The organism is Nocardia sp. NPDC055321 (genome assembly GCF_053645575.1).
The window spans coordinates 1-57234 of record NZ_JBSHMS010000041.1 but is presented as its reverse complement, the minus strand read 5'-3'; the positions used below and the strand labels follow the sequence as shown (position 1 = coordinate 57234).

The window sequence follows — 57234 nt, the reverse complement described above, 5'->3', positions numbered from 1 at the left end:
TACACCTCGGGCACCACCGGTCATCCCAAGGGCGTGGAGATCACGCACGCGGCGTTGGCGTTCGAATGCCGCGCCTACGCCTCGGTCATGCCGATCGAGTTCGGTGACCGGATCACCTCCTATCTGCCGACCGCGCACATGGCCGACCGGGTGACCGCGCTGTATCTGCAGGAGTTCTTCGGCACCGAGATCACCGTGGTGCCCGATCGCACGCAGTTGCCCGCCGCGCTGGCCTATGTGCGGCCCACCATCTGGGGCGCGGTGCCGCGGGTGTGGGAAAAGCTCAAGGCGGGAGTGGAATTCGCGGTCGCCGCCGAAACCGATCCCGCGCGCAAGGCCGCGATGACCTGGGCGCTCGAGGTCGCCGGGCGCAAGGCCGAAGCGCACCTGGCGGGGGCGGAGCCGGACGCGGCCCACGCCGCGGAGTGGGCGCGCGCCGATGAGCTGGTGCTGTCGCGGTTGCGGGAGCGGCTCGGCCTGGATCGGCTGCGCTGGGCGCTGTCGGGGGCGGCGCCGATTCCGCCGCAGACCCTGGGGTTCTTCTTCGGGCTCGGCATCCCGATCTCGGAGGTGTGGGGCATGTCCGAGCTCACCTGCGTGGCCAGTGTCAGCCCACCGCAGCTCGCGCGCCTGGGCACCGTGGGCACCCTGTTGCCCGGGCTCGAGTCGCGGATCGCGCCGGACGGGGAGTTCCTGGTGCGCGGGCCGCTGCTGATGCGGGCCTATCGCAAGGAGCCCGGCAAGACCGCCGAGGCGGTCGACGCGGACGGGTGGCTGCACACCGGCGACATCATCACCGAGGACGCCGACGGGTATCTGCGGGTGGTCGACCGCAAGAAGGAATTGATCATCAACGCCGCGGGCAAGAACATGTCCCCGGCCACGATCGAGAACACCCTCAAGGCCAGTACCCCGCTGATCGGGGCGCTGGCCACGATCGGGGACGCGCGCGCCTACAACACCGCGCTGGTGGTGCTGGACGCCGAATCCGCGCAACCCTATGCCGCGCACCATGATCTGCCCGATGCCTCGGCGGCCGCGCTCGCGGTGGACAAGGGAGTGATCGAGCAGATCGCGGCCGGGATCGCCGCGGGCAACGCGCGCCTGTCACGGGTGGAGCAGGTCAAGCGGTTCACGATCCTGCCGGTGTTCTGGGAGCCGGGCGGGGACGAGATCACCCTGACGATGAAGTTGCGGCGCGGCCCGATCGCGGACAAGTACGCCGGTGCGATCGAGCGCATGTACTCCCCCGTGCTGTCCGAGGGCGTGCACGAGCCGGGCGCCGTGCCTGGGGTCTAGCGAGATCCACCTCACACCCATAACAGAGCACTTGCTCTGTTATGGTTCGTGGCATGCCCCGCCCCCGCACCTACGACCCCGACACCGTCCTGGACGCCGCCGAAACCCTGGTCGCGGCCACCGGACCCGCCGCGGTCACCATCCGCGCGGTCGCCGCGGCCACGGGCATGTCCAACGGCGCGCTCTACCACACGTTCTCCTCCCGCGCCGAGCTGTGCGCGCGCACCTGGATCCGGGCGGCCGAACGCTTCCTGAGCGTGCAACGCGAACTCGTGGACGCACACCGCGGCGACGACACCGACGCGGTCGTGGCCGCCGCCGACGCCCCCGCGGTCTTCGCCGAACGATTCCCCGCCTCCTCCCGGCTGCTGCTCACCCTGCGTCGCGACGACCTGCTCACCGACCCACTGCCCGACCACCTCACCGCCGAACTCACCGCACTGGACCGCCGGCTCATCGAGTTGATGAAGGAGCTCGCGCACGCGCTGTGGGGGCGCCGGGACGCGCGCGCGGTGGACACCCTGACCATCTGCCTGGTCGACCTGCCGACCGCGATCCTGCTCGACCGCGACCGGCTCGCCGACCCCGTCGCGCGCACCCAGCTACGGGCCGCGGTGCGCGCGGTCCTGGCCGTGGGACCCGCACCCCGAACACCCCGCTGAACCCCGCACACCGATCGAAGGACACGCCATGAGCCCGACCCTCACCCACCACGACAAGATCGCCGTCCTGGACCTCGGCGACGGGGAGAACCGCTTCACCCCCGACTGGCTCACCGCCGTCGAGACCGCCCTGGACACCGTCGTGAGCGAGGGCGCGCACGCGCTGATCACCACCGCGAGCGGCAAGTTCTACTCCAACGGCCTGGACCTGGACTGGCTCGCGGCCAACGGCGACCGTGCCCAGTGGTACGTAGCCCGCGTCCACGCGCTGTTCGCCCGCGTGCTCGCCTTCCCCCTGCCCACCGCCGCGGCCCTGCCCGGGCACGCCTTCGGCGCCGGCGCGATGCTCGCCATCGCCCACGACTACCGCGTCATGCGCGCGGACCGCGGCTTCTTCTGCTTCCCCGAAGCCGACATCCGCATCCCCTTCACCAAGGGCATGGCCGCGCTCATCCAAGCCAAACTCACCCCCCGCGCGGCCATCGCCTCGATGACCACCGCCCACCGCTTCCCCGCCCCCCAGGCCCTGACCCTGGACATCGTCGACGCCGTCGCCGACCTCGACGCCCTCACCCCCACCGCCCTGGACCTGCTCACCCCCCTGGGCGCCAAGGACCAGGGCACCCTGACCGCGATCAAGAGCGTCATGTTCGCCGACGCCCTCACCGCCCTGGCCCTGCCCTGACCTAACCCGGGCACCGAACCCCCTAGTGCGGCACGCGAAGTCACCGCCCGCCGCACGCGGGGAAGCAGCCGGGGCGCGCAATCCGGGCGAATCCTCCAGCGAGGACGATGAATCCACCTCCCGGTAACCACTTTTCCCCGCCACCGGCCCTCCCTGTCCCGTGGCGTGGCCCCGCTCGAGCCCTACGAGGCTGCCACCGGCGACCCGCTAATTCGGCACCACCTGCTCGATCAGCACCGCCCCCATCCCGAACCCCGCCCCGATCACCACCATCCCCAGCACCGGCCAGAACCACACCACCCGCTCGCGCACCGTCCCCACGATCACCATCACCAACGCCCCGAACACCCCCACCACGGCCCCGCCCCACGACACACCCATGGCCCACCCGATGAGCTCGGGCCGGCACTCGATCGCCCGAAACTCGCAGTCCGCGTCCGCGATCGAGAAAAAGACCGTGATCACCCCGGTCCCCGCCGCCAGCACACCCGCCACCGCCAGCAAACACCACCCCGCCACCAGATCCCACACCCGCCGCGCCCCCACCCGGTCCGAAACCGTTCCCGCCGTACCCGATTCATCGCTCATGCCTGCGATCCTGCCCACCCTCGGCCCGCCCGCCCACCGCGAAACTACTCGAGTGCCCCACACCGGAGCAGGACACTCGTTGTGGCCCGTGCGCCCGCTCGTCCATGTGCCCGGCAGCCGCACTCCGTGGGAACAGCGGCCCGAATCTCGGTCCGATCACTGTGTCCGAGAACAACTTTCGCGTGACGAGAACAGGCCCGTCGTGCCATGCCCGTCGACCACTGCGGCATCGACGGGGATTCTGCGGGCATCGGCCCAACTCGGCCGGGTGTCGCCTGGCCAATGGGCGCGGTGACTCCATCCGCGGGCCGGTCACCGCGATGAATGAGGAGAACCGCCCGACACGAGATCGACGGCTTTCGCCGCTCGAGCGAGACATCAGGGCTGCGTGTGCGCATGCTGCTGCGGCGTCCGGGGCAGCATGCCGCCACGTATCGGTCCGTTCGATCCGGTTCCGCACCAGCAGAGTGCGCGACCCGGGATCGTCGGAACCGTTGTCGTGCGCACCTTCCCGGTGAGCCCGGCCGCTCTCTCGCCTCGATCTCGCCCACCCGAGCAGTCACGGGCCGTGCGTAGAGGTTGTCGGCGGCCGATGGTTCCCCGCGCCGGGGACACCGCTCGCGGCCAGGCTTGTTGCTTTCCTCGGTGAGGATGCCGATCGGGCGGCGCGGGCGCGTGACGGTCGCGGTGGGAGGGTCGCGCTCATCTGGCGTTTTTCCGCGGTCCTGCGCCGACAGCCTGCGAACCGGCCCGAGTACGTGAGCCGGCGCGAGCGTCGGGTTCCGGTGCGGCCGGAAGTTCCAGCGCGCTCAGGGCTATCGCCCGGGTGAATGGGCTTTCAGGTGCGGTAGCAGGTGGGCGGCCACCTCGGCGGGTCGCTCCGCCTGCAGGAAGTGGCCGCAGTCCGGGAGCTGGACCAGGTCGGCGCCGGCGTGGGCGCTCAGGACCCGGACCAGGCCCGGGGACAGGCAGCCGTCGCGCAGGCCCGACAGCACCAGGGTCGGGAGCGGGGCGGGGGCGGCCATCAGGCGGCGGTGGAACGCGCGGGTGGGGGCGCGGTGGAACCGGAACAGGGAGCGGTAGTAGCGGGTGGTCGCGTAGGCCAGGGCGGGATCGGTGAAAACCCGTGCGGTGGGGGCGAACTCGGCGTCGGTGAACGACCAGCCCGGGGACCAGCGCCGCCACAGGCGGCGCACCAGGGCGGCGTCGGCGCGGGTGAGCAGGCGCGGGGACACACCCGACTGCATGAGGGCGATGTAGGCGGACATGCGGGTTTGGGCGGGCAGATAGCGGGCGATGGCGGGGGCGAACCCGCCGCCGAACGGCGGGATCGCCAGCAGTGTCACCGAGAGCCAGTGCGCGGGTTCACCTTTGGCCAGCATCAAGGTCGCGAACGCGCCCCAGTCGTGCCCGACCAGATGGGTGGGCGGATCCCCGAGGGCGTGCCGCCACGCGGCGATGTCCTCGGCCACCGCGAGCAGGTCGTAGCGGGCGCGGCGTGAGGCCGAGCCGGGGGTGTAGCCGCGCAACCACGGCGCCAGGACCTGATATCCGGCCTCGAGCAGGTGCGGGATGAGCCCGTCCCAGGTGTGCGGGGTGTCGGGGAACCCGTGCAACAGCACCACCAGCGGCGCCTCGGCGGGACCGGCGTGGCGGGCGGTCAGCGCCAGGCCGTCACGGTGCAGTTTGAGGGTGGATTCCCCGGGGATCGCGGAGCTCATCGACAATCGTTCTTCCTACTCGGGCGCGTACCGGCCTGCGCGGGGCGATACGCGACACCGAGAGTGTGCACCACATCGCCTGCCGCGTCGGCGGTTTCGAGGCCGGCGTACCTCTCAGCGGCCGCGCCACACCGGCGGGCGCTTCTCCACGAACGCGCGCATCCCCTCACCCGCGTCCTCCGAGGACAGTGCCGCCGCGGCCATCCGCCCCTGTTCGGCGAACGCCTCCTCGACCGACCAGTCCGGGCTCTGGTCGATGATCTGCTTGCCCGCGTCGATGCTCAACGGCGCGTTCACCGCCACCCGCTCGGCCAGCGCCAGGGCCGCCTCGAGCGCCTGACCGGGTTCGGCGACCTGATTGATCAACCCGAGGTCGGCCGCGCGCGCGGCGGTGATCGGATCACCGGTCAGGGTCAGCTCCATCGCGATCGCGCGCGGCAGGCGCTGGGCCAGGCGCAGCACCCCGCCCCCGACCGCGACCAGACCGCGTTTGACCTCCGGGATCCCGAACACCGAATCCGCGGCCGCCACGATCAGATCCGCGGTCAGCGCCAACTCACAGCCCCCGGCCAAAGCCGGGCCCTCCACCGCGGCGATCAACGGTTTGCGCGGGGGATGCGCGACCAGGCCCAGGATGCCGCGCTTCTCGGTGATCGGCACCTCCCCGCGCGCGGCCGCCTTGAGATCCATCCCCGCGCTGAAATAGCCGCCCGCACCGGTCAGGATGGCGATGCGGGACCCGGGATCGGCCTCGTAGGCGTCGATGGCGCGTTCGATCCCGCGCGCGGTGGCCAGGTCGATGGCGTTGCGCGCGTGCGGGCGATTGATCGTGATGATCATGATGTGGCCGCGGCGTTCGATCAGCACCGGCGCCGGCGGCGGCGCGGGCAGCGCGACCCGCTCGGTGCCCTCCGCGCGCAGGGCCTCGCCCTCGACGGTGACCGGCAGACCCAGCCAATCCGAGTCGGCCAGCGCGGTCACGGTGCCGGAATCGTTGGTGCGCAACAGGATTCGCTCACCGGCCGCGGTCAGCAGGCTCACGATCGCCGCCTCGGGCTCCCCGTCGCGGTCATAGGGCAGGGTGTAGGCCTCCACCACCGCGGGACCCTGGTAGCCGGTGCGGGCGCGGCGCGTGGGCGGATGCTCGATCACCGGGGTCAGATGCTCGTAGGCGCGCGCGGGCGGGGTCGCCGAATACACCCCGAGCGCGTGTTTGGTCAGGTACCAGCCCAGCGAGGTCGCCAGCCCGTAGGCGGCGGGCTCGGCGCGCAGGCGCTGCACCAGGGTCGCCACCGCGTGCCCGCCGTAGTTGTTGCCCGGGCCGCCGCCGAAGGTCAGCCCGCCGGTCACCGACAGCGGGCGCTTCGGATCATCGGCGGGCAGGCCCAGCTCGCGCGCGGCGATCTGCACCGCCACCGGGAAACACGCGTACAGATCCACGTGCGTGAGCTCGTCCGCGCCGATCCCGGCATGCGAGAGCGCCGCCGACCCCAGGGCCGCGATCGCGGGCGAGGCCGCCAGGTCGGTGCGCTCGCTGACGAACCAGTCGTCACTGCCGGAAGCGCCCGCGTGCAGGAACACCCACTTGTCCTGCGCGATCCCGGCCGCCTCGGCCGCGGCCGCGCTGGTCACGATGATGCCGCTGGCCATGTCGACGGTCAGATTCGCGCATTCGAGCTTGGTGTACGGCGACGAGATCATCCGATTGGCCTCCGAGGCCGTCGCGATCTCCTCGGCGGAGACCTCGCGCGGCGCCCACGCGTACGGATTGGCCGCGGCAATACCGGAGAACCGTGACCACAATTCGGCCACCGCGCGCGCGTGCTCGCCGATCGTGCGGCCCAGGCGATGCCGGTTCGCGGACTCGATCAGGGCATACATGTTGATCGGGGCCAGCAGGCCCGCGGTGGTCTCGGCGGCGTTGTTCGCGGGCTTGTCGATACCGACCGTGCGCGTGGGCCGCACACTCGACTCCTGCACCGGCCAGCCCGGATCGATCCCGGCGCGCTGGGCCGCGGCCGCGGTCGCCCCGGCCTCGGCGCCGGTCACCAGGACGATCTCGTAGTCCCCGGCGGCGATGGCGGCCGCGGCCTCGTTGATCACCAACTGGCCGCCGTCCCCGCCGAACGGGCTCGACTGGACCGTGTCCACCGCGCCCGCGCCGACCTCGCGCGCCACCAGCGCGCCCAGATCCCGGTACTGCCACGAGGTCGGGGACACGGTGAACACCGCGTCCGCGCGCCCCAGCAACTCCACCCCGGCGCCGGTGTCCTGCGCCGCGGCCCGCAGCGCGCGTACCGCCAGCGCCGACGGATCGGGATAGTCCGCCTCCGGGGTGCGGGTCACCACCTGACCCACACCCACCAGCACCGGCGTCGTGGGCGCGAGCACCGCGCCCGAGGCCCGATGCCGCACCGCCTTGCGCGCGGCACGCACCGGCTCGGCGGGCGCGGACGCCAGTACCGCGGGCAGCGCGGCCAGCGAATCGGTCAGTGCCTCACCGAGACTGCGCGCCACCGTCCCCCCGAGCGGGCCCTCGATCGGCGGCCCCGCGAGTCCGGCATCGAGGTACACCATCGACCCCGTGCCCTCGGGCACCACCGAGGTCCACAGCGCGAGAGTCAACCCTTGCGGGCCGGTGCCGCGCAGCTCGAGCCCGGTATCGGAGACAGAGGCGACCCTCCAGCGCAGATCGGCCGGAATGCCCATGAATTTGGCGACCTGGACGAACTCGGCCCCGGTCTCGGCGGGCCCGGGCGCCTCCCCGCGCCAGCCCGCGTGGAAGGTGAACCAGTCCGGAATATGCTGCAGCCCCAGCAGATAGCGCGCCGCCACGCCCGGGTCGACCTCGAGAGCCTGGGCGGCGTGCGCGGTCCGGGTGAACTCGCCCAGCCCCGCCGGCGGCACATGGTCCCCGAGCTCGGCCACCGGGCCCGGCGCGCTCTCGCGCCCGGTCAGCCCGGCCACCAGATCCCGCACGATCCGCGGATCACGGCGCACCGCCCCCAGCAGATCACCCCCGGCCCGAATCTGCTTGCGCACCACACGACCCTGCGCCAGCACCGTGCGCAACCGTCCGAACCCGGGAACCTCGGTCACCGTCGAACCTCCTCATTGAGGGTGAGAGAGTGAAAGCCTCACCGTATCGCCCCCGAGTGGCCGTCCGGAAGACCGAACGGGACCCACCGCCCACATGGTGAGATCGGCGACCGAACCGGCGGGACGGGCCCGGATCGACCGGCCACACACCGTAGGCATCGCCCGCCACCGGGCCGGTGACGCGCCCCGCGCTGTGCGCCACCGCGGGACAAGGCGCGAGACCGGGCCGACGCGTTCGGATTTTGACGACCGAGGCCGCCACCCGGGAGCCACATCGCGTTCTGCGATCCCGGTGGCCGGCGACACCGCGCGTGGGTGCGCCTAGCCGCGACGCACCTCGCCATGGCGTGCTCGGGCGTGGCCAACGCCGCGCCCGACAGCCGGACGGTCGAGATCGGCGTGGTCTCCGCCCCGGTGACGGCGCCCGTGCCGATGGTCGCGGCGATCGACGCTGGCATTGCCCGCCTCACCCCGGTCTCTTCGGCGCCGACCGCGATTCCCGGGTCACCACGAGCGCCGGCCGCGGTGAACGCATCGCCGGCTGGGCTGTGACAACCCGTCCGCCGTGGCACGCCGATCACGCGGATCGAGCGTCCGTACGAGCCCGGGGCGCAACGACATCGGCCCGCCCGCACCGTGCTGGTGCGAGCGGGCCGACGCGCAATGCCGGTTACCGGAACCGATTCAGAGGCGAACGCCCAGCAGGGCATCGACCGTATCGCGGATCAGCGCCGGAGCCTCGGCGTCGGGGCCGCCGTAGGTCAGCGCCTGGTTCACCCAATTGTCCAGGGCCGCCAGGGCTTTGGGCGTATCCAGGTCATCGGCCAGGTGCTGGCGCACCCGGGCGACGGTGTCGTGGGCGGGCGGGCCCGACGCCAGGGCGACCGCGGCGCGATAGCGGTCCAGGCGGGCCAGTGCCTCGGCCAGGGTCGCATCGGTCCACTCGCGATCGCGGCGGTAGTGACCCGCGAACAACCCCAGCCGGATCGCACCCGGATCGGTGCCCGAGCGGCGCAGCGTCGACACGAACACCAGATTGCCGCGCGACTTGGACATCTTCTCGCCCTGATAGCCGATCAGCCCCGCGTGCACGTAATGGCGGGCGAACCGGCGACCTTTGACCAGCGCCTCGGCGTGCGCGGAGGAGTACTCGTGATGCGGGTAGATCAGATCGCTGCCCCCGCCCTGGATGTCGAACTCGGTGCCGATGCGGTTCAAGGCGATCGCCGCGCACTCGATATGCCAGCCCGGGCGGCCCGCACCGAACGGCGCCGGCCACGACGGCTCACCCTCGCGCGCGGCCCGCCACAGCAGCGCGTCGATCGGATCGCGCTTGCCCGCGCGCTCGGGATCACCGCCGCGTTCGGCGAACAACCGATCCATGGTCGCCCGGTCATAGCCCGACTCGTAGCCGAACTGCTCGGTCGCGTCGTGCCGGAAATAGATATCCGGGAACTGCGGGTCGTCGACCACGTACGCCGCGCCCGAGGCCAGCAGCTTGTCGACCAGCTCCACGACCTCCTGCACCGACTCGATCGCGCCCACGTAGTGCGCGGGCGGCACCACCCGCAACGCGCTCATGTCCTCCCGGAACAGCTCCACCTCACGCGCGCCCAGATCCCGCCAGTCGATCCCGTCCCGCGCGGCCCGCTCGAACAGCGGATCGTCCACATCGGTCACGTTCTGCACGTAGTGCACCTCGTGCCCGGCATCGCGCCACAACCGGTTGACCAGATCGAAGGCCAGATAGGTGGCCGCGTGCCCGAGATGGGTGGCGTCATAGGGGGTGATGCCGCACACGTACATGGTGGCGGTCTTGCCCGGGGTGACCGGGCGGACCTGCCGGTCGGCGGTGTCGAACAACCGCAACGGCGGTCCGGATCCGGGGACGGTCGGGACAGCGATATCGGACCAGGACTGCATGGATTTCAGGTTAACGGTGCCCCCGGTACGCGACCCGCCCGCCCCCGCGCACACCCGCCCCGCTATCGGCGGGTAAGGCCACCCCGACCAGCACCTTATTGCCCGGTACACACACGTCAATGCTTGAAATCATGATGCTTACAACGTTTTTCCGATCCCACCGCCCGCACGCCCACCCGACCGGGCACCGCGGACCCGGTCACCGAGAGCAGAGGATCAGAACGCCGGCCACGGAATCGGGCGCTGCGAGGCCGGCAACGGCATCACCGGATTCTCCAGCAACGCCCGCCCCCGCGCCTCGAGCGCCTCGATCTCGGCATCGGTGATGTGCTCGCTCAACCGCCCACCCAGCTCCCCCGAGAGCGCCTTCACCAAAACCGTGATGTCGGTGAGCAACTCATCGGCCACCGGCTCCCCCGCCCACCCCCACAGCACCGTGCGCAACTTGGGTTCGGCGTGCAGGCAGATCCCGTGATCGACCCCGTACACGCGCCCGTCGCGGCCCTCGAGCGCGTGCCCGCCCTTACGGTCGGCGTTGTTGATCAGCACATCGAGCACCCCCATCCGGTAAAGGCGCTCATCCAGCGAATGGATCAGCGACACCGGGCGCCCACCCGGATCCAGCGCCCGCAACACCTCCCGATACCCCGCCGGCACCGCGCCCACCGGGCACAGATCCACCAGATCGGTGCGCTCGGGCTCCTCGATCACCTCGATCCAGCGCTGCACCATCCCCGGCCCCAACGGCCCCTCACGCAGGATCGTTTCCGGGATCACCCCCCAGCCCAGCGCGTCGGAGACCAGGTAGGAGGCCACCTCGCGCCCGGCCAGGGTGCCGTCCGGGAAATCCCACAGCGGGCGCTCCCCGCGCTCGGGCTTGTACACCACCCGCAGGTCCCCGGCCGCGCACACCAGTGTCACGTTCGAGGCCGTGGTCACCTGCCCGATCACCGACAGGTCCGCGGTGTACAGCGGATCGGAGCTCATCTCAGTCCTCGGCCTCGTCACTCGCGCCGAAGATGTCACCGCGCTTGTACCCGTTCGTGCGAACACACATGTGCCCCTGCGCCGAGAGCGGCTCCCCGCACAGCGGGCACGGTTTGCGCCCGGCCGCGATCACCCGCGTCGAACGCAACGCGAACTCCCGCGCCTGGATCGGGGTCAGGAACACCCGCACCGCGTCCGGGCCCTCCTCGGTGTCATCGAGGACCACCGACTCGTCGACCTCGGTCTCGGTGATCGCCAGTAACTCCACCACCACCGCGCCCGCGTCCGCGTCCCAGCCCAAACCCATGGTGCCGACCCGGAATTCGGATTCGATCGGGGTCACCAGCGGGGCGACATCGGCCACATCCGAGGGCTGGGGCGGCACCGGCGTGCCGAAACGGCGCTGCACCTCGTCCAGCAGCAACCCCATCCGATCGGCCAGAACCTTCACCTGCTGCTTTTCCAGCAACACGCTGACCACGCGCGGCTCCTGCACGGCCTGCAGGTAGAAGGCGCGGTCGCCCGGCTCGCCGACGGTGCCGGCGATGAAACGATCGGGGGTGCGGAAAATATGGATAGCTCGGCCCATGGCACCTCCTGACAGCTGTTCACCTTAAGAATCGGGGTGCTCGGCATCCCCATTACCCGTACTACCGGTGGTACCCGTTTCACCTCCGGGCACCGGCCCCGATCGCGATTCGCGACCGGTTTGCGGCGAAATCGCCGCCAAGCTGGACAGATCCGCGCCGGTATCGTTCACCCGCCACACGTACGGAGCGGTTGGACTGTAGCGGACCACGCTGACCGACGCCGGTTCGACCACGATGCGCTGGAATCCGTCCAGGTGAATGCCGAACGCGTCGGCCAGCACCGACTTGATGACATCGCCGTGCGTGCACGCCACCCACAGCACGTCACCACCGTGCTTCTCGGCGAAGACCCGATCACGCTCGCGGATTGCCGCGACCGCACGGAACTGCACCTGCGCCAAGCCTTCTCCCGAGGGGAACACCGCCGCCGAGGCATGACGCTGCACCACCTTCCACAGCGGCTCGCTCACCAGCTCACTCAACGGACGGCCCGTCCAGTCGCCGTAATCGACCTCGAGCAACCGCTCGTCGGGTTCGGCCTCGAGCCCGAGCTTGTCCGCCAGCGGGGTCACCGTTCGCTGACAGCGTAAGAGCGGAGAGGACACGATGTGCTCGATCGGCAGGGCCCCGAGCCGTTGCACCAGATTCTGCGCTTGTTCACGACCTCGATCGGTGAGATCGACACCGGCGCTCCGACCAGCCAAAGTGTGGGCAGTGTTCGACGTGGAGACGCCGTGCCGCAACAGGATCACCGTCACCGGGACAGCCTACCGACTAGGTCGCCTGCACGACGCCGGTCGCCAGCAGCGCCATCACCACCAGGCCCAGCACGATGCGATAGCCCACGAACCAGTCCAGCGAATGCTTGGACACGAACTTGAGCAACCACGCCACCGAGGCATAGCCCAGCGCGAACGCCACCACCGTGGCCACCAGGATCTGCGCACCCGAGGCGTTGAGGCCCTCACCGGCGGGTTCGAAAGCATCGGGGAGACTGAACAACCCCGAGGCCACCACCGCGGGAATGGCCAGCAGGAACGAGAACCGCACCGCCGCCTCACGCTTGAGCCCCAGGAACAACCCCGCGGTCGAGGTCGCCCCCGAGCGGGACACGCCCGGGATCAGCGCCAGGCACTGCGCGAAACCCATCACCAGGCCGTCGCGGGTGGTGAGCTGTTCGATCGGGCGCACCTTGCGCCCGTAGTACTCACCCGCGGCGATCACCAGCGCGAACAGGATCAGGTTCGCCGAGATCAACCACAGATTGCGTGCGCCGGTACGGATCTCGTCCTTGAACAGGAACCCCAGCACCCCGATCGGGATGGTGGCGATGATCACATACCAGCCGATGCGATAGTCCAGCTCGCGCTGGGCATCGGGATCGAGCTCGTACTCCGCGTCGTAGTCCAGGGTGCCGTCGGTGTACATCGGCAACTGCGCGGTCAGCTGCTCCGAGGCGGGCAGCGGCGCGGGCCGGGTACCGGTGACCTGCATGTACAGCGTGCTGAACCAGGCCACCAGGATCCGCCAGATGTCCTTGGCGAAATACACCAGCACCGCCAGCTCGGTGCCCAGCTGGGTGACCGCGGTGAACGAGGCGCCGGCGTCGTCGCCGAAGAACACCGCCGACACGATGCGCATGTGCGCCGAGGACGAGATCGGCAGAAACTCCGTGAGCCCCTGCACCGCGCCCAACACCAGGGCCTGTATCCATGTCATCGACTCGACGACCACACGACCTCCATCCCGAATCGTCGGCTGCCGGTGGACAATTCGCCCACCTGCGGCGGTATCGACCGCCGAACACCGCAGCGACCCTACAGGGCAGGGCCGAATCCCCGACAGGCGTGCGGTCCCCGGGTACCGCGCGCGAGCACCGGCCCGCGCGCGAGCACCACCCGCGGTGCCGGGCGATTGTCCAAGACGCGCAGGCATTTACGGTCGCCGCGAGGCATACCCCGGAACAGCGGACCCGTGCCCTTAGGCTGGGTGCCGTGATGAAAGAGCAAGCGCGGTGATGGAACAGCGCACGCTGGGACGCAGCGGACTTCGAGTCTCCCGGATCGGGCTGGCCACCCACACCTGGGGCCGCGAGACCGACGCCGAGGACGCCGGCGCGCAATTGATGGCCTTCGCCGAGGCCGGGGGCACCCTCGTGGACTGCTCACCCGCCTACGGTGACGGCGCCGCCGAACAGATCCTGGGCCCGCTGGTCAAGGAAATCGGGCGCGACGATCTGGTGCTCAGTGTTTGCTCCGGCCAGGTGCCGGTGCGGGTGAACCCCGCCGCCGGACCCGCGCCCGCCCCGACCCGCTGGCGCGTGGACGCCTCCCGGCGCACCATGATGCGCCAGCTCGACCGCACCCTGACCCTGCTCGGGGTCGACCACCTGGACCTGTGGACCGTGGCCGCCTGGGACCCGCACACCCCCCTCGAAGAGGTCTCGGCCACACTCGAATACGCCGTGCGCACCGGGCGCGTGCGCTACGCCGGAGCGCGCGGCTACGACGGCTGGCAACTGGCGACCCTGGCGGCCACCGCGCCCCTGACCGCCGCCCAGCACCCGTACTCGCTGCTCGCGCGCGGAGTCGAACACGAATTCGTGCCCGCCGCACAGCATCACGGCATCGGCGTCATCGCCACCGCGCCCCTGGCCGGGGGCATCCTGACCGGCAAATACCGCGACGGGGTGCCCGCGGACTCGCGCGGCGCGGACGAGGCCACCGCGGCCGAGATCACCGCGCGCCTGGACGATTTGGCCGTGCGCGTGGTCGACGCGGTCGTCACCGCCGCCGACGGACTGGGCACCTCACCCCTGGCCGTGGCCCTGGCCTGGGTGCGCGACCAGCCGGGAGTGACCTCGCTCATCGTGGGCGCCCGCGACATCGGCCAGCTCACCGGCGTGATTGCTGCCGAGACGCTGGAGCTGCCGCGCGCCATCGCGGCCGCACTCGGAGACGTCAGTGCACGCACCGAATGACCCGTGGTTAGCCTTACCTGCATGAGGTCTTCCGTGAAGCGTCGCCCGGCCGTGCTCCTGCGAACGGTGTCGGTGCTGCTGGGCGCCGGTCTGCTGATCGGCGCCACCGCCTGCGGCACCGGCGACAGCACCTCCGCCACCGGCCCGACCGGCCCGGCCACCGCGACCTTGACCGACCTGGACCCCGTCCCGCTCGCACCCGCCCCGGTCCCGGTCCTGCCGGCTACCGTGCGCTCGTTCGACGGCAGCGAGGTCACCGTCACCGCCGCCGACCGCATCATCGCCGCGGACCGGTACGGCACCCTCGCCCAGACCGTCGTCGCGCTCGGACTCGGACCCAGCCTCGTGGGCCGCTCCACCTCCGCGGCGTTCCCCGCGGTGAAGGATCTGCCCAACGTGACCGCCGGATCGGGCACCCTGAACGTGGAAGCCATTGCCGCGCTGCGCCCCTCGGTGTTCCTGACCGACACCACCAGCGCCACCCCGGTCATGCGCGACCAGCTCAAAGCTCTGGGCATCACCGTGGTCTACTTCGACCCCCAGCGCACCATGGACGGGGTCGTCCCGCAGATCGAAGCCGTCGCCGCCGCACTGGGCGTCCCCGAAGCGGGCAAGACCCTGGGCCAGCGCACCCGCGCCGAGATCGACGCCGCCACCGCCGCGGTCCCGGTCCGCGACCCGAAACCGCGCATCGCGTTCCTGTACCTGCGCTCCACCGCCATCGCCATGATCGCGGGCCCCGGCTCGGGCGCGGACTCGCTCATCACCGCCGTCGGCGGCGTCGACGCCGGCACCGCGTCGGGGGTCAGCGAGCCGTTCATCGCCATCACCAGCGAAGCCCTCATCGCCGCCGCCCCCGACGTCCTGCTGGTCATGAGCGACGGCCTGTCCTCGGTCGGCGGCGTCGACGGCCTGGCCAAGATCCCCGGCGTCGCCCAGACCCCCGCCGGCAAGAACAAACGCGTGGTCGACATGTCCGACGCGGTCCTGCTGTCCTTCGGCCCCAACACCGGCCGCGTCGTGCAAGCCCTGGCCCAGGCCGTCTACGGCGAAAAGACCGCATGACCCCCCACGACCCCCCGGATCGGCCCGCAGTACCGCCCGTGCCGGATCTCACGAAAACCCCGGCACCGCACACGAATTCGACGAACACCCCACGAGCCCCGCGCGCGCGGCGCGGATCGTGGTCGCGGACCACGCTCATCTTCACCGCCGCCGTCCTCGCCCTCATCGTGCTGGCGCTGATCTCGGCCGCGGTAGGGCAGGTGCCCACCACCCCCGCCGAGGTCGCGGGCAGCCTGTTCCACCGCATGGGCCTGGACTGGGGGCCCATGCCCGCGCACCCCGCGGGAGATCTGACCCTGTGGGAGGTGCGGTTCCCGCGCGTGGTCATGGCCGTACTCGTGGGCGCGGCCCTGGCCACCGCGGGCGCCCTGCTGCAGGGCGTGTTCGCCAACCCCCTGGCCGAACCCGGCGTCATCGGCGTCTCGGCCGGGGCGGCCGTGGGCGCGGGCACCGTCATCGTCGTCGGCGGCGCGTTCGTGGCCTCCTGGTCCGTGGCCGCCGGCGCGTTCGTCGCCGGCCTGGTCACCACGTTCCTGGTGTACGCGCTCTCACGCTCGAACGGGCGCACCGAAGTGGTCACCCTGGTCCTGACCGGCGTGGCCATCAACGCCTTCGCCGGCGGGCTCATCTCGTTCCTGCTGTTCACCGCCTCCCCCGCGGCCCGCGATCAGATCGTGTTCTGGCAACTGGGCAGCCTCAACGGCTCCACCTGGTCCTCGGTCGCGATCGTCGCGCCCCTGACCGCGGCCGGGGTCCTGGCCGCGATCGTCATGGCCGCGCGCCTGGACCTGCTCGCGCTCGGGGAATCCGCGGCCGCGCACCTGGGCGTGGACGTGGAACGCCTGCGCCGCAACGTCATCGTCGTGGTCGCCATCCTGGCCACCGCCGGCGTCGCGTTCACCGGCATCATCCTGTTCGTCGGCCTGATCGTCCCGCACCTGGTGCGCATGCTCGTCGGACCCGCCCACCGCGTACTCATCCCGCTCTCGGCGATCCTGGGCGCGGTCGTGCTCGTCGCGGCCGACATCGGCGCCCGCTCCCTGGTCCACAACGCCGACCTGCCCCTGGGCATGCTCACCTCCCTGGTCGGCGGACCGTTCTTCTTCTGGCTGCTGCGGCGCACCCGCGCCCGCGCGGGAGGCTGGGCATGACCACCAACAAACTCACCGCCCTGTTCACCCGCCGGCACGACCTGCCGCACACCCCCGCGCCCGGCGCGATCACCCTGTCCGCGCGCGGAGTCGACCTCGAACGCGGCGGCGGCCGGAAAGTGTTGTCCGGGGTCGACTTCGACGTCATCGCCGGACAGATCGTCGCCCTCGTCGGACCCAACGGCGCCGGTAAATCCACCCTGCTCGCCGCGCTGGCGGGCGAACTCGAACCCAGCGGCGGCACCGTCACCCTCGACGGCAAACCCCTCTCGCACTGGGCCCCGATCGACATGGCCCGCCGGCGCGCGGTCCTGCCCCAGAACCACACCGTCGGATTCCCGTTCACCGCACGCGAAGTCGTCGCCATGGGCCGCGCCCCCTGGGCCCACACCCCGCGCCGGCACGAGGACGAACCCCGCATCGCCGCCGCCCTGGCCGCCACCGACGTGCAGCACCTGGCCGAGCGCACCTTCCCCGCCCTGTCCGGCGGTGAACGCGCCCGCGTCGCCCTGGCACGCGTACTGGCCCAGGACACCGCCACCCTGCTACTGGACGAACCCACCGCCGCCCTGGACCTCGGACACCAGGAACAGGTCCTGCGCCTGGCCCGCGAACGCGCCACCGCGGGCGCCGCGGTCGTCGTGGTGCTGCACGACCTCGGGGTCGCCGCCGCCTACGCCGACCGCGTCGCGGTCCTGCAGGACGGGCGCGTCGCCGCCGACGGCCCACCCCGCGCGGTGCTGACCGCCGAGCTGCTCACCCGCGTCTACCAGCACCCGGTCGACGTGTTCGACCACCCGACCACCGGCGCGCAACTGGTCCTGCCGGTGCGCGGACGCCACGACGACCACTGACCGGCGCATTCAAATAGCTGGAGGTTCGCTACCCGGTTCGGGTAGCGTGGCCTCGTTCTCATGCCCCCGCACCCATTCGTGTGCCGAACCCCCAGGACGAGGAGTGATGTCGATGACCGCGCGCGAGGCCGTCGCCTACCCGATCACCGCATCACCCACGGCGACGGCCTGACCCGTTCCCGTCCCGCGCCGCGCCCCCGCGCGGCCACACCACACACACGAAAAGGACTGTGCCCCACCATGAGCACAACCACCTGGAACATTCGCGCCGAAATCCCCGCCGACCACGACGCCGTCCACGACATCGTGGCCGCGGCCTTCGACACCGGCGCCGAAGCCGAACTCGTCGACGCCCTGCGCACCGACCCCGGCTGGATCCCGGCCCTGTCCCTGGTCGCGGTCGACGAATTCGACACCCCCATCGGACATGTGCTGTTGACCCGCAACCACATCGGCGCCACCCCCGCGCTGTGCCTGGCACCGGTCTCGGTCCTGCCCGAACACCAGAACCGCGGCATGGGCGAGGCCCTGACCCGCGCGGGCCTGGCCGCGGCCAAGACCCAGGGCGAGACGTTCGTGACCGTGCTCGGGCATCCCACCTACTACCCGCGCTTCGGCTTCACCCGCGCCTCGGTCCACGGCATCGCCATGAACGTCGAAGTCCCCGACGACGCGCTCATGGCCCTGAGCCTGGACCCGAACACCCCGCTGCCCAGCGGAAAGATCCAGTACGCCAAGGCGTTCGGCGACATCTGACGTAGGGCGAACCGGTTCGTGACCGATCGGGAACCGGAACCGACACGCCGGGGCCGGGTGGATCTCACATCCACCCGGCCCCGGCTCGTCGACAACCTCGAGGCGCGAACGCCATCGAGACCTCAGGGCACTTGCCCGACCTGCCCCCACGTCACCCGCAACACCGCGTTGATCGCCCATACCGCGAACACCGCCACCCCCGCCCACGGCGTCCACGCCCACCCCAGCGCCACCGCGCCCCCGCCGAACCACACCAGCTCGAGCAGCGCCCGCCGCCACCCGGTCTGCGGGTAGCGGGCATCGGCCGCGGCCCCGAAGAACGACCACACCACGATGAACACCGTCGGCGCCGCCACCGCCGCGAAGATCCGCGCGGGCACCGGATCGGGCACCGTCGCACCCCAGAACGCCGCCGACCCCAGCACCGTCAGCTCGAGGACGAACATCACCAGCAGATTGCCGGCCTTGACCGCGCTCACTTCCACACCAGCTTGAGCACCGCCGGGGTGAGCAGCATCCGAATCACCGTGGCGTCCAACACCAATGCCGCGATCATCCCGTACGCGATGTACTTCATCAGCACCAGATCCGAGAACCCGAACGCCCCCGTCACCACGATCAGGATCGCCGCCGCCGAGGTGATCACCCCGCCGGTGTGCGCGATCCCGTACCGGATCGCCTCCTGCGCGGACGCCCCGTCCTTGCGCGCCTCGGCCATCCGCGACTGCAGGAACACCTCGTAATCGGTCGAGAGCCCGAACAACACCGTCACGATCAACACCAGCACCGCGAACATCAAGGGCCCCGGCGTGAAATCGAACAGCCCCGCCCCGTGCCCCTCGACGAAGATCCACGTCAGAATGCCCAGCGTCGACCCCAGCGACAGCGCGCTCATCGCCACCGCCTTGAGCGCGAGCACGATCGACCCGAACGCCGCGTACATCAGCGCCAGCGCCGCCGCGATCAGAATCCCCGCCAGCAACGGCAACCCCTCGATCAACCCCAGGATGCTGTCCCGCTCGAGCGCGGGCACCCCGGCCACCATCGCCCGCACCCCCGGCGGGGTGTCGATATCGCGCAGCGCCGCGATCACCGTGTCGGCGTCGCGTTTGTCGGCCAGGCCACTGCCCAGCACCGTGATCGCGTCCTTGCTCGGGGCCACCGGATCGAACGGCCCCGTCATCCACGGACCCGCCACCTGATTGGCCTCGTACCGGATATCGCTGAGCTGCTGGGCGTTCGCGCCGGTGACCACCAGCTTCAACGGCTCGGTCCGGAACTGCGGGAACGTGGCGTCGAAGTCCTCCTGCGCCACCCGTGCGGCGTTGTCCGAGGCCAGATAGCGTTCGCTCAACCCGCCGAACTCGATGTTGCGGAATGGCAGGATCAACGCCAGCAGCATCAACACGATCGGGGTGATCACCAGCCACGGCTTGCGCATCGCGAACAGCGCCAGCCGCGAGAAGAACCCGGCATCGATCTGCGCGGCGCTGCGCAGACTCGAAAACCGTTTCCAGCCCAGGAAATCGATCCGCTCACCCACGATCGAGAGCACCGCGGGCAACGCGGTCACCGACAACACCGCCGCCAGCAGCACCGAGGAGATACCGCCCAGCGGCACCGAGCGCAGCACCCCGTTCGGGTAGATGAACAACGCCCCCAGGCTCACCGCGATGATCGCCGCCGAGAACAACACCGTGCGCCCCGCGGTGGAGATCGTGCGCGCGGTCGCCTCCTCCACGGTCCGCCCCGCGGCGAGCTCCTCGCGGAACCGGGTCACCGCGAACAACCCGTAGTCGATCGCCAACCCCAGACTCACCAAAGTGACCACCGCCGAGGCGAACACGTTCACCTGCAGGTAGTTCGTGAGCATCCGCATGATCCCGAGACTGCCCAGAATCGTCATCCCGCCGATCAGCACCGGCAGCAGCGCCGCGATCACCCCGCCGAACACGAAGTACAGCAGCAGCGCCACGATCGGCAACGCGATGATCTCCGCGCGCAGAATGTCGTCCTGCATACCGGTGTTGATGCCCTCGACCACCGGCTGCATCCCCGCCAGCTGCACCGTCGTCCCACCCGGGCCGGCGCCCGGTGAGCCCGCGCCGAAGTGATCCTTGACGGCCATGTAGTTCTCGACCGTGTCGGTCCCGCCGTCACCGCGCAACCCGATACTGGCGAACGCGTGCGTGCGCGCGGGATCGGCGAACTGGCCCATCAGCGGGCCGTCCCAATAGGAGTCGATCTTCAGGATCTGCTCGCCGTACTCGGTGCGCAGGCGCTCGAGCTCCGCGGCCACCGCCGAGCGCACCGGCTCGTCGTCCACGGTCAGCCCCGCGGGCGCGGTGTACAGCACGATCAGATCCGAGTCGGTGTCGCGCCCGAACGTGGAATCGGCGAGCTTGGAGGCCTCCACCGATTCGCTGCTCTCGTCGAACCAGCCCTCCTGGGTCAGGTGATCGCCCAGATCACGCCCGTAGAACCCCGAGGCCAGCACCAGCAATCCGAAGACCGCGAACACCGCGAACCGATACCGGTGGATGAAACGCCCCCACCGCAGCGAACCCGATTCGAGCATCAGCCGCAGGCGCTGGTGCGATAGTCGGCCGAGCGCAGAATGCCGCACAGATCGGTGCGCGAGATCTGCCAGCGCCCGTCCTTGTTCACGAAATGCACCACCGTGGTGCGCACATTGGAGCCCGTGCCGTCCTTGTCCAGGCTCAGCGTCGCGGTCAGCGTGCCGTCATGATTGTCGAACACCGGATCCTTGACCCCGTACACCGCGCGCGGATTGTCCTGCAGCGCTTTGTACATGTCCGGAATCGCGTCCTTGAACGCCTCCCCGTCCTCGATCAGCGCGGTGCGCTCGGCATCGGGCAGCGTGGGATCCAGCGCCGACTTGATCTGCGCGTCCAACTCCGCCGCGGTCGGGATCGGCGGGCGCGCGGCACTGGTGGCCGCCGCGGCCGCGGACGACGAACTCAGCGCCGCGTACGCCGAGGAGCGCGCCGCGTCCACCGAGGCGTCGTCACCGGATCCGCCACCGCACCCGGCGACGCCGAGCACGGCGAGGACAACGGCGGCGGTGGCGATGGGGGTGCGTGGAAAGGCCATCAACATCCTCGGGCTCGAACTGCGGTTGCTTGCCGACAGTCTGTCATGCGCGCGCCGCGCCGATGATCTCTGCGTCACAGCCCCGCCCGCGCGGGCGCGCCCTCACATGCCGTCGATCACCGCGCCCAGGCGCCCCAGCAGCGCGCGCACGGTCACACCCTCCCCGGCCGCGGGCACCGGCGCCGCCCGCGGGATCAGATCGCGCACCAGCGCCACCACACTGCGTTCGTCGTCGAGATCGATATCGGTGACCCGCGTGACCGCCACTGCCACCACGTCTTCGGGCGCGGGCACCTCGGTGTCCAGATCGGGCCGGTAGATCTCCAGGGTCAGGGTCGAGCGCACGGTGCGGAACGCGAACGACCGGCCGTCACCGGTCACCCCGAACCCGTGCGCGTACACGCCCACGGTCACGTCCTCCACGGCGAAACCCGGCACGCCCGGGATGTGCTCGCTCACCAACAGATCTCCCTGACCCAGCCCATATGCACCCTCCACGGTAACCGTGCCCACCGACACCACCCGCGAAACCCCATGTCATGTCATGTGACCCGCCCGGATCGGGTACCCGGGATTGGCCGCGGGCGAACCGGGGAACCCCGGTCATGCGGGAACGGACCCGGGGTGCCCCACGTCACGGCGCGCCGGTCACCGGCACCCCCGCCCATCGGCCCGGGTCGGGGATCATGGTCAGATTAACGAGCACGCATGATTGTCGGTCAGGTAAGGAGTTCGCTGCATGCGCCGTCGCGGCTGGATCCGGTCGGCCCTCGCGGGCGTGGCCGTGCTGACCCTGCTGGCCGGATGCTCCTCGGACGAGGACACCACCGACAAGCCCACCATCGACCCGCCCACCCCCGCCGCGGCGCCGGTCCCCACGACCGCCCCCGCCGGCACCGTGACGGCCGGCGCCCCCATCGAGGCCCTGTTCAGCGAACCGCAGACCGGGATCCTGGCCGAGGTGATCGAGCCGGGAAACGTACTGCGCCTGCGTGATCCGGGCTCGGACCGGATCCGCACCACCCTCACCCTGCCCGGCAACGCCGCGGACCTGGCGCCCGGTGTGCCCGGGGAAATCCTGGTCGCGGTCCCCGACGCCGTCCTGCGCGTGGAGGCGGCGACCGGACTCGGCGCCCTGGTGCGCGTGGACGGGGACGTGCGCGCGGTCGCCCGCCGCGCCGACGGCGACCTGGTCGCCGGACTCGGCTCGGGCAAGGTCCTGGTCCTGAAACCGGACGGGACCGTGCGGCACACCGTCTCGGGCCTGGTCTCGGCCGACCAGATCGACGCCACCGGCGAGCAGATCGTCGTGCTGGACCGCCGCCAGACCATCATCACCGAACTCAACCTCGACAAGGAACGGCCCGGACTGTCCCTGCGCGCCGGGGACGGGGCCACCCACATGATCGGCGACCACTTCGGGCGCCGCATCGTCACCGACACCCTGGGCAGCGAACTGCTGGTCTACACCGCCGATCCGTTGGTCCTGCACCAGCGTTTCCCGGTAGGCTCTTCGCCCTACGCACTCGCCTACGATCAGCGGTCCGAGACCGTGTGGGTGACGCTGACAGGCCAGAACGAAGTCGTCGGCTACGACCTGTCGACGGGGATACCGGTGGAGGTGGGGCGCTACCCGACTGTGCGCCAGCCCGACTCGGTGACCATCGACGACCGCACCGGTGACATGTTCGTGGGATCCGCGACCGGCGACGGTCTGCAGCGGATCGGCGCGGACCAGCGGAAGAGAGGGCAGTGATGGCTCGGGCCTCACGATCTGCGCGATCAGCGCGCGACCTACCGGCAGGCTGGGAGGAATCCAGCGACGAGTACGAATACGTACCCCTGCGCCTGCCCCCGGAGATGAACCGCGTCACCGCCTCCATGCGCCTGAGCATCCAGGCCGAGTTCGGCGGCTGGGAGTTATCGCGCGTACGCGCCTACACCGACGGCAGCCGCCGCGTCCTGCTGCGCAGGCGAAAGAGTTCACTACTATCCCCGACACCCGAGGCGGTGATGTAACCCGCATGTCCGAGCGCCTGTACGCCCTGCTGCTCAAGGTGATGTTCCTGCTCCCTCCCGAGCGCATCCATCATCTGGCCTTCGGTGCCATGAAACTCGCCACCCGTTTCGCTCCCGGCCGCCGGCTGACCTCGAAACTGCTTGTCGCGCAAGAACCCACGCTGGCCAGTCGCGTGTTCGGGGTCGATTTCCCCGCCCCGCTCGGGCTCGCGGCCGGATTCGACAAGGACGCCGAGGGCGCCGACGCCTGGGGCCCACTGGGTTTCGGCTACGCCGAGATCGGCACCGTCACCGCCCAGGCCCAGCCCGGCAACCCCGCGCCGCGCCTGTTCCGGCTGCCCGCGGACCGCGCGCTCATCAACCGCATGGGGTTCAACAACCACGGCGCCGAAGCCGCCGCCGCGCACCTGGCCGGGCGCCGGCCCGGCGGCGTGCCGATCGGGGCGAACATCGGCAAGACCAAGATCGTCGAACCCGAGGACGCCGCCGACGACTACGCGATCAGCGCCAAACTCCTGGGCCCGCTGGCGGACTTCGTGGTCGTGAACGTCAGCTCCCCCAACACCCCGGGCCTGCGCGACCTGCAGGCGGTGGCCTCGCTGCGCCCGCTGCTGCGCGCGGTACTGGACAGCGTGTCGGTGCCGGTGCTGGTCAAGATCGCCCCCGACCTGAGCGACGAGGACATCGACGCGGTCGCCGACCTCGCGGTCGAACTCGGGCTGGCCGGAATCGTGGCCACCAACACCACCATTCGCCGCGACGGCCTGAACACCGACGCCGAGGCCGTGGCCGCGCTCGGGGCGGGCGGACTGTCCGGGGCGCCGGTCGCCGACCGCTCGCTCGAGGTGCTGCGCCGGTTGTACGCGCGCGTCGGCGATCGCCTCGTGCTGATCTCGGTCGGCGGAATCGAAACCGCCGACCAGGCCTTCGAACGCATCCTGGCCGGGGCCTCGCTGCTGCAGGGCTACACCGGATTCATCTACGGCGGGCCGTTCTGGGCGCGCCGCATTCATCGCGGACTGGCCGCCAAGCTGCGCGCGCACGGGTACGCCACCCTGTCCGAGGCGGTCGGCGCGGGACACACCACCCGCACCTGATCGCCCTCACGCCCACAGATGCCGCGACCGCGCGCCGGAGGCGGCGGGCGTGCGCGGAGCCGGGGTGCTGTACCAGCCGGCCATCACCGCCTCGGCCGGGCCGAGGTCCTCGGGGCGGGCGGTGGCCGCGCGCGGATGGGTGCGTTCGGCCATGCGCTGGGCGAGCATGATGACCGCGTGCTCGACCAGAATGCCCAGGGCCGCGGCGCGATCGGCGGCCTCGCAGTGGGCGTCGTCGTCGAAGACCACATCCGGGTCGGACAGGATCTCGTCCAATTCCATTCCCGCGCGGGCCTGTTCGCGGGTCAGGGTCTGAGCGGGCAGCCAGCTCAGTGACCAGAGTTGTTCGCCTTTACCGCGAATGGCGAATTCGGGGGTGATGTCACTTGTCATCGCCCGGTGGGTGATAGCGATTGTCACAGCGGGGTCCTCCCTGGGCCGTGTGCGCGAGCGCGGCGGCCGATCGTTTCGGTCGCGTCGTCTCTGGTATGTCACTCATCGAGTGCCGGGCGGTCGGTATTTCATCAATGGTCCACTCCCGCCCGAATTGTCGGAATGCCCGGCGGGTATTCCGTACTTTTTCCACTGACTCTTTTCCGAGTTCCTCCCGGATGCCACGCCGACCGGCACGCAAACGCCACCCCCGGCGAGCCCTCGTCGATGAGGGCGCCGGTGGTCCGTCCGCCGACCGGAAAAAGAATCGGGTCACGCTCTGCCCCGCTCCATCATCCGCCGATGCAGTACCGCCATGACATGTTTCACCGTGGTTCCCAATTCCTGTGCCAACGTCTCGGCCTCGCCCCCGGGTTCCCCGGGCCCGGCGCACATCTCGGCCAGGCGCATCCCCGCCCCCGCCCGCGCGCGCGTGAATCGCTGTCCCGGCCACCGGATCGGCTCCCACGCCGGTTCCGGCCCGCGCGTGTGCCGCGCCCACTCCTGACAGCTGCTGCTGGTGATCGACCGGCTGCTCTCGTAGATCACGACGCCCCCGCCCCGCGCGCCCCGGCGCCCGCCCCCCGCCGCCCGCCCGGCGGTGCGCCGTACCGCTCCCGCTCGTGGCGCCCCCGCCCGGCTCGCCGCGATGATCGAAACAGTACACGCGCTGGTTGCACCAGAACCTCCCGAACAGTCTGGCGGAGGCGATATTTCGCCGACACCAGTATGGCATTTGCCGCTCGTGTCCGGCATTTGCCACTACCACAAGGGAATTGACGAAAACTTTGTGGGATAAACCTGACCGCCGGTATCGTAGAGTTCCGGCAACGCAGCCCGAAACACGCACGCGAGAACAGCTTTTCGGCGGATCCGCAGCGCCATTGTCCGATGCGCACCAAATCTCAAGATCGACATCGCAATTCGACGCGAATCGCCGTCAATTGCCTCGGGCGCGGCGGAATTGACGCCGCCGACCTATCGGTCACACCCGCTCGAACAGTATCGTGGGGAGCGAATGACGAGAAACCACTCTTCCCGCCGTGCCGACCCGGTGCCGACCGCTCAGGACCCCGGTATGGTCGCCGTGCGCGGGGTGCTCACCAGGCTTCGCAAACGCTCGGGCCTGAGCCCGGATCGATTGCACAACACGGAGATCGACACCACCCCACTGCTGCAACTGGCCGTTGTCCGGCGCTACGCACACCTGCGCGCGCTGACCCCGCAGGCCGCGGTCCCGATCGTCGTCGGACAGGTCGCGCGCCGCCTTCCCCCGACCCAGCGCCTGATCGTGGACGCGGAACTGAGTCTGGGCCTGCTGCGCGATGCCCCACCCGCGGCACTCGACCTCGGCCGGCTCTACGGGCCCGATCTGGGTGAGCGCCGCGCCTACCTGGCCACACACTGGCAGACCCTGCACGAAGCCTTGGGCGCGGACCAGGTCCCGGTCGCGCCCAAGGTCCGCACCCTGCGCGACACCCCCGAAGCCCAGGCCTTCACCGCTCTCGCCCGTCTGCTCACCAGCGGCTCCGAACTGGACCTGACCCGCCCGCCCGAACCCGGCGAACCCGCGCGCTGTCCGACCGTGACCGTCGTCGGGGACGCGGTGGTCGATCAGATCAGCGTCGTGGAGACCTTCCCCGAGCCCGGCACCTCGCACTGGGGCGACTTCGTGCGCCACCCAGGAGGTAAGGGCCTCAACCGCGCGGTGGCCCTGGCTCGCCTGGGCATCGACGCTCGGCTGGTCGCCACCATCGGCGACGACGCGGACGGCCGCTGGATCGTGGACTACCTGCGCGCCCAGCGCGTGGACACCAGCCTGGTCACCGCCACCGTCTCCGCCCGCACACCCGTCACCACCGTCATTCTCACCCTCGCGGGCGAATCCGCCGCCATCGCGTTCAAACAGGACCGCCTGCGTCTGACCGACACTGACATCGACAGCGCCGTGGTGCGCGCGGCCATCGCCGCCTCGGACGCTGTCCTGGTCACCTTCGAGCAACCCATCGACATCGTCGCGCGCGTGCTGGCCATGGTCCACGACATGACCCCCCGCCCCTGGCTGATCGTCAGCGCCTCACCGCCCACCGTGCTGCCCCGGCACCTCTACCCGCACCTGGCCGCGGTCGACTACTTCATCGGCACCGCCAAGGAGCTCCTGGCGACCTGGCCCGGCAGCACCGCCGAGGAATCGACCAACCGGCTGCTGCAATGGGGAGTGCACGCGGTCTGCCTCATCGACAGCCACGCCTGCACCATTCGCTCGCGCACCGCGCACACCCGGGTCCGGCACGTCAACGTCACCGCCGACTTCGCCGCCGGCGCCTCCAGCGCCTTCTCCTCCGCCCTGGCCTACCGCCTCACCACCACGCGCCGCCCCGCCGACGACGCCGATTTCGAATGGGTCACCGCCGCCATCTCCGCCCGCACCCCGGCCTCCAACATCCCCGAATCCATGCCCTCGATCCCCGGTATCGACGCCCTCGCTCCGCACACCACCGCAGACCGTGACCACCGCTCGATAGCCCAGTGAGACAACCGCGTTCGCGTCACCGGGCCGCGGGCCCCGAGCGCGCGAGCGATCCGGCACCGGCGTCGCGGCGTCGGCCGCGGTCGCCTGCGCGACCGTCCACGACGCGCCGCCGACGGCGGACATACCCGGGGGTGAACGCGTGGAAACGAGGATGTGGCCGTAGCATCGCGCGCGGGCCGATCCAAGGTGCGGCCGGCCGAGTTCCGCTGACACGTACCGGAGGGTCACAGAGTGACGCCGATCGCCATGCTCGACGATGCTCCCACCCCGGACACGGTAGCGCGAGTACGCGCCCGCCTGCGGGGCGTCGCGCCCCGGCGCTCGGGCGCGGGTGCGCGCCGCTCGGCCGGCATCCCGGACTCACCGCCCGAACTCGCGAGCACCCGGCACCGGTTGACCCGGCACGGGCACATGATCGAAACCCGGATTCTCCCCGTCGGCGACCTCGGTGACGGACACGCCCTGCTGTTCGGCGATATCGCCGACGGGTGTCTGGTCCGGGTGCACTCGCGCTGCCTGTACGGTGACGCGCTGCGCTCATTGGACTGCGATTGCGGGCCCGAGCTGGACCTGGCGATGGACATGATCCAGGCCGAAGGCTCGGGCATATTGCTCTACCTCGAGCAGGAAGGACGCGGAGCAGGGCTGGTCGCCAAGGCTCGCGGGTACCACGTCAGCCAACGGGACGGGCTCGACACCTTCGCGAGCTACGCCCGCCTGGGACTGCCGCCCGACAGTCGCTCCTACGAGCGAGCCGCCGCACTGCTGAACCGGTTGGGGCTGAACTCTATTCGCCTGCTCACCAACAACCCGGACAAGGTCCGGACGCTGCGTGCGAGCGGGCTCGCGGTCGAGCACCTGCCGCTGCGGATCCGGCCCGCCACCCCGAGCGCGCGCCGCTACCTGGCCGCCAAAAGGACCGAGCGTGGGCACCGGCTGCCCCGCTTCTGGTTGTGGGAGCGGATCGCCGAGGGCGTGCTCGCGCTCTGCTACGTCAGCGTCGTGGGCGGACTGTGCGCGGTGCTGATCTGGACGGTCGTGCCCGCCGCGATGTTCGCCGAGGTACTCGCGCCCGAGCACACGCTGCCCGGGGTGCTCGGCCTGATCGCCGGGTGGTCCGGCTGGTCGCGAACCCGGCTGCTGCGGGCGCGAATTCAGCTCTCGCGCGCCCGCCTGGCACGCGGGCGCATGCGTTCGGATCGATAGTCGAGCACCGGTCCGCCCCGCCGTGCATCGGTCATAATGGCCAGAACCACGCAGCAGCTGGAAGGCCCGTGAAAGAGCGTCACTCGACCGCGCATTCACTGTCCCGGCAAGGGCGGTGAGTTCCGGGTGCGACGGGTAATCGAGTTGCGGGCAGGGCGCGGGCAGCCTGTCGTGGGACATCTCATCGAGTTCGGGACGCACGACGCGATCGACGATTGCCTGGTACGCATCCACTCGCGGTGCCTGTACGGGGACGCGCTGCAATCCGACGACTGTGATTGCGGGCCCGAATTGGATCTGGCGATGGACATGATCCAGGGCGAAGGCTCGGGAGTGCTGATCTACCTCGAGCAGGAAGGGCGTGGTTCGGGGCTGATCGTCAAGGCGATGGGACTGCGCCTGGGCGCCCAGATCGGGGTGGACACCTTCACCAGCTACAAGATGCTCGGCCATCCCATCGATTCGCGCTCCTATGAACATGCGGCCGAGGCGCTCTCGGGCCTGGGACTGCGCTCGGTGCGCCTGCTGACCAACAATCCCGCCAAGGCCCACGCGCTGCGCGAGGCCGGACTCGGAGTGCGCGAGATTCCGCTGTGGACGGCCCCGCGCAGCGAGCGGGCGCGCCGATACATGGAATCTAAGCACCGGCTCGGTGGGCACCGTCCCCCGGCGGGCGCCTCGGGCTGGGCGGCGCGCACAGCCCGAGAGTGTGTCCGATATGCCCGATTTTTGGCCAGGGTGCTGTAGCGCGAGACACAGCTGCGATTTTCTGGCTACGATGAGTGAGCCGCGCCACACACAGGGCGTCGCGCCATCGCGTGAGGTACTTCTCGTTCATCGAAACGCCGGAGTTCGCGCAGGTCGGATGGGGTGCGCGTGTGGCGGGTGAAGCGAGAGGCAATCGGAAAAGGGCTATGACGACAGACATCGGTTATCCGCACAAATCGGGCAAAACGGTCTTCACGATTCCGGAGGCGTTCCAGGAAACGCTCACCCTGCGCCCCGAACAGGTGGCACTGCGGACGGTGGGCGGCACCACGGAGATCACGTGGGCGCAGTACGGGGAACACGTACGCACCATCGCGGCCGGACTTGCCGGACTGGGCGTATCGCACGGTGACACCGTCGGGATCATGCTCACCAACCGGCCCGAGTTCAACCTGGTCGACACCGCCGCCCTGCACCTGGGCGCCACCCCGTTCTCGATCTACAACACCTCCTCCGCCGAGCAGATCGCGCACCTGTTCACCAACGCCGGGAACAAGGTCGTCATCACCGAACCCGCGTTCCTGGACGCGGTCCGCGGCGCCGGGGTCGAACTCGAGCACATCGTCCTGGTCGAGGGCAGCGCCGCGGGCACCGTCACCCTGGCCGAGGTGGAAGCCGCGCCCGCCGCCGACTTCGACTTCGACGCCGCCTGGAAGGCCGTCAAGGCCGACGACATCGCCACCCTGATCTACACCTCGGGCACCACCGGCCCGTCCAAGGGCGTGGAGCTGACCCACCGCAACGTGGTCGCCCAGATCGCCGGACTGGTCACCGGCCCGCTCACCGTGGGCCTGGACGACCGCTCGGTGTCCTACCTGCCCGCCGCCCATGTGGCGGACCGCATTTCGGGCCACTGCGCCAACCTGTTCACCGGCGTGCAGATGACCACCGTGCCCGACCCGCGCGAGATCGCCGCCGCCCTGCCCGACGCCCGCCCCACCGCGTTCTTCGGTGTGCCGCGCGTGTGGCAGAAGATCAAGGCCGGCATCGACGCCAAACTCGCCACCGAGCCCAGCCCGGTCAAGAAGTCCCTGGCCAACTGGGCCATCGGCGTCGGTGTGCAGGCCGCGCGCGCGGACCTCGCCGGCACCGGGCGCGGCCCGCTGCTCAACGTCCAGCACAAGCTCGCCGACGCCCTCGTGCTCGGCAAGCTGCGCCACGCCCTGGGCTTCGACGAACTCAAGGTCGCCGCCTCCGGCGCCGCGGCCATCCCGCCCGAGACCCTCGAGTACATGCTCGGCCTCGGCTTCACCGTCACCGAGGTGTGGGGCATGTCCGAGACCTCGGGCGTGGGCACCTACACCCCGCTCAACAAGCCCAAGCCCGGCACCGTCGGCATCCCCATGGAAGGGGTGGAGGTCCGCCTGGGCGAGGACGGCGAACTGCTGATCAAGGGCGACATCGTCACCCACGGCTACCGCAAGATGCCCGACAAGACCGCCGAGGCGATCGATTCCGACGGCTGGCTGCACACCGGCGACGTGGCCACCATCGACGGCGACGGCTACATCTCCATCGTCGACCGCAAGAAGGAACTGATCATCAGCGAGGCGGGAAAGAACCTGTCTCCCACCAACATCGAGAACAGCGTCAAGGCGCAGTCCTCGCTGATCGGGCAGATCGTGGCCATCGGCGACGCCAAGCCCTACATCGCCGCGCTGGTGGTCCTGGACCCCGACACCGCGGTCGTGCGCGCCAAGGCCCTGGGCACCCCCGACGCCGATCTGAAGGCGCTCTCGCAGCACCCGGAGATCATCGAGGAGATCAAGGCCGCGGTCACCGCCGCCAACGCCAAACTCTCGCGCGTGGAGCAGATCAAGCGCTTCGTGGTGCTGGACGCGGGCTGGGATCCCGGCGGTGACGAGCTCACCCCCACCCTCAAGCTCAAGCGCAACCCCATCACCACCAAGTACGCGGCCGAGATCGCCGCGCTCTACACCACCCCCGCCCCGGACAACGTGATCAACCTGTCCTGATCCGGGACCCCTGATCGTCGGGTGAACCGCTGTGGCCCTGGAGCGTCGACTCCAGGGCCACAGCCATGTCCGGGGTCTGCTCAGAGCTGCTCGTGCGTGCCGATCAGCGTCGCGCGCCCGATCGCGTTCATGAACAGATTGAACCCCAGGTACGCCGGGGAGGCGTTCTCGTCGACCTCGAGCCGCTCCACCCCGACCGCGTGCACGACCACGAAATAGCGGTGCGCGCCGTGCCCGGCGGGCGGGAACGCCCCGGTGTACTCGGTCAGGCCCGCGTCGTTGCCCAGGGTGACCGCGCCCGCGGGCAGCACACCGCCCTTACTGCCCTGTCCGGTCTCGAGGCTCGTGGTGGTCGCCGGGATGTTGGCCACCACCCAGTGCCAGAAACCCGAGGCGGTCGGGGCGTCGGGATCGAACACGGTGACCGCGAAACTCTTGGTCTCGGCCGGGAATCCGGACCAGCTCAGCTGCGGGGAGATGTCCTTGCCCCCGGCCCCGCCCAGCGCGCTGACCTGATCCAGGTGCAGCGCCTGCCCCTCGGTGATGTCGGCGGAGGTCACGGTGAACTCCGGCAGCTGCGGCAGCGCGGCGTAGGGGTTGTACGAATAATCGGGCACGGCAGGTCCTTTCGATGACGGCGGGTGCGACGGGTCAGCAGTTCAGCAGGAAGTGTTCGAGCACGCTCGCCCCGAACTCGAGCGACTCCACCGGCACCCGCTCATCCACCCCGTGGAACAGCGCGGTGAAATCCAGTTCCGGCGGCAGCTGCAGCGGGGCGAAGCCGAAGCAGCGAATGCCCAAGCGCGCGAACGCTTTCGCGTCGGTACCGCCGGAGAGCATATAGGGCACGGTGCGGCCGTTGGGGTCGTGGGCGAGGATGGCGTCGTTCATGGCGTCCACCAGATGCCCGTCGAAGGTGGTCTCGTAGGAATCGAGTTTGGTGATCCACTCGCGCTCGACATCGGGGCCGATCAGCGCGTCGACCTCCTTCTCGAACTCGGCCTGGCGGCCCGGCACCACCCGGCAGTCGACCACGGCCTCGGCGGTCTGGGGAATCACGTTGGCCTTGTACCCGGCCGCGAGCATGGTCGGATTCGCGGTGTCGCGCAGCGTCGCGCCGATGATGCGCGAGATCGTGCCCAGCTTGGCGAGCTGGCCCTCGATATCGGGGCTCGACGGATCGAACTCGATACCGGACTCCTGCTGCACCGCGGCCAGGAACTCCGCGACCGAATCCGAGACCACCAGCGGGAAGGTGTGCGTGCCCAGTCGCGCGACCGCCTGGGCCAGGATGGTCACCGCGTTGTCCTCGTGCAGGAACGAACCGTGCCCGGCACGGGCCTTGGCGCGCAAGCGCATCCAGCCCAGCCCCTTCTCCGCGGTCTCCACCAGATACAGCCGGCGTTCGGTACCGTCCGGGCGCGGCACGGTCAGCGAGAAACCGCCGACCTCACCGACCGCCTCGGTGATCCCCTCGAACAGGTCGGGGCGATTGTCCACCAGCCAGTGCGAGCCCCACTTGCCGCCGTTCTCCTCATCGGCCAGGAACGCGAACACGATGTCGCGCGGGGGCACCGTGCCCTCGATCTTGAACTGGCGGGCCACCGCCAGCATCATCCCGCACATGTCCTTCATGTCGACCGCGCCGCGGCCCCACACGTAGCCGTCCTGGATCGCGCCGGAGAACGGGTGCACACTCCAGTCCGCGGCCTGGGCGGGCACCACGTCCAGATGACCGTGCATCAGCAGCGCGCCCCGGCTCGAATCCGCGCCGGCCAATCGCGCGAACACGTTGCCGCGCCCCGGCGCCCCGGATTCGACGTACTCGGTGGTGTAGCCGGCCTGCTCCAGTTGCTCGGCCACCCAGAGCGCGCACTCGCGCTCGCCCTTGGTGGTCTCCAATTCGCCGGTGTTGGAGGTGTCGAACCTGATCAGCGTGCTGACCAGGTCGACAACCTCGGAGACGGCACGGGATGCGCGAGGTTCGCCAGTTTCGGACACGTCTCCTTTCCTACCACCTCCGCGCGCGGCCGCGGACTCCCGGCGCGGCGCGCACACCCGTGCGGCCCAGGTGATCGCACCCGGACCCGATTCGAATCAGCCCTGGCGCAAGCGGTTCCGGGTCGCGGGCCTCAGCGCAGCAGGCGCAGCGTCGCGGTGAGGGTGGTCAGCTGCGACTCCAGGTGTTGATCGGCGATGCGCCGTTCGAGCAGCGGGATCTCGAGGCGGGTGGCGGTGGCCCACAGGTCGGCGATCCGCGCCTGCACATCCACGTCGGCGGCCGCGAGCACCCACAGCAGCGGCGCCCACAGGCGCGCGGCCTGCGCGATGGCGGGCAGCATGATCAGGGTCGGGGTGTCGAGTTCGACCAGGCGCCGCGCGGCGCGCCGGCGCACCTCGGCGGGGGTGCGGGCCAGCGGTTCCAGGACCCCGCGCCACAGGCCCAGCTCGCTGGTGCCGTCCACGGCGGCCACCAGGGTCTCCGCGGTCTCGGCCAGCACCGGGTTGAAGGCCAGTTTGGTCAGCGCCTGCGGGCTCAGCTGGCCGATGAACCGCAGCATGTCCTCGGTGGCCCCGGCGTGGATGTAGGTGGTGACCAGATCACCGATCGCCGAGGGCGGGGCGACCTCGAACAGAATGTCCCCCACCGCGGCGACCACGTCCGGCGCGCAGCGCGCGAACACCGACAGCGCCGCCAGCCGCAGCTCCTTGGACCCGTCGACGACCGTGCTCAGCAGTCGCGGAATCCGCCCGCCCGGACCCGAAAGCAATTGGCGCACAATCGCACTGATGCTCTCCCCGGAATAGGCGTAGGACGCCGAGCGGATCACACCCTCGTCGTCGTGCACCCCGCTCTCGACCGCGTCGATCAGCTCCGGGGTGGCATAGGCCAGGAACGGGCCCGCGGTCACGTAGTCGCGACGGCGCAGCAACTCGTTCACGATCTCGATCACCGGCCCCGGCGGGGCGTCGTCGGCGAGCTGGCCGACCGTGCGCGGATCCAGATACGGCGCGCAGTCCGCGGCGTAGGAGACGTTCAGGCGCAGCAGCGCGTCGATCGCCTTCTTGCGATGCAGCACCCCGACCGCGCCCGCCGCGCGCCCGGTCATCGCCGGGGGCACCACGCGCTGCACGATCGGCAGGGAGATGCTCAGCGGCACGATCGGCACCAGCGCGCTGATGCGCTCGAACATCGGCGCGTGCTGATCGAACAGCGTGCCCGACATTCGCTGCTGCAACTCGTGCAGCCGATGCGCGCCCAGTCGTTCCAGGTGCGCGATGCGCTCGACCGGAACGCGCAGGGTTCGCGCGAGCAGCGCCAGCTGGGCGCCGGTCACCAGATCGGTCATAGGCCGGTCCGGTTCGTCGGTCTCCCCTGGCAGCCGACCTCGTCGGTGGCGGACATGCGTTCCCCTTTTCTCCGGCGACACGACCGGGCGCCCCGCGATCGACCGCCCATCATAGAGGTGGGAATATCGCAAAAATCGCAAAAAGCCGGCCGGTACTGACCTCTCACAACACCGGCCCCGGTTCCCCCGTGCAGGGTGTACACCGACCGTTCCGCCCACCCGGATCCCGGCGTCCCCGCCCGCGGGCCAGGCGGCCGATCACCCGGGGCCGCAGCGCGATTCACGACCGCTCGCACAGCAACCGGCCCGGTGGATCCGACGCACCCTGCATGGTGCGGCGTCAGCATCCACCGGGCAATCACCCCACCCGGTCTGCCAAGGACGTTCGGGTTTTCGTTCGCCTTCGCGAATCGGTGAACACGTACCCGGGATCGTCTACCGCTCGCGCAGGGTCCGCAGGGCACGTTCGGCGACCTCCTCGACCGTGCCGTCCGCGTCGATCGTGACCACCTTGCCCGCGTAATGCTCGAGAACGGGTTCGGTCTGGGTGCGGTACAGGTGCTGGCGGTGGCGGATCACCGCCTCGGTGTCGTCGGCGCGGCCGCGCGCGAGCAGGCGGGTCAGGGCTAGCTCGTCGTCCAGGCGTAGTTCCAGGACGCGATCCAGTTCGCGACCGTGGGCGGCCAGGGCGGTGTCCAGGGCGCGCGCCTGGGCGCGGTTGCGGGGGTAGCCGTCCAGCAGCGACCCCGCGCGGGCGTCGGGTTCGGCCAGGCGGGCGCGCACGATCTCGTTGGTGACTGCGTCCGGAACCAGGGCGCCGCCGGCCAGGGTCGCGCGCAGCTCGCGACCCAGCTCGGTGGGCTGCGCGGCCAGGGCGCGCAGCAGATCGCCGGTGGACACGTGCGGCACGCCCAGCGCCGCGCTCACACCCCGGGCCTGGGTGCCCTTGCCCGCGCCCGGCGGTCCCACGAGTACGACATGCATGCGGCGCGACGACCCTTCCGATCGAAGTTCCCCTGGATATCCAGTGTGCCAGAGGGTTTTTGGATACCGGAGCGACAGCGCGCCCGCGGCCGGGTCCCGGTCAGCGGGACTGACGTTATCCGGTCCGGGCGCGGGCTGGTTCCGTTCGCAGCCGGGGCCAACGGAAGGACGACGCGGTCATGACCGAGACGCAATGGGATATCGACACCGACGTCGTGGTGGTGGGATTCGGTGGCGCGGGCTGCGCCGCCGCGATCGCCGCCCACGACGCCGGCGCGCGGGTACTGATCCTGGAGAAGATGGCGGCCGATCACGCGGGCGGCAGCACCCGGGTCTCGGGCGCGGTGTGGTTCGACAATCAGGATCCCGACCGCGCCGCGGTCTACCTGCGCAGCCTCAGCGCCGGCCTGCCGATCCCCGAACCGGTGGTGCGGAGTTGGGCCGCCGAGACCGCCCGCAACTCCGACTGGATGCGCGCGCTGGGCATCGAGGTCGGCCTGGCCGTGCCCGCGCCGCCGGAGTATCCCGACCTCGAGGGCAGTGACGTCATGCGCGGCTGGATCGGCGTCGAGGGCGTCATGGGCGGCGGAAAGCTGTGGGCCGCACTGTCCGAGGCGGTGCGCGCCCGCGGCATCGAGGTCCGCCTCGCCACCCCCGCCCGCGAGCTCGTCGTGGCCGGCGCGACGGTCACCGGCGTCCTCGCCGACACCGCCGACGGCACCCTGCGCGTGCGCGCCCGACGCGGAATCGTCCTGGCCACCGGCGGATTCGAAGCCGACCCGGACATGGTCCGCGACCACCTGGGCCTGCCCGACCCGGTCGTGTGGGGCACCCCCGCCGCCACCGGCGACGGCCACCGCATGGCCATGAAAGCCGGCGCGGACCTGTGGCACATGTCCAACATGATGACCCTCCCCGGACTGCGCGCCCCCGGCTACACCGCGGGCTTCTACACCGCGTTCCCGCACGCGCGCGGCTACCTCTACCTCGGCCGCGACGGCCGCCGCTGCTGCAACGAAACCGTCGCACTCGGCCACGGCCACGCCCGCGTGCACGGCAGCTACCAGCTGTTCCCCGTCGAACCCATGCACATCTTGTTCGACGAGAACACCCGCCGCGCGGGCCCGATCGTCCCCGGCCGCGACGTGCTCGCGGTGAGCTGGGCCCAGCAGATCGAAGGCTACGACTGGAGCGCGGACAACACCGCCGAGATCGACAAGGGCTGGATCCAGCGCGCGGACACTCTCGCCGAACTCGCGACCCTGATCGGCCTGGACCCCGCGGCCCTGACCGACACCGTCGAGCGCTACAACGCCGCCTGCGCCGCGGGTCACGATCCCGAGTTCGGCCGCCACCCCCGCACCCTGATCCCCCTGACCCAGGCCCCCTACTACGCTTTCGCCTCCGCACCCCTGCTCGGCTGGAGCAACGGCGGACCCCGCCGCGACGAAAACGCCCGCGTCCTGGACCCTTTCGGCGCCCCCATTCCCGGGCTCTACGCCGCGGGCAACGTCAGCTCCACCTACTCCCGCTGCAAGGACGGCGGCTTCCACATCGCCGACGCCCTGGCGTTCGGCCGCGTCGCCGGACAGCACGCCGCCGCCAACTCCTGATCCGAGCCCGCGGTCCACGCCATCGCGGTAGGCGCACCCGCCGACCCGCGCCCGGACTAGGTGTCCGGCTCACACCGGCGCGTGCACCCGCTCGGCACCGATGCGCTCGATGCGGCGCTTGCCCCACGCACCCAGCGGGGCCAGCGCCGCGTTGAGCGCCGCGCCCTCCTCGGTCAGCGAATACTCCACGCGCGGAGGAACTTCGGCGTAGATCTCGCGATGCACCACACCGTCCTGCTCGAGCTCGCGCAGATGCTGGGTCAGCATCTTCTCCGACACCCCGGGCAGCGCGCGCCGCAACTGCCCGAACCGCCGCGACCCGTGCGCGTCGAGCTCCCAGAGAATGAGCGACTTCCACTTCCCGCCCAGCACATCCATGGCCGCGTCGATCCCGCAGAAATATGGCCCGTATCTCTTCTCGCCCATCGCTCACCCTCACTGGCTCGATACTCACCTTTCGGTGCGTATCCCCCGAACATAGTGCGTACTTGTCGCCCAACGCGCACACCGGCACGCTCGATTCCAGCCCGCCGCTCCCGACGGCGGCGACCCGCGAAGGAGCGCTCCCGCCATGACGAACACCCCGCTCGGACCCGCCACCGTCCTGGGCCTCGGCGCGATGGGCCGGGCCCTGGCCCAGACCCTGGTGAAAGCCGGTGTCGCGACCACGGTCTGGAACCGCACCCCCGGCCGCGACACCGACCTCGTGGCCGCGGGCGCGCACGGCGCGAGCACCCCGGCCGAGGCGGTGCGGCGCGACGGACTGCTGATCACCGTGCTGCTCGATCACGCCTCGATCCACGACACCCTGGACCCCATCGCGCACACCCTGTCCGGCCGCCGGTGGGTCAACCTCACCAGCACCTCGCCCGAGGAGTCCCGCGAGCTCGCGCGCTGGGCCGCCGCCCACGGCATCGACTTCCTCGACGGCGGCATCATGGCCGTCCCGCCCATGATCGGCACCCCCGCCTCGGCGCTGTTCTACAGCGGTTCGCGCACGGTGTTCGACACCCACCGCCCCCTGCTCGAACTCTTCGGATCCGCCGAGTACTTCGACACCGACCCCGGCACCGCCGCCCAACTCGATTTCGCCCTGCTGGCCGGCATGTACCTGATGTTCGCGGGCTTCTTCCAGGGCACCGCGATGGCCCGCACCGCCGGTTTCACCGCCACCGACTTCGCCGCCCGCGCCGTCCCGTGGGTCACCGCCATGACCCAGAGCCTGCCCGAGTTCGCCCGCGTGATCGACTCCGGCGACTACACCGCCGAGGTCCAGCACCTGGCCTTCCAGAAGTCCGCCCTCGATGCCATCACCCGCTCGGCGACCGACGCCGGCGTCGACGCCACCCTGATCGCACCCCTGACCGCCCTGGTAGACAAGCAGATCGCCGCGGGCAACGGCGCCTCGGCCTTCGAACGCGTCGTCGAGGAATTGGCCTGACCACCACGACCATTCGGCCCAGGATGCGGTGGAATCCGGAACCAGGCATGGCGATCCTCGACAGCGGTGCGCTCCCCGGACACCGCGCGCGAACCGGTCGTGACCGGAGGATGCGTGCCCGGCTCAGGGAACCCGCCCTGGCGGCTCCGCGCTCGGACACATATGAACCGGTCGAGCCGAATCACGCTTGCCCGGAGCACTTTCCGACCTCGGCTTTCCCCACTTCCGCCCGGGTGGTTCTCATCGGGGCAGGCGCAGGGTGGCGGTGAACGCGGTCAGCGCCTCATCCGAGCCGGCGGCGGCCAGACTCCGCTCGAGGTCCGCGCGGTCGGCACCGGGCAGGGCCGAGAAGACCTCCCCGATCCGGGACTGGGCGTCGGGTTCGGCCGCGGCCAGCACCCGCACCAGCTCCGGCCACAACCCCGCGGTGGTGAGCGTCGCGGCCACCCCGGTCAGCGTCGCCGGAGCGAAATGGGAGATCGTCCCGCCCACGCGCCGGGCCGCCCCGTCCACCCGCCCGGCCAGCGTGAACAGCCCGCGCCACGCGCCCGCCTCGGCGCCGTCCGAGAGCTCGGCGGTCAGCGTCTCGAACACCGCCGGATCGGCGAACACCGCGTTGCCCGCGATCGAATCCGCCGCTCCCGCACAGAAATTTCCGACGGACCGCAGTGTCTCGGGCGCCGCGCCCGCGTCCAGGAACGTCCGGAACAGGGCCTCGATCTCCGCGGCCGAGGCCACCTCGACCAGCGCGTCCCCGATCCCCGCGGCCACGTCGGCGTCGCAGCGCGCGAACACCGACAGCGCCGCGAGCCGCAATTCCGGCGAGCCGTGCACCACCGCGCCCAGCAGTCGCGGAATGCGCCGCTCGGTGCCGGCCAGCAGTTGGCGCACGATCAGCGAGATGCTCTCCCCGGAATAGGCGTACGACGCAGAGCGGATCAACCCCTCGTCATCGTGCACGCCCAGTTCCACCGCGCGGATCAATTCCGGTGTGGCATAGGCCAGGAACGGCCCGGCCGTCACGTAGTCCCCGCGGCGCAGGATCTCGTTCACGATCGCCACCACCGGCGCGGCCGGTGCGATCTCGGCGAGCCTGCCCACCGCGTGCGGATCCATGAACGGCGCGGCCTGCGCGGCGTAGCCGGGCTCGAGCAGCGTGGTCGCCTCGACGGCCTTGCGCGGGTGCTCGACCCCGAGCGCACCGGCCGCGCGCCCGGCCATCACCGGCGGAACCACCCGCTGCACCAGCGGAATCGAGATGCTCAGCGGCACGATCGGCACCAGCAGCGTCAGGCGCGAGAACACCGCGGCGTGCCGGTCGAACATGACCCGGGCGGTGCTCTCCTGGAGTTCGTGCAGCCGCGCCGCCCCCAGTTTCCCGAGATGCTCGAGCCGTTCGACCGGAACGTGCAGGGTCCGCGAGAGCAGGGTGAGCTGCGCCCGGGTGAGCAGGTCGCTCATCCGAGCTTGTTCCCGAACATGATCTTCTTGGCCGCGGTGCTCAACGGCCACGGCAGCGCGCCCACGGTCTTGTCCACCGCCTCCACCATGTCCGCGGCCTCGGTGCGCTGGGCCCGGCGGAAGATCTCGAGCAGATCCGCGGTCTCGGCCTCGGTGAGTCCGTCCAGGGCGGCCACGGGCCCGCCCAGTTCACGCTCGAGTTCGGCTCTGGAATTCACGATGGGCCCCTGTCTGGCGAACCGAGTCGGATCACCCCGTTGTCTCCCCCCAGGTGTACCAAGATCGGGGGTATCGGCGCCAGCCCCGGAATCGATTGTCGCTCACCGCAGATCGGCCGCGATCGCCTCGGCCGCCCGCAACGCCATGGCCATGATGGTGACCTGGGGGTTGACCCCCAGCGAGGTCGGCACCACCGAACCATCGGCGATGTACAGCCCGCTGGTCCCGAAGACCCGGTGCTCGAAGTCCACCACCGCCGTGCGCGCGTCGGCCCCCATGCGCGCGGTACCCAGCGGATGCGGGCCCATCATCCGGAATCGCCGCGCCCCGAGCGAGGTCTCGGCCACCGCCCGCGCCTGCTCGAGGGTGCGGATCGGCGGCATACCCGCGATCGGCAGGGCCACCGCCTGCGCGCCGCCGTGCAGGAACAGCTCCGCCAGCCCCGCGCACGCGTGCTGGAGCGCGGCCAGCATGCGCGGGGTCACGCTGTAGCGGATCAGGGTGCGCCCGCCCGGGCCGATACCCACGCTGCCCACCCCGGTGTCGCGGACCATGGCCCCGAACTGCTCGGTGTGCGCCCAGCGGTTCATCCACTCGGTCAGGCGCGCGCCGTGGAACGGCAGCACCCCGGCCGCGAACTGCGGCGGAATGGACACCCCTTCGAAGGTGCACAGCTCATCACCCAGCCCGTGCACGTGATAACCCTGCGGTATCGCCTCCCACGGCGTCCCGGGCTCGGGCATCATCGCCACCGCGCCCAGCGACGGGTGCACCGACAGGTTGCGGCCCAGCGCGGGCAGGTCGATACCGTTGCGGCGCAACAGCAGTGGCGTCATGAGTGTGCCGGTCGCGACCACCACCGCCCGCGCCCGGATCTCCAGCGCGCGCGGCGCCCCGTGCGTGTCCTGCCCCTCGGCCAGCACCCCCACTGCCCGCCGGTCGTCCATCAGGATCCGGGTGACGCTGAGCCCGGTGTACAGCTGCGCCCCGGCCTCGAGCGCGCGCGGCACCCAGCTGACATTGCTGCTGCGCTTGGCGTCGGTGGGACACCCGTACACGCACTGGCCCCGCCCGTCACAGCCCGCGGCGTTGCGCGGCAGCGGCCCGTGCCCGGCCCCGAGCGCGTCCGCGCCCCGCCCGATGATCTCCGCGACCCGGCCCAGATACTTCGGCTCGGCGTAGGCGATACCGAGTTCGGCTGACACCTCATCGAGGTGCCCGGCGAACGCCCCGGGCGCGAAATCGGCGGGAAAACCCAGGTCGAGCCATTCGCGCAGGACCGCGTCCGGGGTGCGGAACGCGGTGCCGGAGTTGATCGCGGTCGTGCCCCCGACCAGCCGGCCGGTGCTCACCCCCAGCACCGAGTTGCCGACCGCGAGGTTGTATCCGCCGTCGCGCCAATACTTCTGGGTCCGATCGTGCGGTTCGCCGGTGAACTCCGCGCGCCCGGCGTAGTGGCCCTCCTCGACCATGACCACGCCCAGGCCCCGCTCGGTCAGGCGCGCCGCCACCGCCGCGCCGCCGGCCCCGGTGCCGATCACCACCGCGTCGCACTCGATCCGATCGACCGCCGGCACCTCGTCCGGGGTGCTGACGTTGGCCATCCACCCGGGCCTGCGCTCGAGCACCGGCTCGTCGTAGCGCGGCATGCCGATCGCGTCCAGATAGCGCCGGTCACTGAAATGCGCTATTCGCAAAGGTGTTTCGATCGCGGCGACCGCGTGCTGCAGGGCGGGGTTCGCCCGCGCGGCCGTCACCACCGCGACGCGCGCGGACTCGTCCAGCGCCGCGAGCCCGCGCCCGTGCCGGGTGCGCGCCGCGGCGTCGAGCCCGCGCAGGGCCAGGCGCACCCCGGACTGCATGAGCGGGGTCATGTTGCCCACGTACTCGTCGAATCGATCCAGGGTCCCCGACTCCACCGGCGGCACCGCCCCGCCCGGTTCGATCAGCGCCCCGGCCAGCGCGCCGAGCGTGGCCCGCTGGGATTCGCCCAGCATCCCCGCCGGATGCGACCCGTCGGGCAGATCCGCGCGCAGCGAGGTCCACGGCTGGAACGACCGCAGGAAACTCGGATAGTCGTTGGCGAAGAATTGCATGGTGCCCGAGGCGATCTCGCGATCCTCGCGGGACAGCGTGGTGGCCAGGGTGGTCAGGCTCGCGTGCGCGCGCCGCACCCAGCGCACATCCTTGCGCCCGCTCAGGTGCCACGCCCGGCCCGCCTCGTCCCGGAAGTCGATCTCGTAGCTCATCAGCCGTTTGGTCACCGGCAGCGCGATGAGGGTGCCGGTCACCGCGGCACCGTCCACCCACGGGGCCGCGCGGATGGTGCCGGTGATGCGGGCGCGGCCGTTGGTGATGAATCCGCGCGCCCGCCCGGATTCACAGCGCAGGTCCATGGCCACGTGATGGGCGTGCCCGTCGGCGTCGAAGAGTTCGCCGCGCATGGTCTCGAAGAAGGTCGCAGGCATCGGGGGTGCTCCACTCAGACGATCGGCTGCACGTCGGCACGGGGCTCGGGCGCCAGGAATTCCAGCGCGCCACCGTGTTCGCTGCGCAGGGTGAAGGCGTTGGCGTTGACCGGCGCGACGTGCACCGACACCGCCGCGGTCTTGGAATTGAGGCAGTAGCTCGTCGCGCGCGCGGGATTGCGATAGGCCAGGCACACCATCTGCGCCGGATCCGCGCTCATTCGCACCTCGGCGCTGCCGTCGCGCCCGCGCATGCGCAGGGTCCAGTGCGGGAAATCCAGTTCCGGGCGCTGACGCCACAGGTCGACGACGCGGTCGAACCGGAACTCGCGCTCACCCCGGCGCACGACCAGCATCGACAGCAGCGGGGACACCCGGCCCCCGATCCGGGTGCGCCCGGAAGCGCCCTCCATGACCGCGAACGGCTCCGCGCTGCCGGTCTCGGTGAAAACGCAATGCCCCCACGCATATTCGGGGCTGTGCTCGGCGCCCCAGTTGTGGCCCTGCATGCCGTGCCAGCCGTCCAGATCCCAGCGTTCGCCGTCCCACTCCACGAACCCGGACATCGTGGCCACCGGGAACGGGGTCACCAGCTTGTTGCGCGGGAGCTTCGCGTCCAGCAGCCGATCCGACGGCAGCATCGACAACGGCGCGCCCGCCACCGCGGACCGGGTGAACGCCAGATCCCATCGCACCGTGGAGTTCTCGTCCGACAGCGCGCCCCGCGAATCGCCGCCGCGCCCGTGCAGGCTCATCGCCAGCGGGCCCACCGCGATCTCCTGCCCGAGCGCGTTCTGCTCGAAACACGCCGCGGGCAAAGCGATGTCGCGGCACCAGGCCCGGGTGCGCTTGCCGTCGAACATGCTGCACCAGGCCTGCGCGAGGGCGGTGCCGTCGCGGCCGGTGAGGATGGTGGCCTTGATCCACAGCGCGCGCGGGGAGCGCGGGTCGTTGGCGCGGACGAACCACGATTCGACGTGGTCGGTGCCCGGGCGCAGGCGCGGGGCGTTCTGGTCGATGGCGATCATGATGGATCCTCAGAGAGTGGGGGTGCGGCCGAGCAGGGTGAGCAGGTGGTGGCCGGCGCGGCCGTACCCGCGCAGGCGCGAGCCGAGCCGGGGTTCGGCGATCGCGCCGGCCAGCGCGCGCATCGCGTCCTCTAGGTCGGGGGCGTAGGGGTACCACCAGGGGCGTTTGGGACCGAAGGCCGGACCGCGCGGGGCGTCGATGACCTGCACCCAGGCCGCGTCCAGCAGCGCGTCGGTGCCGTGCGACCGACCGAAGCCCGAGCGCGCGACACCGCCCCACGGATACTCCGGCGTCGAATACATGGTCGCGGCAACGTCGTTGATCGCCACCGACCCGGCGTTCAAGCGCCCCGCCAGGGCGCTCGCCCGGTCCACGTCGGCGGAGAACACGCTCGCGGTCAGCCCGTAGTCGGTGTCGTTGTGCAGGGCCACGGCCTGCTCGTCGGTCTCGAACGGGGCCAGCGCGACCACCGGCCCGAACGTCTCCTGCGACCACACCGCGGCGCCGGTGACCCCGGGGCCGCTGACCAGCGCCGGGGTGATCTTGCGGCCGGGCAGGTCCGCGCCGCCGCGCACGTCCAGCCCGCACTCGCGCGCGGCCCGCACGTGCTGCCGCCAGATCTCGCGCTGGCGGTCGTCGATGGCGGGCGCGAGATCGGCGCGGGTGTCCACGCGTCGCAGTTTGTCCTCGAGCCGGACCCGGAACGCCTCGAACAGATCCGCGTGCACCAGCACCCGTTCGATCGAGCAACAGGCCTGTCCCCCATTGAAAGTCGCGCCCCACGCCACCGCCGAGGTTGTGAACTCCAGGTCCGCGTCGGCCAGCACGACGGCCGCGTCGACACCGCCCAGCTCGAGACCCACCGGAATCGGGAACCGGGCCGCGGCCGCCATGACCCGCTGCCCCGTGGCCACCGACCCGGTGAACAGCACCTTGTCCGGGCGGGCCCGCACCAGCGCGGCCCCGAGCGCGCCGTCGCCGGTGGCGCACTGCAGCAGATCGGCGGGCAGCCCGCAGGAGGCGATCAACTCCACCAGCAGCTCCCCCATCCGCGGCGTGAGCTCGGACGGCTTGAGCACCACCGCGTTTCCCGCGATGAGCGCGGGCAGCACCTGGCTGAAGGGGATCAGGAACGGCAGGTTCCACGGCGCGATGGCCACGACGGTCCCGTACGGCCGGTGCGTGCGCACGGCGCTGCGATAGGGCGCGGTCGCCGACCCGATCCGCCCGGGCCCCAGGGTGGCCACCGCGTGATCGAGATGGTGCCGCGCGAGCGCGATGGCCGGAACCACCTCGTGCGCAAGCGCTTCGGCCCGCGGCTTGCCGTTCTCCGCCACGATCGCCCCCGCGATCCGGTCGATATTGCCCAGCAGAATCCCCGGCAGCCCCGCCAGGACCCGCACCCGCTCCCCGACCTCGAGCGCCCCCCACGCGCCCTGCGCGGCCCGCGCCCGCTCGAGCAACGCCACGGCCCGAGCGTCGGTGTCGGCGCCTTCGGCAGCGACGGACACGACGTCACTGCCCGGGGTGTCTCCGGTACCCGAGGTGTCACCGGCGGCTGCGGTGCCCTCGGTGCCCGTAGCACCCCGCATCTGCTCGAGGGGCGTCATCGCCATCTCCTGTCGACATCGAACCGTGGCCAAGTGGCCAAGTGGTCAGACCAATATAGCGATCTGCCTCCGCGCGTCAACAGTGCGGTGAGTCCTTGCCTTCAGCCGGCACGGCAATCGCCCACCCGCGAGGGGCATCAACCGGCCCCGTCTCACCGGGATCCGGCCGGTTGAACCGCTGGCGTGAGTGGGCGGATCGCGAGTGCGATCACCCTCCCGGCTGGAATTGGCATCGCGCACGACCGCCTCGCAGCCGGGTGGCTATCGGCTAACCGGCGGCGGACTCGTGCGCCCGCGAGTGTGTGGAGGCAAGCGAGCGGAAGTTGCTGTGCACCAGGCGAACCGGAGGCGAATCGGCGGCACGTGGTCGCGACGATCGCGGGCGCGCGGGGTCAGGCCGAGGCCAGCAGCTCCAGCATCCCCGCGACCGCGGCGGGCCAGGTGAACTGTTCGGCGCGGGTGCGGGCGGCGTGGCGGCGCTGGGTCGGGGGCAGGGCCAGGACGCCGGTCACCGCGTGGGCGAAGGCGGCGGGGTGGTCGGCGGCGACCGCGCCGCAGTCGGCGGTCACGATGTCGGCCAGGGCCGAGGAGCGACTCGCCACCACCGGGGTGCCCGCGGCCAGGGCCTCGAGCGCGGCCAGACCGAAGGTCTCGTGCGGGCCCGGGGCCAGGGAGACATCGGCGCTTGCGAGCAGGGTCGCCAGCGCGGTGCGGTCGTTGATGAAACCGGTGAACCGCACCGCGGGCCGCCCGTCCGCCAGCGCGGGCACCGTGCGCGCCCGGCGCTCGAGCGCCTCGCGGCGCGGCCCGTCCCCGGCCACCACCAACCGCGCCGGTACGCCCTCACGGCGCAGGGCCGCAACGGTTTCGATACTGCGATCGACCCGCTTCTCCACCGAGAGCCGCCCGCAATGCACCAGCAGCGGATACCGCTCCGCGCCCAGGTCCGCGCGCAACCGGTGGTCGTGGCGGTGCGGGCTGAACATGTCCAGATCCACCCCCAGCGGCACCAGCGACACGTTCGGCGCGTCGATCCGCTCGAACTCCTGGCGCGCGAACTCGGTCGTGCAGATGACGATGTCGTACTCGCGGGCGGTGCGCCGATTGGCCAGGTCCGCCGCGGCGCGCGCGGCCGGGCCCGGCAGCGCCTGACTCAGCAGCCGGTCGAGGCGCTCGTGCGAGATCATCACCCCGGCCACGTCACGCCGCCGGGCCCAGCGGCCGAAACCCCTGAGCGTCAAGCGATCCGACACCTCCAGGGCCTCGGGTCGCATCCCGCGCAGCACATCGGCCACCCGTCGCGGATCCGCCGCCCGATATCCGCCGGTGCCCGGGATGCGCGGCGCGGGCACCGTGACGCGCAGGACGCCGGAGTCCAGGATCTCCTCCGAGCGCCGCGCCCCCGGCACGATCAGCACCACCTCGTGCCCCGCCGCGACGTATCCCGCGCCCAGATGATGCAGTGCGGTGCGAAGTCCCCCGGAGCGCGGACCGTAGAAGTTGGCCAACTGAACGATGCGCACCCGGCTGATCGTGCAGGGCCCCGGGTGACCGGCGGCACCCCGGCGACGAACACCCGGTGAACTCCCCCCGAAGAACCGGCCAACCCCGACGCACTGGTCTGGCCGCTTGACCTCTTGCTGACCCGCCCCTAGCGTTCCGATCATGGCAATCAAGCGGATCGACCGCCGGACGGTGCCCGATACCGTCTTCGAACAGCTCGTGGACGAGGTCCTCGACGGCGAATTGCCACCCGGCTCGGCCCTGCCCGCCGAACGCCAGCTCGCCGAGACCCTCGGCGTCTCCCGCCCGACCGTGCGCGAGGCCCTGCAGCGCCTGGCGCACACCGGATTGGTGGAGGTCCGCCAGGGCGGTTCGACCACGGTCCGCGACTACCGCCGCCACGCCGGCATGGACATGCTCCCGCGCCTGCTGCTGCGCAAGGGACAACTCGATCCCGCGGTCATGCGCTCGATCCTGGAGACCCGCCGCCTCATCGGCCGCGAAGCCGCGGGCCTGGCCGCCGAACGCGCCGGCGCCGACCTCGCCGCACCCCTGACCGAGATCGTGGAAGCCCTTGCCGCGACCCAGGATCCGATCGCCCGCCAGCTGCACGCCCTGAACTTCTGGGACCTGCTGGTCGACGCCGCGGACTCCCTGGTCTTCCGCCTGCTCTACAACGATCTGCGCGCGGTCTACGAGCCCGCCCTGGCCGCCCTCGCGGTCCTGATGGCGGCCGAGGTGGGCCGCGCCGACCTGTACCGCGCCCTGGCCGAGGCGGTCCTGGACGCCGACGCCCCCGCCGCCCGCGATCTCGCCGAGTCCCTGCTGAACCTGGCCGCCACCGAGTTCGCCACCGCCCTCGCCGGCGAATCCGCCACCCACCCCTAGCCGATCCGCCGTACTGCGTTCCGGTTTCACTCTCGCCGTACCGGTGGCACGCACACCGCCCGGTACCTAGAATTCATCTTTGCGGCCATCTCTGCGAGAAGGGGACAGCCCCAATGGATTCGGTACCGTCACACCCCGCCGTCGCCGCCGCCCTGGGCGTGCTCGCCACTCTCGACGACGAATTCCACCCCCTCGCCCTGGTCGAACGCGGTGACGCCGCCGTGGCGATCCTGCTGGAGAGCAGGGACTTTCGCGTCGTGGTCATCGTCGAACACCGCGCCGCGGGCTGGGTGGCCCCCGCCATGATCACCGGCACCCCGCGCCGCCCCGCGCCCGCCCGCGGCATCCGCACCCTCGAACACCGCCCGCTGCTGCGGATGAGCCGAAAACGCTTCACCCCCACCAACGGTGGCGGCGCGCCCGCGGCCACCAGCTGGTTCGCGGTCCTGGGCACCGCCGCCGCCGACGCCGCGACCCTCACCCTGGACTCGAGCATCGACACCCACACGACCTCGGTCACCCCCTCGGGCCTGGCCTTCGCCCTGGTCCGCACCCCCACCCGCGAACAACCCCGCATCCACCTGCGCACCCTCGACGGCCGCCTGATCCCCGTCGACAAATAACGGCGAAGGCCCCCGAACACCATGTTCGAGGGCCTCCGAGATCGGACAGGCGAGCCCGTCAAGCCTTGGCGTCGCCCGAATCCGCCGCTTCCACAACGGGTTCGGGCACCGGCTCGGTCAGCAGATCGATCTGCTCGCCCACGTACCGCATGATCACCGCGACCACCGCCACCACCGGTACCGCCAGGAACGCCCCGACGATCCCGTACAGCGAGCCGCCGACGGTCACCGCCAGCAGCACCACCACCGCGTGCAACTGCATGCTGCGGCTCTGCAGAACCGGCTGCAGCACATTGCCTTCCAGCTGCTGCACCACCACGATGATCGCCAGCACGATCAACGCGGTCGTCACGCCGTTGGCGACCAGGGCCACCAGCACCGCGAGCGCACCGGCGACGAACGCGCCCACGATCGGCACGAATCCGCCCAGGAACGTCAGCACGGTCAGCACCGCGGCCAGCGGCACGTGCAGGATCAGCAGACCGCCGCCGATCAGCACCGCGTCGATCAAACTCACCAGCGCCTGCGTGCGGATGAATCCGCCCAGGGTGACCCACACCCGGCTGAGCACTTCCTCGATGTGCGTGCCGCCCTTGCTGCCGATGATCGAGTGCAGCCACGGCAGCAGCCGGGGCCCGTCCTTGACGAAGAAGAACGTCAGCACCAGCACCAGGAACAGCGTCACGATCGCCGAGGTGGCGGTGCTGACCCCGGTGAACACCCCGCCCGCGATGCGCTCGGCGCTGGACTGCAACTTGTCCACGATCGCCGAGACACCCGAATTGAGTTGCTCCTCGCCCACATTCAGCGGCGGTCCCTGCAACCAGTCGCGCACCCGGTTGACGCCCTCGGTCGCGCGGTCGGCCAGTTCCGGGGACTGATCCACCACCGACGGCACGATCAATCCGATGACCCCGGACAGAATGGCGATGAACCCGAGCACGGTGATCGACGCGGCCAGCGCGGGTTTCAAGCCGTGCTCGGTCAGCCAGCGGGTCGGCGGCCACAGCACGGTGGACACCACGATCGCCAGCGCCACCGGCAGCAGCGCCACCCAGAACTTGTCGATCAGGAATCCGAGCACCCACGCGCCCGCGGCGATGGCCACGATCGCCAGCGACCACTTCGCCAGCCACAGCACCCCACGCCCGATGACGGTGCCGCGGTCGGGCCGCTCGTCCTTCTCGGTTTCGGTCACGTCGTCTTTCACGCCCACAGTCTGGCATGTAACCCGAAACAAACCCGGCAATCAGGATCTCGGTCACCTATCGCGCGAACACGCCCGGCCGGGCGGCGCGAGCGTGAATCCCCCGGTACTTCGGGGCCGGGCAGACACGCGCATCGCCCGCGCGCGAGATCACGGTCCCGCGCGGGCGCGACCCGATCGACCGGCACGCCGACCGGGCCCGGACCAGCCGGTAACCTTCCCTTTCATGAGTGCAGGCCTGTTCGGACTTCTCGACGATGTTGCGGCTCTGGCCCGACTCGCGGCAGCGTCCATCGACGACATCGGCGCGGCGACCGGTAAGGCGACCGCCAAGGCCGCGGGCGTCGTGATCGACGACACCGCGGTGACACCGCAATACGTGCACGGCATCACCGCCGACCGCGAGATTCCGATGATCAAGCGGATCGCCCTGGGCTCGCTGCGCAACAAGCTGCTGTTCATCCTGCCCGCGGCACTGATCCTGAGTCAGTTCGCACCCTGGGCGCTGACCCCGATCCTGATGATCGGCGCGACCTACCTGTGCTTCGAGGGCGCGGAGAAGGTCCTCGGCCGATTCCTGCACCACGACGATCACGCGGCCGCGGACAAGGGCCCCGCCGACGAGAAGGCGATGACCGCCGGCGCGATCCGCACCGACTTCATCCTCTCCGCCGAGATCATGGTCATCGCCCTCAACGAGGTCGCCGACCAGCCCTTCGTTCCGCGCCTGATCATCCTGATCGCGGTCGCCCTGGTCATCACCGCCGCGGTCTACGGCGTGGTCGGCATCATCGTGAAGATGGACGACGCCGGCCTGGCCCTGGCCCAGCGTTCCTCGTCGTTCGCCCAGACCGTCGGCCGCGGCCTGGTCTCGGCGATGCCCAAACTCCTGTCGGTCCTGTCGACCGTCGGCACCGTCGCGATGCTCTGGGTCGGCGGCCACATCCTGCTGACCGGCACCGACACCCTCGGCTGGCACACCCCCTACGGCTGGGTCCACGACGCCGAGGAAGCGATCCGCGACGCGGTAGGCGGCGTCGGCGGCGTCCTGGCTTGGCTCGCCAACACGACCGTCTCGGCGATCATCGGCTTCGTCGTCGGCACGATCGTGGTCCTGGTGGTCCAGTTCCAGCCCTTCGGCAAGAAGAAGCACTGACCCGGCCGCTGCCCTCGCAGCACCGGACCGATCCACACACGAAGGCCCGCGGCAGGATGCCGCGGGCCTTCGCGCACCTCGTGGGCCCGAAAGCCCCTCGGTGCCAAACGATTCGAGGTAGTAGCGCCCGGGTGATCGCGAAATCTCTACTGTCCGAGCTCGAGTGGGGAGCCGCCGCCGACAGGCGCACCCGCACCGCGACCGCTGGGACGGACGCGACCCGGCCCGCGAACCACCGGCCCCACTGGGCCTACCCGCGAATAGCTGCTGACCAGCACTAATCTGTTCGACAGGACGAGAACGGCCCCCAACATCGAGGTGGGAAGGCGGACCTGTCGTATGTGTACCCGAGTGCTGTGGCCCGACGCGGGCGGGGCGGTCCTGGTGGGCCGGAACATGGACTTCGCGCGTGATCTGATGACCAACCTGTGGAAGCACCCGCGTGGGGTCGAGCGCGACGACGGGGTGTCCGGATCGCTCACCTGGACCTCGGAATACGGCAGTGTCATCGCCGCGGCCTTCGACATGACCACCGTCGACGGCATGAACGAGCGCGGGCTGGCCGGTCACATCCTGTGGCTGGCCGAATCCACCTACGGCGACCCCGACCCCGCGCGCACCCAGCTCAGCCAAGCCGTCTGGTTGCAGTACTTCCTGGACAACTTCGCCACCGTCGCCGAGGCCGTCGCCTGGATCGCCGACACCGACGTGCAGGTCGTGCAGATGGACGACCCCACCGGCGGTGTGCGCCCCGGCCTGCACCTGGCCCTGGACGACGCCACCGGTGACTCGGCGATCATCGAATACATCGACGGGCAGCCGAAGGTTTATCACTCCCCGGACTACCGGGTGATGACGAACTCACCGACCTTCGACCAGCAGCTCGAGCTGGTGAAGCGGTTCGAGGGACTCGGTGGCGGCGATCCACTGCCCGGGTCGACGCTGCCCGCCGACCGGTTCGCCCGCGCCTCCTACTACTCCGGCCGCCTACCGCACCCGGAGAACCAGGTCGCGGCGATCGCCGCGATGTTCTCGGTGATGCGCAACGCCGCACAGCCCTTCCGCATCCCGGACCCGGGCAAACCCGACGCCTCGCAGACCCTCTGGCAGGTGGTGCTGGATCTGACCAACCGCCGGTACGTCTACGAGTCCACGACCCGCCCCAACGTGGTCTGGGTCGATCTCGCGGACCTGGACTTCAGTGCGGGCAGCCCGCAGACGAAACTGGATCTCATCGGCGATCTGGCCGTGCAGGGCGGTATCGCGGGCAATGTCAGTGACAAGTTCGCGGACAAGGGACCGATGAAATTCCTGTCCGTCGCGACGTAAGTCGCGAGCACCCCGGAAACAAAAAACTCGCCGGATTCTTTGTCCTGCAAAGAATCCGGCGAGTATCTGTGTCGAGAGGGGGACTTGAACCCCCACGTCCCTAAGGACACTAGCACCTCAAGCTAGCGCGTCTGCCATTCCGCCACCCCGACCGGTGTGCTCCGCAAGATTATCGGATGGGACCGTCCGAAACAAAATCGGCCTATTTCGGGTGGTCCGCGGTGGTGTGGGCGGTTGCCGCCGGGCTCGGATCGAGCCCGGTCGGCGACCCCCATCAACTCAGTTGGTCAACGCCTCCAGCAGCGCGGCGCGCTGGCGAGAGCCCAGACCACCGATACGGCGGTCGGCGGGGATTTCCGCCTCATCCATCAGCTTCGCGGCCTTGACGGGGCCGATTCCCGGGAGCGCCTTGATCACGGCCGCCACCTTCGTCTTCTTGACCAGGTCTTCCTTGTCTGCGCGCTTGAGCACCTCCGCCAGACTGACCGATCCCTTTTTGACCTGCGCGATCAATTCCGAGCGGGCCTTGCGAACCGCGGCGGCTTTGGCCAGCGCCTCGGAGCGTTGTTCGGGGGTCATTGTGGGCAGAGCCATATGTCCTTACCTTTCACTCGTTCGCTGGTACGTCGGCGTCGAGTAAACATGACGCTTGCGCTGTCGCAGGTACGACACACCGCGTGTTTCGGTGCAACACGTCGAGCGACCTGCTGAAAACTGTCCAACATCCCAGGTCAAGCGTCCAGCCGGTGTGTGTCGAAGACACCTGGCAAATACGGGGTTCATCGGGGCGAATCAGTACTACGGTGGGCCCGAAACTCACCCGAGCACCGGTGAAAGGCGGGGCAAGTGAACACGTCGCTCTCGTATGCCTCCTCGACCGTGACCGACCGATTCGACCTCGCACCGGACCTACCGCTGGCGGCCCTATACGCCGGCGCCGAGCCCCTGACCTGGAACGGAGCCAGCGTCTACCCGGTCCACACGGTCGCGCTCGGCGTCTCCCCCACCACGATCACCCTCACGCTGCGCGCCGCCGGGCCCCGGCGCGGGGTGCACGGGCTGGGCATCGGGCTCGGCGTCGAGGACGGTCACGTACTCCTGAACGGCAGACAGTTGCGGGGGGTTGACGTGTGGACCGATGCCATGGCCGAGGGCATCGATCTGCGGATCTGCCCGGCCTCCGCCGCGGCGAGCATCGCCCTGACCCCGGTGTGGGTGGACGAGTTCGGCGAGATCATCTCCTGGACCGGCAATTACGGCATGCTCGTCACCCGCGAGCCCACCTGCGCGGTCCTGCACTGCAGCACCGGCGTCGGCCCCGCGGACTTCACCGAACTGGTCGTGGAACTGCGCACCGCGCCGACCCCGCCCGACCCGATTCCGCCCGCCGACGCCGGCCGCTACGGACGCGCGCTCTACGACCTCGGCGTGGCTATGCACGGCCGCGGCGAAGTCCACCAGGCCCACGAATTGTGGCGGCAGGCAGCCGATTCCGGCCACGCGGGCGCGGCCTACGACCTGGCGGTGGTGCTGCTGCGGCAGGGCGATCTCGCCGAGGCCGAACGCTGGTGGCGGACCGCCGCCGACCACGGCGACACCCGCGCGGTGGCCGGTCTCGCCGAGGTGCTCGAACGTCGCGGCAACCTCGCCGAGGCCAGAATCTGGCGTGCCGCGCTGGCGACCGAACACTCGCACTGAGCCGCGGGAACCGGCACGTGCCGAACAGCGCGGCACGTCCCGGGTGGATCTAGACCGTGCGTGACCGCCCGCGCCGAACTCGGCGGGCGGGCGGTCACGACCGTGTCGGCTCATCCTCGACGGCGGCCCGACCGGGCGATCCCCGGTGCGCGGCGGCACAGCGTGCACCCTGTGCCACCGCGCACCGTCACCTCACGCGCCCCGAACCGCCGACCCGTCCTTGTACAGCCGCAGGTACTGCCCGGTCAGCGAATCCGGGTCCCGCAGCAGCTCGGCGGGCGTACCCGTGAACACGATCTCGCCGCCGTTCTTGCCCCCGTCCGGCCCGAGATCGATCACCCAGTCCGCGTGCGCGACCACGTCGAGATTGTGCTCGATGACGATCACGGTGTTGCCGCGCTCGACCAGTCCGTCCATCAGTCGCAGCAGGGTGTCCACATCGGACATGTGCAGGCCGGTGGTCGGTTCGTCCAGCACGTACACGCTGCCGCTGTTCTGCAGCTGCGTGGCCAGTTTGATGCGCTGACGCTCGCCGCCGGACAGCGTGCTCATGGCCTGCCCCAGGCTCAGATAGTCGAGCCCGACCTCGATCATGGTGCGCAACTTGGCATTCAGCGCCTTCTCCGGGAAGAACTCGACGGCGGTCTCGGCCGACATCTCCAGTACGTCGGCAATCGACTTGCCGCGCAGGGTGAGTGCGAGCACCCGGTCGGAAAAGCGCCGCCCGTCACAGGATTCGCAGTGCGTGGTCACCGGGTCCATGTAGGCGACCTCGGTGATGATGACCCCGCGCCCCTCGCACTCCTTGCACGCGCCGTCGGAGTTGAAGCTGAACAGGCTCGCGGGCTCGCCGGTGGCCTTGGCGAACAGCTTGCGGATGGGGTCCATGAGCCCGAGGTAGGTCGCGGGCGTGGAGCGCGAGGACGCCGCGATCGCGGACTGATCGACGAACACCGAATCGGGATAGCGCTTCATGAACTCGGCGCGGATCAGGCTGCTCTTGCCCGATCCGGCCACGCCGGTGACGGCGGTCAGGATGCCGGTCGGAATCCGCGCGGACACGTTCTTGAGGTTGTGCGAGGTCGCGTTCTCCACGAGCAGTTCCCCCGTCGCGGCCCGGAAGATCTCCTTGACCGCGAACGCCCGGCGCAGTGCCTGCCCGGTGAGGGTCTCCGCCCGGCGCAGGTCCTCGAAGCTGCCGGTGAACATGATCTCGCCGCCGTGCGCGCCCGCGCGCGGCCCGACGTCGACGATGTGGTCCGCGATCTGGATGACATCGGGGTCGTGTTCGACGACCAGCACGGTGTTGCCCTTGTCCCGCAGCGCTTCGAGCATGTGGTTGAGCCGCCCCACGTCGCGCGGATGCAGGCCCACGCTGGGTTCGTCGAAGATGTAGGTCATCCCCACCAGCGTGCTGCCCAGGTGCTTGATCATCTTCAGGCGCTGGCCCTCGCCGCCGGACAGGGTCGCGGTCGGGCGATCCAGGCTCAGGTAGCCCAGGCCGATGTCGGCGACCCGGCCCAGCGCGACGCGGGTGGCGTCGATCAGCCCCTGCGCCGCGGGATCGGTGACCTCGCCGAGCACCTCGAGCAGATCGGTGATCTGCAGGCGCGTCCACTCGGCGATGTTGCGGCCGTTGATCTTCGTGGCGAGCGCTTTCTCGTTGAGCCGCGCGCCGTTACACGCCGGGCACACGCCCTCGGTGAGGTACTTCTGGATCTGCTCGCGGGTCTTCTCCGACAGTCCGGAGGTGTCGCGCTTGACCCGCGAGCGCGTGAACTTGTCCGCCAGCCCTTCGTAATTCGCCTTCCACGTGCCCTTGTTGAAGGTCAGTTCCACCTTGCCGCCGGTGCCGTGCAGCAGGTCGTGCCATTCGTCGTCGGTGTAGTCGGCGAGCTTCTTGTCCAGGTCGAAGCGCCCGGAGTTGCCGTAGAGCTGCCAATCCCCGCTGCCCACCGCGTAACCTGTCAGCAGGATCGCGCCCTCGTTCAGCGATTTGCTGCGATCGACGAGCTTGTCCGGGTCGACGGTGACGCTCATGCCGAGCCCGTCGCATTCGGTGCACATGCCCTGCGGGGTGTTGAAGGAGTAGTCGTAGACGAGCCCGGTCGAGGGCGCGCCGAAGCGCGCGAACAGGGCTCGGATGAGCGCGTAGATGTCGGTCATGGTGCCGACCGTGGAGCGCGGACCGCCGCCGACGGCCTTCTGATCGATGATGACCGGCGCGGTGAGGTTCTCGATGGCCTCGGCGTGCGGTCGTTCGTAGCGCGGCAGGAAGTTCAGGATGAAGGCCGGGAAGGTGGCGTACAGCTGGCGCTGGGATTCCACGGCGATGGTGTCGAACACGATGGAGGACTTGCCGGAGCCGGAGACGCCGGTGAATACGGTGATCTTGTTCTTGGGGATCTCGACCGAGATGTTGCGCAGGTTGTGCTCGCGGGCGCCGAGCACCCGAATGATGTCCGTGGCGGGAGTGGGCATCCCACCACCATGCCCTACGTACCCCCCGAAACATGCGCACGTGTGTGACGCAAATCACATCGAATCGGACAAATCTCAGGGTCGAGTCCGGATTGCCGATCGATCGCGCCGCTCTACGCTGATCGGCGATCGCGGCGGTCCGAATCCGCCGCGCGCGACCAGCGGTATTCGAAAAGAGGATCGACCATGAAGACCCTGCGATGGACGGCCGGCGCGGCCGCCGCCCTCTTCGCCGTGACGATGCTGTCCGGCTGTACCGAAGTCGAGCGCGCGCTCAATCAGGGCGGGGACACCAAGTGCAGCGAGTACCTGTCCCAGCAGCCGGACTCCCAGCGGATCACCGTCACCAAGTTCATCAAGCAGCAGACCGGCAACGACAACGAACCCACCGGCACCTCAGTCGATTTCACGATGAGCACCGTGCAGGCCCTGTGCCAGGTCCAGGCCAACAGCGAGACCCCCATCAAAAACGCTGACATCGCAGGCATTTTCATGAACAAGTAGCCTCTGACCAGCCGATTTCTCATCCGGGCGACAGCTCGGCTACTGTAGTCGAGCACCACCGGTCGGGGTGGCGGAATGGCAGACGCGCTAGCTTGAGGTGCTAGTGTCCTTAGGGACGTGGGGGTTCAAGTCCCCCTCTCGACACAGCAGGGCCCCAATTTCTCC

At 70.4% G+C, this 57234-nt stretch carries 51 protein-coding genes and 2 tRNA genes (1 of these 53 only partly in view); 25 read left to right on the top strand and 28 right to left on the bottom strand.

Annotated elements, in window-relative coordinates; genetic code table 11:
* The 3 genes in view from fadD11 to ACWIGI_RS38590 are tightly spaced (at most 53 nt apart) and all read left to right on the top strand, a layout consistent with a single transcriptional unit that may run on beyond the window.
* Positions 1–1299: the 3' portion of a fatty acid--CoA ligase FadD11 gene (gene fadD11, locus ACWIGI_RS38600; RefSeq protein WP_454208575.1), read on the top strand. Its footprint begins 510 nt before the window's first position; 1299 of the gene's 1809 nt are visible here — the last part of the coding sequence; the start codon falls outside the window, past its left edge; it ends in the stop codon at positions 1297–1299.
* 53 nt (positions 1300–1352) lie between these two features.
* Complete coding sequence (locus tag ACWIGI_RS38595) at positions 1353–1961, top strand: helix-turn-helix domain-containing protein (RefSeq protein ID WP_454208574.1); 609 nt, start codon at positions 1353–1355, stop codon at positions 1959–1961.
* 28 nt (positions 1962–1989) lie between these two features.
* The gene (locus ACWIGI_RS38590; protein WP_454208573.1) at positions 1990–2646 is read left to right on the top strand and encodes an enoyl-CoA hydratase-related protein; all 657 of its coding nucleotides are present in this window, start codon (positions 1990–1992) and stop codon (positions 2644–2646) included.
* A 207-nt stretch (positions 2647–2853) separates the two neighbouring features.
* Here the strand turns inward: ACWIGI_RS38590 and ACWIGI_RS38585 are convergent, their stop codons facing one another.
* The 3 genes from ACWIGI_RS38585 to ACWIGI_RS38575 all read right to left on the bottom strand — a co-directional run bounded on the left by ACWIGI_RS38585 (position 2854) and on the right by ACWIGI_RS38575 (position 8054).
* Positions 2854–3234, bottom strand: coding sequence for a hypothetical protein (locus ACWIGI_RS38585; RefSeq protein WP_454208572.1), 381 nt, complete (start codon positions 3232–3234; stop codon positions 2854–2856).
* Positions 3235–4049: 815 nt separating this feature from the next.
* Complete coding sequence (locus tag ACWIGI_RS38580; protein WP_454208571.1) at positions 4050–4955, bottom strand: alpha/beta fold hydrolase; 906 nt, start codon at positions 4953–4955, stop codon at positions 4050–4052.
* A 114-nt stretch (positions 4956–5069) separates the two neighbouring features.
* Complete coding sequence (locus ACWIGI_RS38575; protein WP_454208570.1) at positions 5070–8054, bottom strand: crotonase/enoyl-CoA hydratase family protein; 2985 nt, start codon at positions 8052–8054, stop codon at positions 5070–5072.
* A gap of 357 nt (positions 8055–8411) precedes the next feature.
* On the opposite strand from ACWIGI_RS38575, the gene ACWIGI_RS38570 reads away from it, so the two are divergent.
* Positions 8412–8606: a hypothetical protein gene (locus tag ACWIGI_RS38570; RefSeq protein ID WP_454208569.1), complete on the top strand. Its 195-nt coding sequence runs from the start codon at positions 8412–8414 to the stop codon at positions 8604–8606.
* Between the two features lie 132 nt (positions 8607–8738).
* On the opposite strand, the gene mshC is transcribed toward ACWIGI_RS38570, so the two are convergent.
* The 5 genes from mshC to ACWIGI_RS38545 all read right to left on the bottom strand — a co-directional run bounded on the left by mshC (position 8739) and on the right by ACWIGI_RS38545 (position 13273).
* Positions 8739–9977 carry a cysteine--1-D-myo-inosityl 2-amino-2-deoxy-alpha-D-glucopyranoside ligase gene (gene mshC, locus ACWIGI_RS38565; RefSeq protein WP_454208568.1) on the bottom strand — a complete coding sequence of 413 codons (1239 nt, stop codon included), beginning with the start codon at positions 9975–9977 and terminating at the stop codon, positions 8739–8741.
* A gap of 216 nt (positions 9978–10193) precedes the next feature.
* Positions 10194–10964, bottom strand: coding sequence for an SCO1664 family protein (locus ACWIGI_RS38560; RefSeq protein WP_454208567.1), 771 nt, complete (start codon positions 10962–10964; stop codon positions 10194–10196).
* 1 nt (position 10965) lies between these two features.
* A complete protein-coding gene (locus tag ACWIGI_RS38555) occupies positions 10966–11553 on the bottom strand; it encodes a DUF3090 domain-containing protein (RefSeq protein ID WP_454208566.1) in 588 nt (195 codons plus the stop codon).
* Between the two features lie 24 nt (positions 11554–11577).
* Entirely contained in the window at positions 11578–12312 is a 735-nt protein-coding gene (locus tag ACWIGI_RS38550) for a histidine phosphatase family protein (protein WP_454208565.1), read from the bottom strand.
* Positions 12313–12328: 16 nt separating this feature from the next.
* Positions 12329–13273, bottom strand: a complete 945-nt coding sequence (locus tag ACWIGI_RS38545) for an undecaprenyl-diphosphate phosphatase (protein ID WP_454208564.1) — start codon at positions 13271–13273, stop codon at positions 12329–12331.
* Positions 13274–13571: 298 nt separating this feature from the next.
* On the opposite strand from ACWIGI_RS38545, the gene ACWIGI_RS38540 reads away from it, so the two are divergent.
* The 5 genes from ACWIGI_RS38540 (at position 13572) to ACWIGI_RS38520 (ending at position 18360) form a co-directional block, all read left to right on the top strand.
* The gene (locus ACWIGI_RS38540; protein WP_454208563.1) at positions 13572–14534 is read left to right on the top strand and encodes an aldo/keto reductase; all 963 of its coding nucleotides are present in this window, start codon (positions 13572–13574) and stop codon (positions 14532–14534) included.
* A 21-nt stretch (positions 14535–14555) separates the two neighbouring features.
* Positions 14556–15599: a heme/hemin ABC transporter substrate-binding protein gene (locus ACWIGI_RS38535; RefSeq protein ID WP_454208561.1), complete on the top strand. Its 1044-nt coding sequence runs from the start codon at positions 14556–14558 to the stop codon at positions 15597–15599.
* Positions 15596–16750: a FecCD family ABC transporter permease gene (locus tag ACWIGI_RS38530; RefSeq protein ID WP_454208560.1), complete on the top strand. Its 1155-nt coding sequence runs from the start codon at positions 15596–15598 to the stop codon at positions 16748–16750. Before ACWIGI_RS38535 ends, ACWIGI_RS38530 begins: the two co-directional genes overlap by 4 nt.
* The gene (locus ACWIGI_RS38525; protein ID WP_454208559.1) at positions 16747–17604 is read left to right on the top strand and encodes a heme ABC transporter ATP-binding protein; all 858 of its coding nucleotides are present in this window, start codon (positions 16747–16749) and stop codon (positions 17602–17604) included. The genes ACWIGI_RS38530 and ACWIGI_RS38525 overlap by 4 nt, the downstream gene beginning before the upstream one ends.
* A 240-nt stretch (positions 17605–17844) precedes the next feature.
* The gene (locus ACWIGI_RS38520) at positions 17845–18360 is read left to right on the top strand and encodes a GNAT family N-acetyltransferase (protein ID WP_454208558.1); all 516 of its coding nucleotides are present in this window, start codon (positions 17845–17847) and stop codon (positions 18358–18360) included.
* A 122-nt stretch (positions 18361–18482) separates the two neighbouring features.
* Here ACWIGI_RS38520 and ACWIGI_RS38515 read toward each other — a convergent pair whose 3' ends face one another.
* The 4 genes from ACWIGI_RS38515 to ACWIGI_RS38500 all read right to left on the bottom strand — a co-directional run bounded on the left by ACWIGI_RS38515 (position 18483) and on the right by ACWIGI_RS38500 (position 21936).
* A complete protein-coding gene (locus ACWIGI_RS38515) occupies positions 18483–18839 on the bottom strand; it encodes a YrdB family protein (protein ID WP_454208557.1) in 357 nt (118 codons plus the stop codon).
* Positions 18836–20938, bottom strand: a complete 2103-nt coding sequence (locus tag ACWIGI_RS38510) for an MMPL family transporter (RefSeq protein WP_454208556.1) — start codon at positions 20936–20938, stop codon at positions 18836–18838. Before ACWIGI_RS38510 ends, ACWIGI_RS38515 begins: the two co-directional genes overlap by 4 nt.
* Entirely contained in the window at positions 20938–21474 is a 537-nt protein-coding gene (locus tag ACWIGI_RS38505) for a hypothetical protein (protein ID WP_454208555.1), read from the bottom strand. The genes ACWIGI_RS38510 and ACWIGI_RS38505 overlap by 1 nt, the downstream gene beginning before the upstream one ends.
* 102 nt (positions 21475–21576) lie before the next feature.
* On the bottom strand, positions 21577–21936 hold the full coding sequence (locus ACWIGI_RS38500) for a hypothetical protein (protein ID WP_454208554.1): 360 nt from the start codon (positions 21934–21936) through the stop codon (positions 21577–21579).
* A 277-nt stretch (positions 21937–22213) separates the two neighbouring features.
* Here ACWIGI_RS38500 and ACWIGI_RS38495 point away from each other — a divergent pair, with 277 nt between their 5' ends.
* Genes ACWIGI_RS38495 through ACWIGI_RS38485 form a run of 3 tightly spaced genes read left to right on the top strand, consistent with a single transcriptional unit; the run spans position 22214 to position 24590 of the window.
* Positions 22214–23230, top strand: coding sequence for a YncE family protein (locus tag ACWIGI_RS38495; RefSeq protein ID WP_454208553.1), 1017 nt, complete (start codon positions 22214–22216; stop codon positions 23228–23230).
* Complete coding sequence (locus ACWIGI_RS38490; protein WP_454208551.1) at positions 23230–23493, top strand: DUF5703 family protein; 264 nt, start codon at positions 23230–23232, stop codon at positions 23491–23493. Before ACWIGI_RS38495 ends, ACWIGI_RS38490 begins: the two co-directional genes overlap by 1 nt.
* 17 nt (positions 23494–23510) lie before the next feature.
* Complete coding sequence (locus tag ACWIGI_RS38485; protein ID WP_454208576.1) at positions 23511–24590, top strand: quinone-dependent dihydroorotate dehydrogenase; 1080 nt, start codon at positions 23511–23513, stop codon at positions 24588–24590.
* 6 nt (positions 24591–24596) lie between these two features.
* Here the strand turns inward: ACWIGI_RS38485 and ACWIGI_RS38480 are convergent, their stop codons facing one another.
* Entirely contained in the window at positions 24597–24983 is a 387-nt protein-coding gene (locus ACWIGI_RS38480; RefSeq protein WP_454208550.1) for a hypothetical protein, read from the bottom strand.
* Between the two features lie 1117 nt (positions 24984–26100).
* On the opposite strand from ACWIGI_RS38480, the gene ACWIGI_RS38475 reads away from it, so the two are divergent.
* The 4 genes from ACWIGI_RS38475 to ACWIGI_RS38460 all read left to right on the top strand — a co-directional run bounded on the left by ACWIGI_RS38475 (position 26101) and on the right by ACWIGI_RS38460 (position 31505).
* On the top strand, positions 26101–27555 hold the full coding sequence (locus tag ACWIGI_RS38475) for a carbohydrate kinase family protein (RefSeq protein WP_454208549.1): 1455 nt from the start codon (positions 26101–26103) through the stop codon (positions 27553–27555).
* Between the two features lie 231 nt (positions 27556–27786).
* The gene (locus ACWIGI_RS38470; RefSeq protein ID WP_454208548.1) at positions 27787–28761 is read left to right on the top strand and encodes a GTP cyclohydrolase II; all 975 of its coding nucleotides are present in this window, start codon (positions 27787–27789) and stop codon (positions 28759–28761) included.
* Between the two features lie 171 nt (positions 28762–28932).
* On the top strand, positions 28933–29508 hold the full coding sequence (locus ACWIGI_RS38465) for a GTP cyclohydrolase (protein ID WP_454208547.1): 576 nt from the start codon (positions 28933–28935) through the stop codon (positions 29506–29508).
* Between the two features lie 167 nt (positions 29509–29675).
* Positions 29676–31505, top strand: a complete 1830-nt coding sequence (locus ACWIGI_RS38460) for an AMP-dependent synthetase/ligase (RefSeq protein ID WP_454208546.1) — start codon at positions 29676–29678, stop codon at positions 31503–31505.
* An 80-nt stretch (positions 31506–31585) separates the two neighbouring features.
* On the opposite strand, the gene ACWIGI_RS38455 is transcribed toward ACWIGI_RS38460, so the two are convergent.
* The 4 genes from ACWIGI_RS38455 to ACWIGI_RS38440 all read right to left on the bottom strand — a co-directional run bounded on the left by ACWIGI_RS38455 (position 31586) and on the right by ACWIGI_RS38440 (position 35839).
* Entirely contained in the window at positions 31586–32122 is a 537-nt protein-coding gene (locus ACWIGI_RS38455) for a YbhB/YbcL family Raf kinase inhibitor-like protein (protein WP_454208545.1), read from the bottom strand.
* Between the two features lie 34 nt (positions 32123–32156).
* On the bottom strand, positions 32157–33506 hold the full coding sequence (locus tag ACWIGI_RS38450) for a M20/M25/M40 family metallo-hydrolase (protein WP_454208544.1): 1350 nt from the start codon (positions 33504–33506) through the stop codon (positions 32157–32159).
* A 131-nt stretch (positions 33507–33637) separates the two neighbouring features.
* On the bottom strand, positions 33638–34855 hold the full coding sequence (locus ACWIGI_RS38445) for a hypothetical protein (RefSeq protein ID WP_454208543.1): 1218 nt from the start codon (positions 34853–34855) through the stop codon (positions 33638–33640).
* Between the two features lie 435 nt (positions 34856–35290).
* Positions 35291–35839, bottom strand: a complete 549-nt coding sequence (locus ACWIGI_RS38440) for an adenylate kinase (protein WP_454208542.1) — start codon at positions 35837–35839, stop codon at positions 35291–35293.
* Positions 35840–36018: 179 nt separating this feature from the next.
* On the opposite strand from ACWIGI_RS38440, the gene ACWIGI_RS38435 reads away from it, so the two are divergent.
* On the top strand, positions 36019–37452 hold the full coding sequence (locus ACWIGI_RS38435; protein ID WP_454208541.1) for an FAD-dependent oxidoreductase: 1434 nt from the start codon (positions 36019–36021) through the stop codon (positions 37450–37452).
* Between the two features lie 69 nt (positions 37453–37521).
* Here ACWIGI_RS38435 and ACWIGI_RS38430 read toward each other — a convergent pair whose 3' ends face one another.
* Positions 37522–37878: a winged helix-turn-helix transcriptional regulator gene (locus ACWIGI_RS38430; protein ID WP_454208540.1), complete on the bottom strand. Its 357-nt coding sequence runs from the start codon at positions 37876–37878 to the stop codon at positions 37522–37524.
* A 145-nt stretch (positions 37879–38023) separates the two neighbouring features.
* On the opposite strand from ACWIGI_RS38430, the gene ACWIGI_RS38425 reads away from it, so the two are divergent.
* The gene (locus tag ACWIGI_RS38425) at positions 38024–38893 is read left to right on the top strand and encodes an NAD(P)-dependent oxidoreductase (protein ID WP_454208539.1); all 870 of its coding nucleotides are present in this window, start codon (positions 38024–38026) and stop codon (positions 38891–38893) included.
* 240 nt (positions 38894–39133) lie between these two features.
* On the opposite strand, the gene ACWIGI_RS38420 is transcribed toward ACWIGI_RS38425, so the two are convergent.
* The 6 genes from ACWIGI_RS38420 to ACWIGI_RS38395 form a co-directional block, all read right to left on the bottom strand.
* Positions 39134–40354: a hypothetical protein gene (locus ACWIGI_RS38420; protein WP_454208538.1), complete on the bottom strand. Its 1221-nt coding sequence runs from the start codon at positions 40352–40354 to the stop codon at positions 39134–39136.
* Positions 40351–40572 (bottom strand): hypothetical protein, encoded by a 222-nt coding sequence (locus ACWIGI_RS38415; RefSeq protein WP_454208537.1) that lies wholly within the window; start codon positions 40570–40572, stop codon positions 40351–40353. The genes ACWIGI_RS38420 and ACWIGI_RS38415 overlap by 4 nt, the downstream gene beginning before the upstream one ends.
* 102 nt (positions 40573–40674) lie before the next feature.
* A complete protein-coding gene (locus ACWIGI_RS38410; RefSeq protein ID WP_454208536.1) occupies positions 40675–43041 on the bottom strand; it encodes a GMC family oxidoreductase N-terminal domain-containing protein in 2367 nt (788 codons plus the stop codon).
* Positions 43042–43055: 14 nt separating this feature from the next.
* On the bottom strand, positions 43056–44069 hold the full coding sequence (locus tag ACWIGI_RS38405; protein WP_454208535.1) for a hypothetical protein: 1014 nt from the start codon (positions 44067–44069) through the stop codon (positions 43056–43058).
* Between the two features lie 9 nt (positions 44070–44078).
* Positions 44079–45680 carry an aldehyde dehydrogenase family protein gene (locus tag ACWIGI_RS38400; protein WP_454208534.1) on the bottom strand — a complete coding sequence of 534 codons (1602 nt, stop codon included), beginning with the start codon at positions 45678–45680 and terminating at the stop codon, positions 44079–44081.
* A 392-nt stretch (positions 45681–46072) separates the two neighbouring features.
* Positions 46073–47203 carry a glycosyltransferase gene (locus ACWIGI_RS38395; RefSeq protein ID WP_454208533.1) on the bottom strand — a complete coding sequence of 377 codons (1131 nt, stop codon included), beginning with the start codon at positions 47201–47203 and terminating at the stop codon, positions 46073–46075.
* Positions 47204–47345: 142 nt separating this feature from the next.
* Here ACWIGI_RS38395 and ACWIGI_RS38390 point away from each other — a divergent pair, with 142 nt between their 5' ends.
* Positions 47346–48071, top strand: coding sequence for a FadR/GntR family transcriptional regulator (locus ACWIGI_RS38390; protein WP_454208532.1), 726 nt, complete (start codon positions 47346–47348; stop codon positions 48069–48071).
* 113 nt (positions 48072–48184) lie between these two features.
* Positions 48185–48694, top strand: coding sequence for a hypothetical protein (locus tag ACWIGI_RS38385; protein ID WP_454208531.1), 510 nt, complete (start codon positions 48185–48187; stop codon positions 48692–48694).
* A 58-nt stretch (positions 48695–48752) separates the two neighbouring features.
* On the opposite strand, the gene ACWIGI_RS38380 is transcribed toward ACWIGI_RS38385, so the two are convergent.
* Complete coding sequence (locus ACWIGI_RS38380) at positions 48753–49910, bottom strand: AI-2E family transporter (RefSeq protein WP_454208530.1); 1158 nt, start codon at positions 49908–49910, stop codon at positions 48753–48755.
* Between the two features lie 217 nt (positions 49911–50127).
* Here ACWIGI_RS38380 and ACWIGI_RS38375 point away from each other — a divergent pair, with 217 nt between their 5' ends.
* Both ACWIGI_RS38375 and ACWIGI_RS38370 read left to right on the top strand, forming a co-directional pair.
* Positions 50128–51057 (top strand): DUF808 domain-containing protein, encoded by a 930-nt coding sequence (locus ACWIGI_RS38375; protein WP_454208529.1) that lies wholly within the window; start codon positions 50128–50130, stop codon positions 51055–51057.
* A gap of 339 nt (positions 51058–51396) precedes the next feature.
* On the top strand, positions 51397–52386 hold the full coding sequence (locus ACWIGI_RS38370; protein WP_454208528.1) for a linear amide C-N hydrolase: 990 nt from the start codon (positions 51397–51399) through the stop codon (positions 52384–52386).
* Positions 52387–52455: 69 nt separating this feature from the next.
* On the opposite strand, the gene ACWIGI_RS38365 is transcribed toward ACWIGI_RS38370, so the two are convergent.
* Together ACWIGI_RS38365 and mihF are read right to left on the bottom strand one after the other, a co-directional pair.
* A tRNA-Leu gene (locus ACWIGI_RS38365) sits at positions 52456–52538 on the bottom strand.
* A 127-nt stretch (positions 52539–52665) separates the two neighbouring features.
* Positions 52666–52980: an integration host factor, actinobacterial type gene (gene mihF / locus ACWIGI_RS38360; RefSeq protein WP_354990665.1), complete on the bottom strand. Its 315-nt coding sequence runs from the start codon at positions 52978–52980 to the stop codon at positions 52666–52668.
* A gap of 252 nt (positions 52981–53232) precedes the next feature.
* Here mihF and ACWIGI_RS38355 point away from each other — a divergent pair, with 252 nt between their 5' ends.
* Complete coding sequence (locus tag ACWIGI_RS38355) at positions 53233–54084, top strand: tetratricopeptide repeat protein (RefSeq protein ID WP_454208527.1); 852 nt, start codon at positions 53233–53235, stop codon at positions 54082–54084.
* Between the two features lie 192 nt (positions 54085–54276).
* On the opposite strand, the gene ACWIGI_RS38350 is transcribed toward ACWIGI_RS38355, so the two are convergent.
* Positions 54277–56565, bottom strand: a complete 2289-nt coding sequence (locus ACWIGI_RS38350; protein WP_454208526.1) for an ATP-binding cassette domain-containing protein — start codon at positions 56563–56565, stop codon at positions 54277–54279.
* Between the two features lie 186 nt (positions 56566–56751).
* On the opposite strand from ACWIGI_RS38350, the gene ACWIGI_RS38345 reads away from it, so the two are divergent.
* Positions 56752–57069, top strand: coding sequence for a hypothetical protein (locus ACWIGI_RS38345; protein ID WP_454208525.1), 318 nt, complete (start codon positions 56752–56754; stop codon positions 57067–57069).
* A gap of 61 nt (positions 57070–57130) precedes the next feature.
* Positions 57131–57213: transfer RNA gene (locus ACWIGI_RS38340), tRNA-Leu, on the top strand.
* The last annotated feature ends 21 nt before the right edge of the window (positions 57214–57234 follow it).

What these genes read in the sequence shown, in the direction of transcription:
- ACWIGI_RS38595 (WP_454208574.1), top strand. Translation starts at nt 1,353, where the DNA reads ATGCCCCGCCCCCGCACCTACGACCCCGACACCGTCCTGGACGCCGCC.
- ACWIGI_RS38590 (WP_454208573.1), top strand. Translation starts at nt 1,990, where the DNA reads ATGAGCCCGACCCTCACCCACCACGACAAGATCGCCGTCCTGGACCTC.
- ACWIGI_RS38585 (WP_454208572.1), bottom strand. Translation starts at nt 3,234, where the DNA reads ATGAGCGATGAATCGGGTACGGCGGGAACGGTTTCGGACCGGGTGGGG.
- ACWIGI_RS38580 (WP_454208571.1), bottom strand. Translation starts at nt 4,955, where the DNA reads ATGAGCTCCGCGATCCCCGGGGAATCCACCCTCAAACTGCACCGTGAC.
- mshC (WP_454208568.1), bottom strand. Translation starts at nt 9,977, where the DNA reads ATGCAGTCCTGGTCCGATATCGCTGTCCCGACCGTCCCCGGATCCGGA.
- ACWIGI_RS38560 (WP_454208567.1), bottom strand. Translation starts at nt 10,964, where the DNA reads ATGAGCTCCGATCCGCTGTACACCGCGGACCTGTCGGTGATCGGGCAG.
- ACWIGI_RS38555 (WP_454208566.1), bottom strand. Translation starts at nt 11,553, where the DNA reads ATGGGCCGAGCTATCCATATTTTCCGCACCCCCGATCGTTTCATCGCC.
- ACWIGI_RS38545 (WP_454208564.1), bottom strand. Translation starts at nt 13,273, where the DNA reads ATGACATGGATACAGGCCCTGGTGTTGGGCGCGGTGCAGGGGCTCACG.
- ACWIGI_RS38540 (WP_454208563.1), top strand. Translation starts at nt 13,572, where the DNA reads ATGGAACAGCGCACGCTGGGACGCAGCGGACTTCGAGTCTCCCGGATC.
- ACWIGI_RS38535 (WP_454208561.1), top strand. Translation starts at nt 14,556, where the DNA reads ATGAGGTCTTCCGTGAAGCGTCGCCCGGCCGTGCTCCTGCGAACGGTG.
- ACWIGI_RS38530 (WP_454208560.1), top strand. Translation starts at nt 15,596, where the DNA reads ATGACCCCCCACGACCCCCCGGATCGGCCCGCAGTACCGCCCGTGCCG.
- ACWIGI_RS38525 (WP_454208559.1), top strand. Translation starts at nt 16,747, where the DNA reads ATGACCACCAACAAACTCACCGCCCTGTTCACCCGCCGGCACGACCTG.
- ACWIGI_RS38520 (WP_454208558.1), top strand. Translation starts at nt 17,845, where the DNA reads ATGAGCACAACCACCTGGAACATTCGCGCCGAAATCCCCGCCGACCAC.
- ACWIGI_RS38510 (WP_454208556.1), bottom strand. Translation starts at nt 20,938, where the DNA reads ATGCTCGAATCGGGTTCGCTGCGGTGGGGGCGTTTCATCCACCGGTAT.
- ACWIGI_RS38505 (WP_454208555.1), bottom strand. Translation starts at nt 21,474, where the DNA reads ATGGCCTTTCCACGCACCCCCATCGCCACCGCCGCCGTTGTCCTCGCC.
- ACWIGI_RS38495 (WP_454208553.1), top strand. Translation starts at nt 22,214, where the DNA reads ATGCGCCGTCGCGGCTGGATCCGGTCGGCCCTCGCGGGCGTGGCCGTG.
- ACWIGI_RS38490 (WP_454208551.1), top strand. Translation starts at nt 23,230, where the DNA reads ATGGCTCGGGCCTCACGATCTGCGCGATCAGCGCGCGACCTACCGGCA.
- ACWIGI_RS38480 (WP_454208550.1), bottom strand. Translation starts at nt 24,983, where the DNA reads ATGACAAGTGACATCACCCCCGAATTCGCCATTCGCGGTAAAGGCGAA.
- ACWIGI_RS38475 (WP_454208549.1), top strand. Translation starts at nt 26,101, where the DNA reads ATGGTCGCCGTGCGCGGGGTGCTCACCAGGCTTCGCAAACGCTCGGGC.
- ACWIGI_RS38460 (WP_454208546.1), top strand. Translation starts at nt 29,676, where the DNA reads ATGACGACAGACATCGGTTATCCGCACAAATCGGGCAAAACGGTCTTC.
- ACWIGI_RS38445 (WP_454208543.1), bottom strand. Translation starts at nt 34,855, where the DNA reads ATGACCGATCTGGTGACCGGCGCCCAGCTGGCGCTGCTCGCGCGAACC.
- ACWIGI_RS38440 (WP_454208542.1), bottom strand. Translation starts at nt 35,839, where the DNA reads ATGCATGTCGTACTCGTGGGACCGCCGGGCGCGGGCAAGGGCACCCAG.
- ACWIGI_RS38435 (WP_454208541.1), top strand. Translation starts at nt 36,019, where the DNA reads ATGACCGAGACGCAATGGGATATCGACACCGACGTCGTGGTGGTGGGA.
- ACWIGI_RS38430 (WP_454208540.1), bottom strand. Translation starts at nt 37,878, where the DNA reads ATGGGCGAGAAGAGATACGGGCCATATTTCTGCGGGATCGACGCGGCC.
- ACWIGI_RS38425 (WP_454208539.1), top strand. Translation starts at nt 38,024, where the DNA reads ATGACGAACACCCCGCTCGGACCCGCCACCGTCCTGGGCCTCGGCGCG.
- ACWIGI_RS38420 (WP_454208538.1), bottom strand. Translation starts at nt 40,354, where the DNA reads ATGAGCGACCTGCTCACCCGGGCGCAGCTCACCCTGCTCTCGCGGACC.
- ACWIGI_RS38410 (WP_454208536.1), bottom strand. Translation starts at nt 43,041, where the DNA reads ATGCCTGCGACCTTCTTCGAGACCATGCGCGGCGAACTCTTCGACGCC.
- ACWIGI_RS38405 (WP_454208535.1), bottom strand. Translation starts at nt 44,069, where the DNA reads ATGATCGCCATCGACCAGAACGCCCCGCGCCTGCGCCCGGGCACCGAC.
- ACWIGI_RS38400 (WP_454208534.1), bottom strand. Translation starts at nt 45,680, where the DNA reads ATGACGCCCCTCGAGCAGATGCGGGGTGCTACGGGCACCGAGGGCACC.
- ACWIGI_RS38390 (WP_454208532.1), top strand. Translation starts at nt 47,346, where the DNA reads ATGGCAATCAAGCGGATCGACCGCCGGACGGTGCCCGATACCGTCTTC.
- ACWIGI_RS38385 (WP_454208531.1), top strand. Translation starts at nt 48,185, where the DNA reads ATGGATTCGGTACCGTCACACCCCGCCGTCGCCGCCGCCCTGGGCGTG.
- ACWIGI_RS38375 (WP_454208529.1), top strand. Translation starts at nt 50,128, where the DNA reads ATGAGTGCAGGCCTGTTCGGACTTCTCGACGATGTTGCGGCTCTGGCC.
- ACWIGI_RS38370 (WP_454208528.1), top strand. Translation starts at nt 51,397, where the DNA reads ATGTGTACCCGAGTGCTGTGGCCCGACGCGGGCGGGGCGGTCCTGGTG.
- mihF (WP_354990665.1), bottom strand. Translation starts at nt 52,980, where the DNA reads ATGGCTCTGCCCACAATGACCCCCGAACAACGCTCCGAGGCGCTGGCC.
- ACWIGI_RS38350 (WP_454208526.1), bottom strand. Translation starts at nt 56,565, where the DNA reads ATGCCCACTCCCGCCACGGACATCATTCGGGTGCTCGGCGCCCGCGAG.
- ACWIGI_RS38345 (WP_454208525.1), top strand. Translation starts at nt 56,752, where the DNA reads ATGAAGACCCTGCGATGGACGGCCGGCGCGGCCGCCGCCCTCTTCGCC.